The 57,671-nt window shown below is 58.8% G+C and carries 49 protein-coding genes and 1 pseudogene; 35 read left to right on the forward strand and 15 right to left on the reverse strand.

The window, feature by feature from the left end; all coding sequences use genetic code 11:
• The first annotated feature begins 167 nt into the window (after positions 1 to 167).
• From tssI to ACWR1S_RS22485, 9 genes are all read left to right on the forward strand, one after another.
• Positions 168 to 2,210 (forward strand): type VI secretion system tip protein TssI/VgrG, encoded by a 2,043-nt coding sequence (gene tssI, locus ACWR1S_RS22445; RefSeq protein ID WP_454565036.1) that lies wholly within the window; start codon positions 168 to 170, stop codon positions 2,208 to 2,210.
• On the forward strand, positions 2,200 to 2,940 hold the full coding sequence (locus ACWR1S_RS22450) for a DUF4123 domain-containing protein (protein ID WP_454565037.1): 741 nt from the start codon (positions 2,200 to 2,202) through the stop codon (positions 2,938 to 2,940). The genes tssI and ACWR1S_RS22450 overlap by 11 nt, the downstream gene beginning before the upstream one ends.
• A complete protein-coding gene (locus ACWR1S_RS22455) occupies positions 2,937 to 7,793 on the forward strand; it encodes an RHS repeat-associated core domain-containing protein (RefSeq protein ID WP_454565038.1) in 4,857 nt (1,618 codons plus the stop codon). The genes ACWR1S_RS22450 and ACWR1S_RS22455 overlap by 4 nt, the downstream gene beginning before the upstream one ends.
• 12 nt (positions 7,794 to 7,805) lie before the next feature.
• Complete coding sequence (locus ACWR1S_RS22460; RefSeq protein WP_238539547.1) at positions 7,806 to 8,129, forward strand: DUF7716 domain-containing protein; 324 nt, start codon at positions 7,806 to 7,808, stop codon at positions 8,127 to 8,129.
• Between the two features lie 315 nt (positions 8,130 to 8,444).
• The gene (locus tag ACWR1S_RS22465) at positions 8,445 to 8,828 is read left to right on the forward strand and encodes an SMI1/KNR4 family protein (protein WP_454565039.1); all 384 of its coding nucleotides are present in this window, start codon (positions 8,445 to 8,447) and stop codon (positions 8,826 to 8,828) included.
• Positions 8,829 to 9,055: 227 nt separating this feature from the next.
• Positions 9,056 to 9,499 carry an SMI1/KNR4 family protein gene (locus ACWR1S_RS22470; RefSeq protein ID WP_454565040.1) on the forward strand — a complete coding sequence of 148 codons (444 nt, stop codon included), beginning with the start codon at positions 9,056 to 9,058 and terminating at the stop codon, positions 9,497 to 9,499.
• Positions 9,500 to 9,619: 120 nt separating this feature from the next.
• The gene (locus tag ACWR1S_RS22475) at positions 9,620 to 9,931 is read left to right on the forward strand and encodes a hypothetical protein (RefSeq protein WP_454565041.1); all 312 of its coding nucleotides are present in this window, start codon (positions 9,620 to 9,622) and stop codon (positions 9,929 to 9,931) included.
• 251 nt (positions 9,932 to 10,182) lie between these two features.
• Positions 10,183 to 10,446 carry a hypothetical protein gene (locus ACWR1S_RS22480; protein WP_322846692.1) on the forward strand — a complete coding sequence of 88 codons (264 nt, stop codon included), beginning with the start codon at positions 10,183 to 10,185 and terminating at the stop codon, positions 10,444 to 10,446.
• A gap of 179 nt (positions 10,447 to 10,625) precedes the next feature.
• Entirely contained in the window at positions 10,626 to 10,970 is a 345-nt protein-coding gene (locus ACWR1S_RS22485) for a hypothetical protein (RefSeq protein ID WP_141234567.1), read from the forward strand.
• 18 nt (positions 10,971 to 10,988) lie between these two features.
• Here ACWR1S_RS22485 and ACWR1S_RS22490 read toward each other — a convergent pair whose 3' ends face one another.
• Both ACWR1S_RS22490 and ACWR1S_RS22495 read right to left on the reverse strand, forming a co-directional pair.
• Positions 10,989 to 11,351: a hypothetical protein gene (locus ACWR1S_RS22490; RefSeq protein WP_454565042.1), complete on the reverse strand. Its 363-nt coding sequence runs from the start codon at positions 11,349 to 11,351 to the stop codon at positions 10,989 to 10,991.
• Positions 11,352 to 11,383: 32 nt separating this feature from the next.
• A complete protein-coding gene (locus tag ACWR1S_RS22495) occupies positions 11,384 to 12,196 on the reverse strand; it encodes a VanW family protein (protein WP_454565043.1) in 813 nt (270 codons plus the stop codon).
• A gap of 224 nt (positions 12,197 to 12,420) precedes the next feature.
• Here ACWR1S_RS22495 and ACWR1S_RS22500 point away from each other — a divergent pair, with 224 nt between their 5' ends.
• A complete protein-coding gene (locus ACWR1S_RS22500) occupies positions 12,421 to 13,230 on the forward strand; it encodes a glycosyltransferase (RefSeq protein WP_454565073.1) in 810 nt (269 codons plus the stop codon).
• 349 nt (positions 13,231 to 13,579) lie between these two features.
• Here the strand turns inward: ACWR1S_RS22500 and ACWR1S_RS22505 are convergent, their stop codons facing one another.
• From ACWR1S_RS22505 to ACWR1S_RS22535, 7 genes are all read right to left on the reverse strand, one after another.
• Positions 13,580 to 14,164: a hypothetical protein gene (locus tag ACWR1S_RS22505; RefSeq protein WP_454565074.1), complete on the reverse strand. Its 585-nt coding sequence runs from the start codon at positions 14,162 to 14,164 to the stop codon at positions 13,580 to 13,582.
• 85 nt (positions 14,165 to 14,249) lie between these two features.
• Positions 14,250 to 14,432: a hypothetical protein gene (locus ACWR1S_RS22510; RefSeq protein ID WP_454565044.1), complete on the reverse strand. Its 183-nt coding sequence runs from the start codon at positions 14,430 to 14,432 to the stop codon at positions 14,250 to 14,252.
• 10 nt (positions 14,433 to 14,442) lie between these two features.
• Entirely contained in the window at positions 14,443 to 14,685 is a 243-nt protein-coding gene (locus tag ACWR1S_RS22515; protein WP_454565045.1) for a hypothetical protein, read from the reverse strand.
• A 166-nt stretch (positions 14,686 to 14,851) separates the two neighbouring features.
• Positions 14,852 to 15,919 (reverse strand): lipocalin-like domain-containing protein, encoded by a 1,068-nt coding sequence (locus ACWR1S_RS22520; RefSeq protein WP_454565046.1) that lies wholly within the window; start codon positions 15,917 to 15,919, stop codon positions 14,852 to 14,854.
• Positions 15,909 to 18,380 carry an FtsX-like permease family protein gene (locus tag ACWR1S_RS22525; RefSeq protein ID WP_454565047.1) on the reverse strand — a complete coding sequence of 824 codons (2,472 nt, stop codon included), beginning with the start codon at positions 18,378 to 18,380 and terminating at the stop codon, positions 15,909 to 15,911. The genes ACWR1S_RS22520 and ACWR1S_RS22525 overlap by 11 nt, the downstream gene beginning before the upstream one ends.
• Entirely contained in the window at positions 18,377 to 19,030 is a 654-nt protein-coding gene (locus ACWR1S_RS22530) for an ABC transporter ATP-binding protein (protein ID WP_454565048.1), read from the reverse strand. Before ACWR1S_RS22530 ends, ACWR1S_RS22525 begins: the two co-directional genes overlap by 4 nt.
• 174 nt (positions 19,031 to 19,204) lie before the next feature.
• Positions 19,205 to 20,902 carry a sulfatase-like hydrolase/transferase gene (locus ACWR1S_RS22535; protein WP_454565049.1) on the reverse strand — a complete coding sequence of 566 codons (1,698 nt, stop codon included), beginning with the start codon at positions 20,900 to 20,902 and terminating at the stop codon, positions 19,205 to 19,207.
• A gap of 392 nt (positions 20,903 to 21,294) precedes the next feature.
• On the opposite strand from ACWR1S_RS22535, the gene ACWR1S_RS22540 reads away from it, so the two are divergent.
• The 17 genes from ACWR1S_RS22540 (at position 21,295) to ACWR1S_RS22620 (ending at position 40,053) form a co-directional block, all read left to right on the forward strand.
• Entirely contained in the window at positions 21,295 to 22,647 is a 1,353-nt protein-coding gene (locus ACWR1S_RS22540) for a UDP-glucose dehydrogenase family protein (protein WP_454565050.1), read from the forward strand.
• Positions 22,644 to 23,681: an NAD-dependent epimerase gene (locus ACWR1S_RS22545; RefSeq protein WP_454565051.1), complete on the forward strand. Its 1,038-nt coding sequence runs from the start codon at positions 22,644 to 22,646 to the stop codon at positions 23,679 to 23,681. The genes ACWR1S_RS22540 and ACWR1S_RS22545 overlap by 4 nt, the downstream gene beginning before the upstream one ends.
• An 18-nt stretch (positions 23,682 to 23,699) precedes the next feature.
• The gene (locus tag ACWR1S_RS22550) at positions 23,700 to 24,446 is read left to right on the forward strand and encodes a sugar transferase (protein WP_331695388.1); all 747 of its coding nucleotides are present in this window, start codon (positions 23,700 to 23,702) and stop codon (positions 24,444 to 24,446) included.
• Positions 24,446 to 25,093, forward strand: coding sequence for a CpsD/CapB family tyrosine-protein kinase (locus tag ACWR1S_RS22555; RefSeq protein WP_213028214.1), 648 nt, complete (start codon positions 24,446 to 24,448; stop codon positions 25,091 to 25,093). The genes ACWR1S_RS22550 and ACWR1S_RS22555 overlap by 1 nt, the downstream gene beginning before the upstream one ends.
• Positions 25,094 to 25,114: 21 nt before the next feature.
• Positions 25,115 to 26,140 (forward strand): polysaccharide biosynthesis/export family protein, encoded by a 1,026-nt coding sequence (locus ACWR1S_RS22560; RefSeq protein WP_331695387.1) that lies wholly within the window; start codon positions 25,115 to 25,117, stop codon positions 26,138 to 26,140.
• A 16-nt stretch (positions 26,141 to 26,156) separates the two neighbouring features.
• Positions 26,157 to 27,749 (forward strand): GumC family protein, encoded by a 1,593-nt coding sequence (locus tag ACWR1S_RS22565; RefSeq protein ID WP_454565052.1) that lies wholly within the window; start codon positions 26,157 to 26,159, stop codon positions 27,747 to 27,749.
• Positions 27,746 to 28,837, forward strand: coding sequence for a glycosyltransferase family 4 protein (locus ACWR1S_RS22570; RefSeq protein ID WP_454565053.1), 1,092 nt, complete (start codon positions 27,746 to 27,748; stop codon positions 28,835 to 28,837). The genes ACWR1S_RS22565 and ACWR1S_RS22570 overlap by 4 nt, the downstream gene beginning before the upstream one ends.
• Positions 28,834 to 30,207 carry an O-antigen ligase family protein gene (locus ACWR1S_RS22575; protein ID WP_454565054.1) on the forward strand — a complete coding sequence of 458 codons (1,374 nt, stop codon included), beginning with the start codon at positions 28,834 to 28,836 and terminating at the stop codon, positions 30,205 to 30,207. The genes ACWR1S_RS22570 and ACWR1S_RS22575 overlap by 4 nt, the downstream gene beginning before the upstream one ends.
• A complete protein-coding gene (locus ACWR1S_RS22580; RefSeq protein ID WP_454565055.1) occupies positions 30,204 to 31,172 on the forward strand; it encodes a glycosyltransferase in 969 nt (322 codons plus the stop codon). The genes ACWR1S_RS22575 and ACWR1S_RS22580 overlap by 4 nt, the downstream gene beginning before the upstream one ends.
• The gene (locus ACWR1S_RS22585; protein ID WP_454565056.1) at positions 31,165 to 32,301 is read left to right on the forward strand and encodes a glycosyltransferase; all 1,137 of its coding nucleotides are present in this window, start codon (positions 31,165 to 31,167) and stop codon (positions 32,299 to 32,301) included. Before ACWR1S_RS22580 ends, ACWR1S_RS22585 begins: the two co-directional genes overlap by 8 nt.
• Before the next feature lie 13 nt (positions 32,302 to 32,314).
• On the forward strand, positions 32,315 to 33,316 hold the full coding sequence (locus ACWR1S_RS22590; protein WP_454565057.1) for a polysaccharide deacetylase family protein: 1,002 nt from the start codon (positions 32,315 to 32,317) through the stop codon (positions 33,314 to 33,316).
• Entirely contained in the window at positions 33,313 to 34,620 is a 1,308-nt protein-coding gene (locus ACWR1S_RS22595; protein WP_077572254.1) for a lipopolysaccharide biosynthesis protein, read from the forward strand. The genes ACWR1S_RS22590 and ACWR1S_RS22595 overlap by 4 nt, the downstream gene beginning before the upstream one ends.
• On the forward strand, positions 34,617 to 36,536 hold the full coding sequence (locus tag ACWR1S_RS22600; protein ID WP_454565058.1) for a hypothetical protein: 1,920 nt from the start codon (positions 34,617 to 34,619) through the stop codon (positions 36,534 to 36,536). Before ACWR1S_RS22595 ends, ACWR1S_RS22600 begins: the two co-directional genes overlap by 4 nt.
• A 68-nt stretch (positions 36,537 to 36,604) precedes the next feature.
• Positions 36,605 to 37,294 carry an N-acetyltransferase gene (locus ACWR1S_RS22605; protein ID WP_454565075.1) on the forward strand — a complete coding sequence of 230 codons (690 nt, stop codon included), beginning with the start codon at positions 36,605 to 36,607 and terminating at the stop codon, positions 37,292 to 37,294.
• A 4-nt stretch (positions 37,295 to 37,298) separates the two neighbouring features.
• Positions 37,299 to 38,483, forward strand: coding sequence for a GNAT family N-acetyltransferase (locus ACWR1S_RS22610; RefSeq protein WP_454565059.1), 1,185 nt, complete (start codon positions 37,299 to 37,301; stop codon positions 38,481 to 38,483).
• Positions 38,455 to 39,246 carry a ChbG/HpnK family deacetylase gene (locus ACWR1S_RS22615; RefSeq protein ID WP_454565060.1) on the forward strand — a complete coding sequence of 264 codons (792 nt, stop codon included), beginning with the start codon at positions 38,455 to 38,457 and terminating at the stop codon, positions 39,244 to 39,246. The genes ACWR1S_RS22610 and ACWR1S_RS22615 overlap by 29 nt, the downstream gene beginning before the upstream one ends.
• 114 nt (positions 39,247 to 39,360) lie before the next feature.
• Positions 39,361 to 40,053, forward strand: a complete 693-nt coding sequence (locus ACWR1S_RS22620) for an N-acetyltransferase family protein (RefSeq protein WP_454565061.1) — start codon at positions 39,361 to 39,363, stop codon at positions 40,051 to 40,053.
• A 127-nt stretch (positions 40,054 to 40,180) separates the two neighbouring features.
• On the opposite strand, the gene ACWR1S_RS22625 is transcribed toward ACWR1S_RS22620, so the two are convergent.
• Complete coding sequence (locus ACWR1S_RS22625; protein WP_454565062.1) at positions 40,181 to 40,978, reverse strand: class I SAM-dependent methyltransferase; 798 nt, start codon at positions 40,976 to 40,978, stop codon at positions 40,181 to 40,183.
• A gap of 318 nt (positions 40,979 to 41,296) precedes the next feature.
• On the opposite strand from ACWR1S_RS22625, the pseudogene ACWR1S_RS22630 reads away from it, so the two are divergent.
• Positions 41,297 to 41,434, forward strand: a pseudogene (locus tag ACWR1S_RS22630) (helix-turn-helix domain-containing transcriptional regulator); the annotation flags it as partial.
• Between the two features lie 98 nt (positions 41,435 to 41,532).
• Entirely contained in the window at positions 41,533 to 41,880 is a 348-nt protein-coding gene (locus ACWR1S_RS22635) for a hypothetical protein (protein ID WP_454565063.1), read from the forward strand.
• A 158-nt stretch (positions 41,881 to 42,038) separates the two neighbouring features.
• Here ACWR1S_RS22635 and ACWR1S_RS22640 read toward each other — a convergent pair whose 3' ends face one another.
• From ACWR1S_RS22640 to ACWR1S_RS22660, 5 genes are all read right to left on the reverse strand, one after another.
• Positions 42,039 to 43,469, reverse strand: coding sequence for a sigma-54-dependent transcriptional regulator (locus tag ACWR1S_RS22640; protein ID WP_016983353.1), 1,431 nt, complete (start codon positions 43,467 to 43,469; stop codon positions 42,039 to 42,041).
• Positions 43,438 to 44,931 carry a sensor histidine kinase gene (locus tag ACWR1S_RS22645; protein ID WP_331695379.1) on the reverse strand — a complete coding sequence of 498 codons (1,494 nt, stop codon included), beginning with the start codon at positions 44,929 to 44,931 and terminating at the stop codon, positions 43,438 to 43,440. The genes ACWR1S_RS22640 and ACWR1S_RS22645 overlap by 32 nt, the downstream gene beginning before the upstream one ends.
• A gap of 94 nt (positions 44,932 to 45,025) precedes the next feature.
• The gene (locus tag ACWR1S_RS22650; protein WP_454565064.1) at positions 45,026 to 46,129 is read right to left on the reverse strand and encodes an SCO family protein; all 1,104 of its coding nucleotides are present in this window, start codon (positions 46,127 to 46,129) and stop codon (positions 45,026 to 45,028) included.
• Positions 46,126 to 48,933 (reverse strand): multicopper oxidase domain-containing protein, encoded by a 2,808-nt coding sequence (locus tag ACWR1S_RS22655; RefSeq protein WP_454565065.1) that lies wholly within the window; start codon positions 48,931 to 48,933, stop codon positions 46,126 to 46,128. Before ACWR1S_RS22655 ends, ACWR1S_RS22650 begins: the two co-directional genes overlap by 4 nt.
• Positions 48,934 to 49,297: 364 nt before the next feature.
• Positions 49,298 to 50,746 (reverse strand): sensor histidine kinase, encoded by a 1,449-nt coding sequence (locus tag ACWR1S_RS22660; RefSeq protein ID WP_454565066.1) that lies wholly within the window; start codon positions 50,744 to 50,746, stop codon positions 49,298 to 49,300.
• A 423-nt stretch (positions 50,747 to 51,169) separates the two neighbouring features.
• Between ACWR1S_RS22660 and ACWR1S_RS22665 the strand changes: the two genes are divergently transcribed.
• From ACWR1S_RS22665 to ACWR1S_RS22690, 6 genes are all read left to right on the forward strand, one after another.
• A complete protein-coding gene (locus ACWR1S_RS22665) occupies positions 51,170 to 52,516 on the forward strand; it encodes a hypothetical protein (RefSeq protein WP_454565067.1) in 1,347 nt (448 codons plus the stop codon).
• Between the two features lie 35 nt (positions 52,517 to 52,551).
• A complete protein-coding gene (locus ACWR1S_RS22670) occupies positions 52,552 to 54,786 on the forward strand; it encodes an Ig-like domain-containing protein (protein WP_454565068.1) in 2,235 nt (744 codons plus the stop codon).
• A 72-nt stretch (positions 54,787 to 54,858) separates the two neighbouring features.
• Complete coding sequence (locus tag ACWR1S_RS22675) at positions 54,859 to 55,323, forward strand: curlin (RefSeq protein ID WP_454565069.1); 465 nt, start codon at positions 54,859 to 54,861, stop codon at positions 55,321 to 55,323.
• Positions 55,324 to 55,350: 27 nt separating this feature from the next.
• Positions 55,351 to 56,802 (forward strand): curlin, encoded by a 1,452-nt coding sequence (locus tag ACWR1S_RS22680; protein ID WP_454565070.1) that lies wholly within the window; start codon positions 55,351 to 55,353, stop codon positions 56,800 to 56,802.
• Between the two features lie 310 nt (positions 56,803 to 57,112).
• Complete coding sequence (gene relB / locus ACWR1S_RS22685; protein WP_454565071.1) at positions 57,113 to 57,319, forward strand: type II toxin-antitoxin system RelB family antitoxin; 207 nt, start codon at positions 57,113 to 57,115, stop codon at positions 57,317 to 57,319.
• Positions 57,309 to 57,593: a type II toxin-antitoxin system RelE/ParE family toxin gene (locus ACWR1S_RS22690; RefSeq protein ID WP_016983362.1), complete on the forward strand. Its 285-nt coding sequence runs from the start codon at positions 57,309 to 57,311 to the stop codon at positions 57,591 to 57,593. Before relB ends, ACWR1S_RS22690 begins: the two co-directional genes overlap by 11 nt.
• The last annotated feature ends 78 nt before the right edge of the window (positions 57,594 to 57,671 follow it).

Raw genomic sequence — 57,671 nt, forward strand, 5'->3', positions numbered from 1 at the left:
TTCGGGTTCCGATGACTGGCGTGCTCCAGTCGTTTAATTACGGCTGATCGTTACAAGCATCGGCCAGCTCTGCTGGTCGATGTTGTTTTCGCCCTCCAGAATTTCGCGTAAGTTGAGCCGCTTTGCGGTCGTCGACTCACGCCGCTGTACAGCACGAGGAACAAGGGATGTTCGCGCCGGCCAATGAAACCCATTTTGCCCTGACCATCGAAGGCCTTTCCGCCGATTTTCAGGTGTTTACCCTCACCGGTCGGGAAGCCATCAGCCAGCCTTTTGTCTTCGAGGTGGAGCTGGTCAGTGAGCAGCCGTCGCTGGACCTCGAAACCCTGCTGCACAAACCGGCCTTCCTGCAACTGTCGCCTGACGGCAGCGGCATCCACGGCCAGATCTACCGCGCTGCGCAAGGTGATTCCGGCAAACGCCTGACCCGTTATTCAGTGACCCTGCGTCCGCAATTGTCTTACCTCGCGCATCGCGTCAATCAGCGCATCTTCCAGAACCTCAGCGTGCCGAAAATCATCGGCAAGGTCCTCGAAGAGCACGGCATCCAAAGCAACGCCTACGAATTCAAGACCGGTTCGATTTATCCCGAGCGCATCTACTGCGTGCAATACGATGAATCGGACCTGCATTTCATCCAGCGTCTGTGCGAGGAAGAAGGTATTCATTACCACTTCGAGCACACGGCGACGGCGCACAAACTGGTATTCGGCGATGACCAGACGGTGTTCCCGAAACTCAAGCCTGTGGCCTATCAGCAAGACTCCGGCATGGTCGCCAGCGACCCGGTGATCAAGCGCTTCGACCTGCGTCTGGAAACCCGCACCAGCCGCACCACCCGCCGCGATTACGACTTCGAAAAACCGCGCCTCACCCTCGAAAGCGAAAACCGTGGCGACGCCCTGCCCGACCTCGAAGACTACGATTACCCAGGTCGTTTCATCGACCGCGAGCGCGGCAAACACCTGGCCAAACGCGCCCTCGAACGCCATCGCAGCGACTTCCAGTTGGCCGAAGGCAAGAGCGATCAGCCATTACTGGTCAGCGGCCACTTCCTTGCGCTCACCGCGCACCCGAAAGCCAAGTGGAACGACCTCTGGTTACTGACCGAAGTCCTCCACGAAGGCAAACAGCCGCAAGTCCTCGAAGAGTCGGTAACCAGCGACACCACCGCACTCAAAGACGATTTCCACCAGGGCTACCGCAACCGCTTTCAGGCCACCCCGTGGGACGTGCCCAACCGCCCGCCCCTGCGGCACCCGAAACCACGCATCCTCGGCAGCCAGAGCGCCGTGGTCACCGGCCCGAAAGGCGAAGAGATCCACTGCGACGAATACGGCCGCGTCAAAGTGCAATTCCATTGGGACCGCGAAGGCCAGGCCGACGACAAGACCAGCTGCTGGCTGCGCGTCTCCAGCGCCTGGGCCGGCGCCCAGTATGGCGGCATCGCCATCCCACGCATCGGCATGGAAGTGCTGGTCACCTTCCTTGAAGGCGATCCCGATCAACCGTTGATCAGCGGCTGCCTGTACCACAAGGAAAACACCGTCCCCTATCCACTGCCGGCGAACAAGACCCGCAGCACCTTCAAGACCCTCAGTTCCATGGGCGGTGGCGGCTACAACGAACTGCGCATCGAAGACAAAAAAGGTCAGGAACAGATCTACCTGCACGCCCAGCGTGATTGGGACGAAAACGTCGAGCACGACCAGAAAATCCGCGTCGGCAACGAACGCCACGACACCGTAGAGAAGAACAGCTACAGCGAATTCAAAGCCGAAGAACACCACACCGTCTACGCCGACCGCAAAGTCGAAGCCCGCGCCAACGACCACCTGACTGTCGGCGTCAATCAGCACATCAAGATCGGCACCGGCCAGTTCATCGACGCCGGCCAGGAAATCCACCTCAGCAGCGGCATGAAAGTGGTGATGGAAGCCGGCGCCGAACTGACCCTGATCGGCGGCGGCAGCTTCATCAAGATCGACGCCGGCGGCGTGACCCTGAGCGGCCCGGTGATCAACATGAACTCCGGCGGCAGCCCCGGCAGCGGCACCGGCGCCGCCCCGCTGATGCCCGGAATCCTGAAACAGGCCGACGCCGACAAGGCCGGCCAGGTCCTCACCCCGGCCCAGATCAACACCCTCAAACGTAACGCGCCGTTCTGCGAAGAATGCGAAAAATGCAAGGCAGGTGCCTGTGCCATCTGATCGAATTACGCCCAAGGATTGGCTGGCGCAACAGCCGTTGCAGACTGGCGAGCGTTTGTATCTGGTGATCAGTGCGGCGAGTGATTCCGAGCCGCTCAAGCCTTTCTATCAGCAAGATACCGCACCACAACTTCACCCAATTTGGGGTGGAACGCCTTACGCCGATTGGCTTCCTGTCATGCCGTATCTCGCCGAGATCAGCCCCAATGCCAGTTTTCTGCAATGGATTACTGAAACCGATGCATTGGATTGGGGTTGGCTAGCGGTATCCACCAGCGCGCCGGGAACGGTGCTTGAGCATTTGCGCAGCCTGACTCAGGTAAAGATGCCGGACGCCACTGAGGTGTTTTTCAGGTTCTGGGATGGTCGACATTTTCATCCCATCATCGAAGGGTTAGGTGCTACAGCAGGTGAATTGCTGCCGGTGTTCCAACGCTACCTGATTAACGGGCAAACGCTCGAAGTCGGCAGAAGAGCGGTACCTCCCGCAAAAGAGTGGCCCTGGTGGGAGATCCCCCAAACGCTTTTGGATGCTCTCGCGAAAAAGGACCACACCACCGTCGTTGAAAACCTGATGCAGTGGCTATCAGAAGATTGCTCAGAGCTGTACTTCGAATTCCCCGAAGCCAACTTGCGCAGAAAGGTTGAGCGCTTCGTGCGCCAGAACCCAAACACAGAAGAGATGGCAGAGCGTCTCGCCGCACAGCTGACAAAGGAAGTCACGTCATGAATACCCCGATTGGTACCCTGGTCCTGCGTGTGCTGGACGCCAAAGCACCTGACGTGAACCTAATTCTCAAAGACTTTAAAAACTGCCTGAGTGACTACAAGGAATGGGCAGACGGTTTCTGGACAGGTTGGGCGCTGGACGTCGACCAGACCTTCAAGGTCGGCAACGAAGTCAGCATCACCGAGCGGAAAACCGAAACAGGTGCGGTGAAGACCTATGCCACTTGCCCGTTGATAGGTGACTTCACGCTGATTCACATGTTCGAGTCGGCGCGCTTTGTGCCGATTGGCAACACGCCAGTCAAACTGGAACCGGTCACCAAAGGCACCTTTTACGACGACGTTACCGGTCCGGTCATCGAAACCATGATCGGCCCCAGCGGCATCAAAGTGATCGAGGGGGCCAAAAGAGGTCAAACCTATCGCATCACCTTCTTCCCCAACGTATCCCAGAGCGACGTCAAGGCGCTCTATGACTCCTATCAAGGCGTTATCGGCAAGCTTGATGGCTGGTTGCAGAGCGAATGGTCGAGCAAGTTCAAGCCGCAATGGGCCAGTTACTCTGCAGCGGATCGTGCCGGGCGTTCGGTGATTTTGCTCAAACGAGCCTTCGAGGGGTTTGAAAAGGCTCTTTTGCAGCTGTGGGATGACATCAAAAGCCTGTTCGAGCTACTCGCCAATCCGAGGAAAAATTACGAAAAGCTGAAAAAGTACTTGTCGGACGTCGAGATCGACAAACTCTATGCAGCCTCCAAGGAATCGATCGCTTCAGGATTGCTGATACTCAGCGATGAACCCCTGATGTTCATCTATATCTCAGCCATTGTGGCCTGGGTGGGCATGCTGCCTCCCCAAGTCGTAGTTGACGTAGTAACTGCGATTGCCTCGGAATTCCTGATCAACGTCCTAGTGGGTATCTGCCTGACAGGTGGCGCTGGACTAGCTATAAGAGGCGGTACAAAAGTCCTTTCCACTGTCAAATCGGGAGAAGCGGTCAAGTACCTCGAAGACCTTGCCTCTACCTTGATGACACTCAGCAACAAACACGCCCTGCCCGCTCATGCGGAAGTGTCGAAACCAATCATCGCCAGCGCCAAGAATGTGCCGATGAAGCCTGCCAAAACAGCCGCATTGAAGATCGATGAGGCCGTCGCCGAAGCGCCTAAACCGCAGTCAGCGAAGGAAGCTCCGCATAGTCAGGTGGCGCAAAAGCCTGCTCAGAGTCCGCTGCCCAAAACGGCGGACACTCCGAAGCAAGAGGTTAAGGACGCCTCCTCATTTCCACGCGACAAGAAACAAAACAAACATACGCTCCAGCCGGAGGAAAAACTCGACGACGTATCTACGCAGTCGAAAACCCCGGACGATAAAAGTGCAACCAGTGCGAAAAAAACCTGTACTAACAATTGCCCCGTATCGATGGTTACTGGCGAGGAATTGTTGACGATTACCGATGGTGAACTGGGTGGCTTGCTGCCGTTCATCTGGACTCGTCTCTACCGAACCAGCGCGGCTGAAATCGACTGCGGTCTAGGTTATGGATGGAGTCACGCCCTCGCTCAGCGAGTGGACGTCAGTGATGACGAGGTCGTGTGGACCGATCATGAAAACCGGGTCACCACTTTTCCGCTGCCCAGCGTACAGCGCCCGGCAATCACCAATAGCCTTTCGGAAGCCGCCATATTCATTGGCGAAGATCCGTCCGAGCTCGTACTGACTCAAGCCGGCGAAAAGCCGCAGTTCTATCACTTCCGCTTCAACAGCAAAGGCGCGACGTTGATCGCCATCAGCGACAACTACGACAATCGGCTGCACATCACCCGTGACATCCATGGTCGAATCAAGCGCGTGGATAACGGGGCTGGTCGTGCATTGCTTGTGCGGTACGACCGCAAGCATATTGTCGCCATCGACTATCAGCAGTTTATTCCAGCGGACAATCTCGAAGACGCCTGGAACACCGTTCAGACGCTGACCACCTATGAGTACGATGCTCAACATCGGTTGATCAAAGCCACAAACGCTCTGGGAGAGTCCGAGCGTTATGCCTACAACGAACAGAACGTCATTCTTGAGCGGCAGCTCGCCGGAGGCGCAAGCTTCTACTGGGAGTGGGAAAAGGAAGGCAAGTCCGCACGTTGCATCCATCACTGGGCCAGTTTCTCTCAGATGGATGCGCACTATGCGTGGGATGACAAAGGCAGCGTCACCGTTACCAACGCCGATGGCAGCGAAGAGATTTATACCCACGACGACAAGGCGCGACTCGTCGCCAAAGTTGATCCGGACGGTGCCGAGCACTTAAAAGCCTATGACGACAAAGGCCGACTGATCGCCGAAAAAGACCCGATGGGGGCGGTCACTGAATATCAGTACAACGAGGCCGGCCGTTTGATCGCGGTGATCCCGCCAGAAGACGCGGCGACCACCTACGAGTACTACAAGGGCTTTGTCCGTGTGGTGAATCGCGGTACCGCCAAATGGATCTACTGGCGTAACGACCAGGGTGACATCACTGAGCAAGTCGACCCGGATGGCAACTCTACGCATTACACCTATGATCGCCAAGGACGCCTGCTGGAGGTCCGCCATCCCGACGGCAGCCGCCACCAACTGGGGTGGAACAACCTCGGCCAATTGCTGGAGGAGCGCCTGCCCGACGGCGGCCAGCGCAAGTACCGCTACGATGCGCTCGGCAGACAAATCACCCGCCAGGCTGAAACCGGTGCAATCACCCACTACCAGTGGGATGCTGCAAATCGACTGGCACAGATCACTCTGCCCGGTGGCGCTACCCGTGCGTTCACTTACAACCCATACGGCCGCGTCACTGCAGAACGCGACGAACTGGGGCGTATCACCCGCTATGAGTACGCCGACAATCTTCATCTGGTCAGCCGTCGTATCAATCCGGACGGCAGCCAGCTGCGCTATCGCTACGACAACGCACGCCTGCTGCTCACCGATATCGAAAACGAACGCGGCGAACACTATCAACTCGATTACTACTCAAATGGGCTGATCCAGCAGGAAACCGGTTTTGACGGGCGTCGTACCGCCTACGAGTACGACCTCAACGGCAAACTGCTGAAGAAAACCGAATACGGTGACGACGGCAGTGAGCTGGTGACCGAGTACCAGCGCGACGCCTCTGGTCGCCTGCTGGTCAAAACCCTCGCTGATGGCGAAGAAATCCATTACAGCTACGATGCCCTGGGTCGCCTGGTAAACGTCGACGACGGCCACTGGCCCCTCGCCTATGAGTACGACGTACAAGATCGTCTGATCACTGAGCACCAAGGTTGGGGCACCACGCGGTACGAGTACGACAGCGTCGGCCAACTCAATCACTGCCGCCTGCCGGATGGCAGCACACTCGATTACCGCCACTTGTCCGGCGGTCGGCTGAGCAGCATTGACCTCAACGGGTCGCGCCTGACTACGCATCAGTTCGACGCTGGCCGTGAACAACAGCGTCAACAAGGCGTGCTGCTAAGCCAATATCAGTACGACGAACAGGGAAGGCTTCAGGCGCACACCGTAGGTCAGCAGGATCGCAATCTGTTCCAGCGCCGCTACGCCTACGATGCAAATGGCAACCTGGCCGGCATCGATGACAGCCGCAAAGGAAACCGCAGCTACCACTACGACCCACTGGATCGTCTGGTCAGCGTTCGCGGCGCCACACCCGAAAGTTTCGCTCATGATCCGGCCGGCAACTTGCTCGGCCAAAGCGATCTGCCCGCCGCGAACCTCGCCAACGTCAAAGGTAATCGCCTGCTTATGCAAGGCGACCGACATTACGACTACGACGCCTACGGCAATCTGGCCCGGGAACGCCGTGGTACCGGACAGCAACTGGTCACCGAATACCGATACGACTGCCAGCATCGCTTGATTGGAGTCACGCTGCCCGGTGGCAGCACCGCAAGCTACAAGTACGACGCCTTTGGTCGTCGCATTGAGAAGACCGTCGATGGTCAGACCACAGAGTTTCTCTGGCAAGGTGAACGCCTGATCGCCGAAAGTGCCGAGAATCGCTATCGCACCTATATCTACGAGCCTGGCAGCTTCCGCCCATTGGCAATGCTCGACGGCGAAGGCCCCCTGAAGGCAACGCCGTTCTATTACCAACTCGACCACCTCGGTACACCTCAAGAGCTCACCGACTACAGCGGCGAAATCATGTGGTCGGCGAAATACCGTGCCTATGGCAATCTGGCCACCTTGGATGTCGCCGAAATTGATAACCCTCTGCGCTTCCAGGGTCAGTATTTCGATGCGGAGACGGGGTTACATTACAACCGGCACCGCTACTACAATCCCAGCATCGGGCGGTTTCTGACACCGGATCCGATCAAGCTTGCAGGTGGTTTGAACAACTATCAGTATGTGCCTAACCCTACGGGATGGGTGGATCCGTTGGGATTAACGGCTATCGAGTGTGAACCTCCTGTTGTGGATGCGAGTGGCCGCCCTAAATCCAGCCCTCACTATAGCGTCGCTTATGAGGCCACATTGGAAAAAGACGTTCACTATCCTGGAAGAAGCGATCTTTCACACTTCCAGGAAGGCAATAAACAGCTCTACAACACTATGAATAATGATCCTGTTTACAAAGATCATATGGAAACCTTGTATCCTGGCATTTTTGAAAAAGTCAGCCCTGGCCCGAAGGGCGCTCACGCAAGGTCAAAGCCACATCCTCTACTAACCTGGCATCATGACGCCTATCGTGAAGGGATTTTGCAGCTCATCCCTACGGCGCAACACAGATCCGGAGGGGTAGTTGCTGATGTTCTACATCCAGGCCAGAAAGGTGGGATGGAGCTCTGGGGAGGCGGCCGAAAATAAATGGTGGATCAAATGAAAAAAACAAAATTTATTAATGTTCTCTCTGATGCAGAAAACCTAAATTGGGAAGACGCATTGTATTTACCAAAAAACAAAGAAGAGTGGGGTTTGAATTGCGAAGCAATAATCGAAAACCCAGACACCTTTGAAGACTACGACGCTGATGATAATCCGACAGAGCTATCAAAAATAGGCTATCGTTATGTTTTACTCTGCGACGACCTATCGTCCATAATAAAAAACCTAAAAGAACAGACCGCCTCATATGATATGGATACTGCCTACAAAGCGTTCATATTTTATTTTAATAACGATAGCTTCATTAAAATAGCCTAAATAATAGGCCCAGCACAAATATCGATAAGAGCGGACAGATGAAAAGATAGATTTATTTTTAAATGTATCAACCAAAGCCATTAAAAATAAATCTACCCCCTTTTTACCGGCATGTTCCAGAGGAATTTTGACATGCCTAAGATAAGTATTTCGTGCAGCAGTCTTGTAAAGAATATGAGACAAAAAGGACAAAAAGGCGACAAAAAGGGGACAGATTTATTTTCTACACGCTAAGAATAAATCTATCCCCTTTCGCTGTGGAATCCTGATATAAAATTTGACTGGAGTTCTTTTGGAATTGAACAGGGATCCTCAGTGGATACCAACACGATCTCTCAAGTCGAAAAACTACTTAGCGTAAGTTTTCCAAAGTCATATCTGGACTTGGTCACATATTCCGATGAAGCCTCTCCAGAGATACTTTCATTTCCATATGGAAACGAAGTGACATGCATAAGCGAATTCTTTTCTTTCTCGCCGGATGTGGCGCCGTATACCATCTCATGGTACTCAGGCGCGGGAAAACCTCCAGGGCTTCTCAAAAAAATTATCCCAATAGCAAGAGATGCGGGTGGTTATCTGATCTGCCTAAATTTCAACATACCCTCGATTTCTGTTGAAATATTTAATCAAATCTCAAGTAAAACCTACTTCATTGCTAACAATTTTGATGATTTTGTTAATTTGTGGACTGAGTAAAACAACGCGCAAAAATAGTCAACCTAGGATCGTGTCACCTCTCGGAGGTAGTTGATCCTCAATGGAGGATTTCATCAGCCCTCTACTGATCATGATTACAAATCGTGATGGTTAGACAAAAGGGGACAGATTTATTTTCTACAAACTAAAAATGAATCCTCCCCCTTTTCTCAAACTAGGAAAACATATTGAAAAGAACGAGCCAAAGACTTTGAGCGAGCAGAACCATGCATAAATATCAAGACTTGACAATGAAACTCGACAACCCCGACGAAGAAACATTTTGGCTCGGTCCCGCCACTGCCGAGCAAATTAAAAAACTCGAGAATATTCTAGGCATAAAGCTGCCTGAAGATTTCGTTGACTTCTTGAGTGTATGCGGTGGTGGTGCAGCAGACTCAGAAATATCCGGAATTGAGAATAATGATGCAACTCTAGATAACGGCGGAACTGTAAATTACAGCACCATGCACTGCCGTGTAGAGTTTGAATTACCTAGTCATTTTGCCGTCATTTATTTAAAAGACGACGAAGTTTGCTGGGCAATTGATTGCGGTCCCACGGGAAATGGACAAGTCATTAGCTACGATCTGTTTAAGCGCAAACCGTCCAAGAAAATAGCGGAAAACTTCTATTCATTCTTTGAGGAATACATCAAACTTAGAATCTAACTTTCAACCGTGAGTTATCTGGTAAGCAGTCGGACAAAAGGGGACAAATTTATTTTCGACACGCTGAAAATAAATCTGTCCCCTTTTCTTCCCAAAAACTCGACGTACTACCGAAAAAAAATGAGAACTTTTTATGTGATTGCTAGTAAGGACATGGAGCCAAACCTCCCGCATAGCTCAAACTGGCCAAAGCTTATAGGCTACTCCTTCGCAGATAACTATTTTTACTTATCCGAAGGCAAAGGCCACGGCTTTGCCGCGAACGACATGCCTGAATCGAAAGCTAAAAGACCAGAATGGCTTGAAATATTTACAGCTTTAGACGCGACTTGGTTCCTCAACATGATTGACAACACCAACTTCACCAGCGAAACGGATTTCCGTAAAAAATTAACAGCACACATTGGCAACGTAGATACAATAATATTTTGACTATCTCGAGTTCGGTATTACACCAGCAGGCAGGGCTCAACTGGCATCGAAAGTGATAGTGTAATCCAAGCACAGGAAAACAATCGTGTCTACGTGAAATCTGCCAACGCCTACCAATGTGTAAACGGCGGACAGACCAGGTTTTCTTTTTCAACATCAGAAAAGGGACAGATTTATTTTCTACAAACTGAAAATAAATCTGCCCCCTCTTAAGCTTTAAATATCACCATTGGACCCCATGAGGTAGAACTATGAATTTCAATGACACCCTAGTAAATACGGACGAGCGATTCGCTATAGGAATTGAAGAAACAACAGGAAAATACTACATCTCGATTTCAGTCAACAATCGCATGGTTGACTACGAAGAATATTATGAATTAAGCAAAGGGTCTTACTTGCTGTTTCTTAAAGACTCCTCTGCAGCATTACTGTTTGTGGAGCGCTGTAGAGCTAGGTTGGAGGATGAGCTTCTCTTTTTCAAGCCGGGAGCAGACCGCGGGATCGCGACGTAAAAAACGATAAAATTCGGTCATTAGTGGAACACAGGCAGATCCCCATCAGGGCCGTACTGGAGGAGATCAGGAAACAAAACAACACTCATTTCACTCGGGCGGAATTGTATCTGATTGATGAGCTTCTATATTGCTATGGATAAGACAACGTTGATAAATCAATGAAGAAATCACACACCATGACTGCCCCATTAAAATACAATCTCCAGCCGATCAGAGTACCCAGCGGATGGACAATAACCATCAACAACATGTTTGAAGTTGAACTGACAGCCGAAACAACTGAGTGGTTCTCCAGCTCGGTTCTGTTGGGTGGCGTTCGGCGCAGTACAGGTCATTGCTTCGACTCGAGGGTCGAACCGGAAGGCGATCCTGAGGGAGAATTCGTGGTGGATTTTTTGACGATAGAACATGACAAACATGGCAAACCGGTCAAAAACTCTGAGGTATTCCTGGGTGAATTCAGAACCCGACACAAAGCCAGGTTTATTGAGAAAATCGAGTCATTCATGCTGGAGACCTGACAACCTCCGGGACAGAATCTAAAAACTCATGTCGGCTTCGATATTTTCCTCATACCCGGAAAGTGCTTTAAGAATGGCAGCGTTCTCCGCATATTTTTCTTTCAGTTGCCTCAGCTGTCGATCCGTTCCTTTGCAATAGCGGTTGATCTCACCGACCATCCGGCTGATGTCTTCTGGTTCCACCAGATCAGGCTCGGAAACCTCTCCCCGCAAGGAATCGCAGTTATCCCTTGCCATGACGTAGTCCGCAACATCGGAGGGCACGGCATTTTCGTTTTTGGCTGGGCCCGCTAAAACCGCAAGTGCCAGCAGCGCCATGAAACGACAGGCCGTGTACCTTTTGGTCGGACTGTTCGTTATTGCACCGGCCAGGGAAGTCATGTCGATTTCAACCTCTCGAAAAGTCACGCGTGTCACTCGATCAACGCTTGCGCGACCTCATATTTGACCACCACGCGATTGCGATAAAGTCTCTCACGCTTCACCAATTCCCCAACCTGCCCCTTCTCCCTCACCTCCCGCCAAATCTCATTCTCCCGATACACCCGCGCGCCCTCCCGCACAAACCGATGCGCCTCTTGAAACACGTGATAGCGATATTCCCTCACCCGATCACACAGCAACTCCCCTTCGAGTTGTGTCTCGCCGACGTTCAACTTCAACTGAAAGTGACGATCCGTCGGGTTGTGCAGAACCAGATCAACGTAGTTATAGAAAATTGCCGCCCCGGATCCAAACGGCAGCACCCGCCCTTCATCCGGAAACGGGTCGAAGCTGTGGTTGGAGCGTTCGACCACTACCAGCGGTGAATGAATCGCCATCCAGTGGATCAGGTTGCTCAGTTGGCAAATGCCACCGCCTACCCCGCGTCGTGCCTCGCCGAAAGACAGTTCCATGCCTTCAACGTAGCCACGCTTCAAGGTCGGGCGGCCGACGAGGCGGCAGAAGGAGAAGTGTTCGCCGGGGGCGATGATGACGCCGTCGATGGCGGCGACGGCGAGTTTGAGGTTGATGACTTTGTTGTGTTGCAGGGCGAGGTCGGAGTCGCCGAGTTTGCGGATGAGTTTCGAGGTGTGTTTGAGGTAGCGAAATGGCAGTCGCTCGGCAATGGCGACGGGGCGTGCGTAGCGTTTGCTGGAGCAGTGCCAGGCAATTTGGCGGAACAGTCTTTTTTGCCACACGCGCAGCCAGTAGAGGGCTGGGTGGTAGAGGGAGAGTGGTTTCATCCGTGACACAACGGCGTGCGCCGTTTCTTCCTTGAACCGTGAGAGGGGCGCGCATTTTATCCGGTAATGACCGGCAGCACCCCATGCATTTCATAAGATCAGCCGCGTCTCCTCGGCATACATCTACCGTCACATGCGCAAATTAAGGTTCGCCTAAGGTTGCCTCGCTACGATCGCGGCCACGAAACCCTGTTGCCCTTGAATCGCAGATGAGTCCTTCCGACATGAAAGCGTTTGATTTACCAACCCAGCCATCGTCGAACTTCAGCCTCGTCTTGGTAAATTACAAAACCCCGGACATCACCCGAATGTGCCTCGAGCTTTTGCGTGAGCACGTCCAGGAGCAACGCATTCCGGTGTGGGTGGTGGATAACGATTCGGCGGATGCCAGTCTCGATTACTTGCGTTCGCTGGACTGGATCAACTTGATCGAACGGCCTTCGCCGGGCAAAGAACCCGGCCATATTGCGCATGGCAAGGCACTGGATCTGGTACTGGAAAAAGTCGACACCGATTATTTGTTTCTGTTGCACACCGACACCTTTGTCTACGACAAGGAAGTGTTTGCGATGATGATGCGTGAATGCACGAAAAACCCGGATATGGCCGCAGTCGGTTGTGTAGAACAACTCAATCGAGGGATTGTGCGTGACACCTGGCGTTTAACTTCGCGCTTCTGCAAGCACTACGTTCGCAAAGCAAAAGTGCGTCTTGGCCTGCGCTCGAAAATGCCAAGACCGTACAAAGAAACTCATCTGAAAAGTTTCTGCACATTGTGGAATGCGCGGTTGATGAAGTCCCAAGGCCTGCACTTCTGCATGGATGAGCAGGTGCCCGGATATGCGCTGCAAGATCGAATGACTGGCCTGGGCTATGGCATCAAGTTCCTGTCGCCGCGCAAGATTTTCAGCTATCTGGATCACATCCAGTCAGGAACTGTCGCGGCTGCAGGCACCTACGGGAAAAATCACCGCAGGACAAAAATGTATCAGGCCACGCTCAAGCGCTTTCATGGGGCAGCTAGACAAAGCTGAAGGGCACACCTCGGTTTAATTAGCGGCAAACAAAAAGGGCGACTATAAAGTCGCCCTTTTTGTTTGCAGAAATTGTATACATCTACTCCGAAGAGGTGTTCGCCCAGTGTAATGGCCTGGCAATCCATGCACCGGTAAAGAGCCCTGACACTGGGCGAACGGGTAGGATTTTAATAGAAGTTGGCGCTTATGTCCTCATTCTTGAATGTAAAAATTATGTACGAAAACGTTAATAGATATTTATCGACGATTCCTTTCATGAAACTTTCAATGAGGTCAATCCAAACTAATAGTATGACTACTCTAATACAAAAACTGTACAAGAGCAGTCACCCTGTAGAGTTAAAGCTCAACTTTCGTGTTGACTGGTCACTTTCAAGATATCGGTGTAAGTGACAATAACGCTCTGCCCTTCTTTCAGATCTTTCAGCTTGGCTTGAATTTCAGGCTTTTTCACGTCGAGAACTTTCGATACGCCCGCCGGGTTTTGCAGGGTCACCTGATTTGTCTTCAAATCAATTTTGGTGATTTTCAGTTGCACCTGAACCTGACGGTACGCTTCGCCACCGGGGTTGTCGCTGCCCGGAGCCTTACGCAATTCACCTGTACGTTCGGTAGTGCCAGGCAGACCTTTATCCACATCGGTGTCGAGGTAAGCGGCGACAGAACGCTGTACCTGGATGGTGACCTGATCGCCGGCCTTGAGATTGTCGAGGTTTTTCGCCTTGTCGCTGAGCTGAACGTGGACCGGCTTACCTTCGGCACCTTCCAGCACAACTTGATGGTTGGCGGCATCGACGGAGATCACTTTGGTGGTGACCTTATCCGCCTCGATGGAAGCGGACAGCGGAATATCGGCAGCAAAGGCGCCGAAGCTGGTGGCGGACAGTACGGTTGCGAGGGTGATGGCCTTGGCCAGTGCGTCGAGCTTCATAATCAATACTTTCCCTGTGATGAATGGCAGCGCCCGGCGTTGAAGCGGCTTCGACGCCGGGCGTGCCACTGAGCATAGACGCTGTTCAGGGCTTGGCGGGTGTTTGTTGCTTTGCGGTGTCCTGCGCGGTGGATTCGCCGCTGGGCGTGCCTTTGCCGGCGTTTTCACGCTGTTTCGGATCGGTGGGCCGCAGGGCGTCGTTGTCGCGTTCGGTTTCGCCGGGTGGCCGGGGTTCGTCGGGGTGTTCGCCTTGGGTGATGGGTTTCATGGGGCTGTCCTCAGGCTTCGGGGTCGTCGAGTTCTCGGGCGACGTTGATGGCGGGTGAGTTCTTGTGCAGGTCGTCGGCTTTGGCGCGCAGGATCTGCCATTGCTCAAGGTCGATGGCGCCTTGGCCGAGCAGGTCGTCGGCGATGCGTTGCAGGTCTAAGTAGTGCGTGTCGGGGGATTGCTGCCAGTAGGTTTCGTCGTCGAACAGGCGTTGCCAGGAATTCAGGTCTGGGGGTTGCAGGTCGTCGCTCATGGCTAATCCTCGGCAGATTTTTCTGTAGAGGACAACACACCAAGCCAAGTTCAAACCGATCCATTGTAGGAACTGCCGAAGGCTGCGATCTTTTGATTTAGCTTTTAAAAACAAGATCAAAAGATCGCAGCCTTCGGCAGCTCCTACGGGGATTCGTGGGTACCTTTCAGTACCCGGTCATTTCCAGATAACCCTCGCCGGGATGGCTGCCGCTGATGCGTACCGGGCCTTCCCAGTACGGAATGCGCAGATTCATCCAGGCGTTGGGGTTGAGAGCGTCGAGGCTGATGTCGAGATGTTTGTCGGGGATGCTGATCGACCATTTTACGGGCAGCGACTTACCAGCAACCTTGGCAGTGGTTTGCGGGGTGAGCTGGATCTGCGAGCTACTCAGGGTTTGCGTCTGACCGTCAGCAGCGATCCACGTGCCAGTGAGATACGGCGCGCCGTCCTTCTGGCGCATGCGGTAGAGCATCACGTGTTCGCCGCTGTCGAGGTGCAGGGAAAACCAGTCCCAACCGGTTTGATTGGCGGTCAGCGGCTGGCTGCTCCATTCGCGATCGAGCCACGCGGGGCCACTGACGGTGTAGCTCTTGCCGTCAATCTGCAACGTGCCGCTGGCCTGAAAAAACGGCTGGCTGTAGTAATACGACGCCTGACCTTCTTCGGATTTCTGACTGAATCCCTTGTCGCCCTGCAACACCAACGGACGACTGGAAGTCAGGTGCAGTTGATAGGCGAAATCCTTGTCGCGAGCGCTGAGTTGCAGGTCGCTCAAGGGATCCTGCGCCTGACTGGCGAACCGCCAATCATCGATCCACGCCTCGAACGGCGCCAGTTGCACACCCGCCTGCCCCACACCGCCCCGCGCATAGCGTTCAGCCGCGTGATGCACCGTGCTCGAAGTTACCGCCGCATGTCCCAGCCAGATCGTCTGATCAGCCCAACCGGCCTGCTCCGCCAGCGGTTTCAGCGCACTGCGAAACAGCGTCCATTGCACGCCAAACTGATTGCCCTGCTGATCCTTGAGATTGGCGGTGACGTACCACCACTCAATGCGAAAGCCGTCATGCGCCCCGTGATCCGCCGGAAAACTGAACACCCGCCCCGGCACCACCGGCGTAAACGCCAACGCCTGATCGCCCATCCCGGCGAAGCCTTTCTGCTCCGGCGCCGATTGATCGCAACCCCCGAGCAGCAACAAAACCATGAGCACAACGAAGTTAATCCTCATGGGCAAACGTCCTCAGCAGATCCGCCGGTTGCGTACGGTACAGCGAATACAGCGGCCATGCCGAAGCCAGTAACGTCGCCAACAACGCCAACCCCATCAACTGCAGCAATTGCCACGGAAACACCCGCAACGGCAGCCGCCAGCCAAACGCCTGCACATTGATCACCGCGTCCAGACACCACGCCAGCGCGATCCCCAGCGGCAACGCCAACACCAGCGTCAGTACCGCCAGCAGCCAGGTCTGGCCGAGATTGAGCAGCATCAATTGCCGACGCGTCACGCCCAGCGCCCACAGCGGTGCGAGTTGACCGAGGCGGCTTTGACTCTGGGTCAGCAGACTGATGAACAGCGCCACGCCCGCCACCGCCAGAGTGAGACTGTTCAACGCCGCCGTCGCCGCAAAGGTTCGTTCGAAGACCTGCACCGACCAGCCCTTGAGCCGCGCCTGATCGACGATGCGACTGTCATCGAGTTGAAAACGCGCCTGCAGGCTATTCAACAACGGCGGAATGTTCTGCGGTTCGATGCGCAGATTGAAACGGTTCGCTGTCAGTTGTGGCCAGCCGCGCAACAAGTGGTTGATGTTGACCAGCAAGTGGCCTTTGGGATTGCCGTAGTCGGCGTAGATGCCAACGATACGCGGTGACCACGCACCATTCGGCGCAGGAATCGTCAGTCGATCGCCCGCCTGCACCTTCAGCCGACGCGCCAGTTGTTCGCTGAGCATCACGGCATCGTCGGTGGCCAGATGCGCCCACGGGTCACTGCCACTGACATCGAGCAACGGCCAATGCTGGCGATAATGCGCGTGATCGATGATGCCGAACACCTCTGCCGGCCAGCCCTGCAATGTGACCGCGACCTGCCAGTTGGGCAGAATCGCCGCGACGTTCGGCTGCTGCTTTAGCCAACTGTACATTTCCCGCGACTGCGCCGGATTGCTCGGGTTGATATACAACTCGGCACTCAGGCGTTGTTCGAGCCAGTCGCTGAAGGTCTGGCGAAAACCGGCGGTCATGCTCCCTGCGCCGATGTTGGCGGCGAGCGCCAGAAGTAACGCCATCAACGCCAGACTGAGTGCCGGCAGTTGCTGGCGGCAATCGGCGAGAAACCACTGGCCGAGTACCGAACGGCTGCGCCCGAGCAACTGATTCAACAGCGCGCTGAGCAACACCGGCAGCGCCAATGCGGCGCCGATCAGCAACCCGGCCATCAGGACAAAACCGCTGGCCAGACTGTCACCCCAGATCAACGCCACCAAGGCAAGCAAACCCAGCACTGCCGCCAGCCAGCCTTGTCGGCGCAGCCAACGCGCATATTGCTGATGCCAGGCTTGCGGATCCGCCACGGCCAACAACGGCAAACGGGCGGCGCGCAGCAGACTGTTGGCCCCGGCGAGCAAGGCGCCGAGCAGGCTCAAGCCGATACCGCTGAACCACCACCAGGGGCTGAGGCGCAACTGCCCCGCCACTTCTGCGCCGTATAAACCGCGCAGGCTGGCGGCGACGTCCGGCAGCAACACACTGGCGAGCCAATAGCCGCTGATCACGCCGAGCAGCCCGCCGATCAGCGCCAGCACACCCAGTTCGACGATCAAGCACACGATCAACATCCGCGCGCTGACCCCGCAGGCACGCAGCGTACGCAGCAAGCCGCGACGTTGCTCAAGAGCCAGCCCAATCGCAGCGTGGACGATGAACAAGCCGACCACGAACGAGAGAAATCCCAACGCATCGAGATTCAGATGAAAGCTCTCAGTCAGTCGCGCCAGATTGTTTTCCTCACCGCTGCTTTTTAGCTGCAACTGACCTTTGAACACGGCAGGCAACTCGGCGTGAAAATCCTTGGGCAGCAACAGCCGCGACAATTGCCCGGACTGTTCCAGCAGGGTTTGTGCGACGCCGATGTCCACCAGCAACACGCCCGGCGCCATGTCCTTCTGCGCGAGCAACGGTGGCAATTTCAAGCCATTGAGCGTTTGCGGCGTGTCGCCTTCACGCAGATCCAGCGCTTGTAGCGTTTCCGGTGAAATCCACGTACTGCCTGGCGGCGTGAAAAACTCGACAACCCGTTCGATCGGCAGCGCCTGCCCGGCCACCGCCGAATCGGCCGGCAGCGACACCGGTTCGATGCCCATCAATTGCAGCCGCTGATTGTCGAAGCCCTTGAGCAGCACCCGACCTTGCAACACTGGCGACACCGGCCAACCCTGTCGGCGCAGATCAACGAACCATTGCTGCGGGAATGTTGCCCCGTTCGGCGTACTGAGGCTGGCCTGCGGTTCGCCGCCGATCAATTGGCTGGCCCGCGCGTAGCTGTCGCGCGCCTGACTGTTCAGCGCTTCGACGCCGGTGAGCAGACTGGTCGCCAGCCACAACCCGGTCAGCACACTGAAAAACTGCACCGGATGACGCCGCCAATGGCTGAGCAGTGCGCGTAGTGTTTGCTGAAAGACGATCACGTCAGCCGTCCACTGGACAACACCACCCGCTGGGCCAATCGCGCCGCCACCCGGGGGCTGTGGGTGACCATCAATAAGGTGGTCGGCGTGTCATCGAGCAATTCCAGCAACAGCCGCAGCACTTCGTCACTGGTCGCTTCATCGAGGCTGCCGGTGGGTTCATCGGCCAGCAGCAATTTCGGCTGCGAGGCCAAGGCCCGGCCTAACGCGACCCGCTGCTGCTGACCACCGGAAAGTTGCTCGGGATAACGCTTGAGCAAATCGCCGAGGCCCAGACGCTGCACCAGATGCGCCTGCCAACGCGGCTCATGGCGCCCGGCCAGGCGCGCCTGAAAAGCCAGATTGTCCTCGACGCGCAGACTTCCGATCAGGTTGAACTGCTGGAACACCAGACCGATTTCCGTGCGCCGCCAGTTGGCCAGTTGCGCCTCGTTCATCGTCTCCAGTCGATGCTCGCCGCTGCGGATGCTGCCGCTGTCGACTTTGTCGAGACCGGCCACCAGGTGCAGCAAGGTGCTTTTGCCACTGCCGGACTCGCCCATCAGCGCCAGGCTGCTGCCCGCTTCGAGCGTCAGGTCAACGCCTTGCAGGACCGGCAATGGGCCTTGCGGGGTGAGATAGCTTTTGAAGACGTTTTCAACACGAAGCATGCCGCCACCTGATCGGTCAGTGTGGGGCAAGGATAGCGGATGCCGATGACAGACTTGAATCTCGCGTTAAAGCAAATGGCCCCTTCGCGAGCAAGCTCGCTCCCACAGGTTGATCGCGTTCCAAATGTGGGAGCGAGCTTGCTCGCGAAAGCGTCAGCCCGGACAAGCTGAAGCTCACTGTCCCGCCGCGACATTCGCCGGCGCCTGCGAAGGCGTGACAATACTGCCCAGATCAATGTGCTTCCACTCAGGCTTGGCCCCCAACCGCGCATTGAAGCGGTAGTTGAAGGTGAATTCATCCGCCGTGGCGACACTCAGTGGCTTGCCATAAACAGCCTCGATCCCCGCCAGGTCATAACCCATCAACTGCAACAGCGTCGGGAAGATGTTGTAGTGGCTGGAGCGATCCTTGTTCGCGGCCAATTGCGCTGACCAGTCCAGGGTTTTCAGATCGCTGCCCTGAATCACCACCAGCGGCACCAGGCCCTCCTCCTCCACCGGGTCGCCGCCGCAATGCGTGTTCAACCCCGGATTACCGCGTTCATGCAAATCCTGGCCATGATCAGACGTATAGATCAGCAGCGCATTGCTCAGATTGGCCTCGGCGAACACCCGCGCAAAGAACTCACCGACATTCCACAACACGGTGTTCTTGTAGGCGTTGCGGTACAGCACCCAGTCATCTGGTTGGCCATTGAAACCGGTGCGTTCGCCAGTATCGGCCACCTCGGTGAACTGCCCACGCGGCAGGGTCGGGCGGTAAGCCATGAACGCATCCGGGTATTTGTCGTGCACCGGAAAATGCGCGCCGACCTTGTTGATCACCACCAGCTCCGACTTGTCGTCGTTGAGCAATTCGATCAGCTTCGCCGCTGCCGCCATGTCGCGATCACGCACGCTGGTCTGGTCGAATTGCACAAACTGGTCGATGTCCTTCTTCTCGCTATCGGTCATCAGGTTTTGCAGATTGCCGCCGGTACGCTGGGCGTCGATGTACACGGTGCGCAGCCCGGCCTTTTTCGCGTACTGCCAAATCGACGGCAACGTGCTGTTGATGCGCATGTAGTCGGCGCGGGTACCGCCGTAACGCAGGGTCACGTTGGTGTCGGCGCTGCAATTGGCGATGGACGCGGCGTAGCCGTAATTGAAGATGTCGACGCCGGGATGCGTCTGCTTGAGATTGCTGTGCACACCGAACGGCGCGTTGATATCGAGGTAATTGCCAGAAATGCTTTCGTCGATGATCAGCACGATGTCATGGCCGACAGCTTGCGAGCTGCGTGCCAGTGTCACCGGTTCGCGCGGGCCGACGGTGTTGTGCAGGGCTTCGTAGCTAAACAGGTTCAGGTAGGCCAGCGGCGTGTACATGATCGGCAAACCGCGCGCGCCCTCACCCGCACGCAAGAACAGCACGGCGCTGAGCAGCAGCACGCCACACAACGGCGCGGCCACACGCAACGCGTTGGGAACCGCCAGCCCATGACGGGGTTTCAGGCCGATGCCGAACAGCAACAGCAAACCGCTGAGGGCGCCGTGCAGGATCGCGTCCCGATATTGGTACGCGGCTTCCTGAATGAAACCGCCGGAATACACCAGCGAAACGAAGCTGCTGTAGCTCAGGTAATCTGCGGTGACGCGGGTGTAGACGTCAAAAAACACCGCCGAGACAAACATCGCCAATGCGAATACATGCCGGATGAGAGTCTGCCGTATATAGGCCGTTAGATATAACGCTAAAGTAAGCGCCAAAAACATCGCGCCAAAAAGAAGTACAGCAAAACCGAAGCCGATAGCATTTAACCGATCAATGTAATATTCGGAATAAAGCAGCAAATAAATAACTAAAAGCAGTTCTTTCAGGTATCGAAACATGGCAATTCCGGTCGGGCGAAAACCGTAAAGGGTCAAGAGTTTGTCGGTCAAAATCTGACACTAGCACCCGGCCATCAAAGCGCAAGAAATGGCTGACTTTCTCGCAAAGCGTCAAAAAACCGTTGACTCAAATCTGACACACTCAAGTTGCTGAAAGCCTTTAAATTCGCGGCTTTCGACCGTCCATCGTTTTCTTTTAAATGTGAAAAAAGCGTCAAGCACGGGACAAATCCAGCAATAGCAAGCACTTGATGGCCAATCGCCCCCAAAATTGGGGCTGTTATACAGGTGCAACATGTCATTTTGCTGACACGCTTTTCAAACCCTGCGCTATACCCCTTTTGACAGTCTCATTTTGAACTTCTTCTTTTCGCTCTATCGAGGGTGCGCAGATGGACGTGAGCGTATTTGGCACGGGCTATGTTGGACTAATACAAGCCGCCGCACTTGCAGATGTCGGTCACCGCGTTTTATGCGTGGATATTGACCCGAACAAGATTAAACAACTGCAACAAGCGGTGCCGCCGATTAGCGAGCCCGGTTTGTCCAGCACGCTTGAGGAAAACATCAAGGCCGGCCGTTTGCTGTTCAGCACCCAGGCCAGCGATGCGGTCGAGCATGCCGAACTGATCTTCATCGCCGTTGGCACGCCTGCCGATGAGGATGGCTCTGCGGACCTGAGCCACGTGCTCAACGTTGCTCGGCAAATTGCCTCGCACATGGAGGCCGATCGCACCCTGATCATCAAATCCACGGTGCCGGTGGGCACGGCGGATCAAGTGCTGGCCACCGCCAACAGCGAATTGCAGCGCCGCGACAAAACCGGTCTGACCGTGCGCGTGGTCTCCAACCCGGAATTCCTCAAGGAAGGCAGCGCCCTCGCCGACTGCATGCGCCCGGACCGGATCATCGTCGGCACCCGCGACGACGCAGCCCGCGAGCAGATGAGCGAGTTGTACGCGCCGTTCTGCCGCAACCACGAAAAACTGATGTTCATGGACAACCGCAGCGCCGAGCTGACCAAGTACGCCGCTAACGCCATGCTCGCCACCCGCATCAGCTTCATGAACGAACTGGCCAACCTCACCGAACTGCTCGGCGCCGACATTGAAGCAGTGCGCAAAGGCATCGGCTCCGATCCGCGCATCGGCTACCACTTCATCTACCCGGGCTGCGGCTTCGGTGGCTCGTGCTTTCCCAAAGACCTGCGCGCCCTGCTGCACACCGCCGAACACAACGGCATGCCACTGAAACTGCTGCGCAGCGTCACCGACGTTAATGACCTGCAGCGGCACATCCTGTTCAGCAAACTCAAAGCACAATTCCCGCAAGGGCTGGCCGGCAAGTCCATCGCGATCTGGGGCCTGGCGTTCAAACCGAACACCGATGACATGCGCGAAGCACCGAGCCGTTACTTGATGGATGCGCTGTGGGCCGAAGGTGCCAGCGTGCAAGCCTACGACCCGGAGGCCATGTCCGAATGCCGGCGCATTTACGGTTACCGTAACGATTTGCACCTGTGCGCCACCCGCGACGACACCCTGGAAGACGCCGACGCCCTGGTGATCTGCACCGAGTGGAAAAACTTCCGCGTGGTCGATTTCGAACTGCTCGCCGAAAAACTGCGCTCAAAGGTGATCATCGATGGGCGCAACCTCTACAACCCGGAACAAGTGGCCGCCGCCGGCCTGCACTACAGCGGCATCGGTCTGCGCCACATCGCTCCCGAAGGGCTACGGCCATGAAGGTGCTGGTCACCGGTGCAGCCGGTTTCATTGGTGCCCATTGCGTGTTGCGGCTGATGCGCGACGGGCATGCGGTGGTCGGCCTGGACAATTTCAACGGCTACTACGACCCACAACTCAAGCACGACCGTGTGCAGTGGGTGCGCGAGCAGGTCGGCGATTTCCAGCTCGCCACGGTTGACCTGGCCGATGCCTCGGCCCTCGAAGCGCTGTTTGTCCGCGAACGCCCGCAAGTGGTGATCCACCTCGCGGCGCAGGCCGGCGTGCGTTACTCGCTGGAAAATCCGCGGGCGTATCTGGACAGTAACCTCGATGGGTTTCTGAACATTCTCGAGAGCTGCCGGCATCACCCGGTCGAGCACTTGATTTATGCCTCATCCAGTTCGGTGTACGGCGCCAACCAGCACACGCCTTATTCGGTGAAAGACGGCGTCAATCACCCGCTGTCGCTGTACGCCGCAACGAAAAAAGCCAATGAACTGATGGCGCACAGCTACAGCCACCTGTTCGGCATTCCCTGCACCGGCCTGCGCTTCTTCACCGTTTATGGGCCGTGGGGCCGGCCGGACATGTCGCCGATCCAGTTTGCCCGGGCGATCAGCGAAGGTGAGCCGTTGAAGCTGTTCAACTACGGCGAGCACCAGCGCGACTTCACTTACATCGACGACATCATCGAAAGCATTGCCCGCCTCACCGAACTGCCACCGCACGCTGATCCGCAATGGGATCGCGAGCAGCCCGACCCGGCCAGCAGCATGGCGCCGTGGCGGCTGTTCAACATCGGCGGGCAGCATCCGGTGGAATTGAAAACCTATCTGGCGCTGATGGAAAAACACCTCGGCCAGAAAGCCCTTGTCGAGTTGTTGCCACTGCAACCGGGCGACGTGCTCAACACCTGCGCCGAGGCCAGCGATCTGGCCCAGGCCACCGGATTTCAGCCCCGGATAGAGCTGGATGAGGGACTCGGACGTTTTATCGCCTGGTTCCGCGACTACTACCCCACTGCCTATCGCCCACGCGCCGCTCGCGGCTGAATTCATGTGGAGGACTCCATGACTGGACATGAAAAAGGTGTACCGATCCAACAACTGCAGCGTGACAAGCGCATGGATCCTGAACAGCGCATGCGCCTCGATGCAGCGATTCATCGTCAAGGTCGCGGCTGGTTCACCGGTCGCGATGGCGGTCGCCCATGGCAACTGTCGCGCACCAATCGCGTGGTCGCCTGCCTCGGTGCGCTGATGATTCTGGTACTGATTTCACCCCTGTTGCTGGGCCTGGCACTGGCCATCAAATACTCCAGCAAGGGCCCGGTGATGTTCGTGCAAAAACGCACCGGCTACCGTGGCCGCAAGTTCGGCATGTACAAGTTTCGCACCATGGTCGCCAACGCCGAAGAATTGAAAGAGTCGCTGCGTCACCTGAACAAGCACGGTGCCGACGCCATCGACTTCAAGATTGACCAGGACCCACGCATCACCCGCATCGGCGGTTTTCTGCGGCGCACCAGCCTCGATGAATTGCCCAACCTGATCAATGTAGTGACCGGCGACATGCGCCTGGTCGGCCCGCGTCCGACCTCGTTCAACGCCTACCGCTACAAGGACAGTCACCTCGCCCGTCTGGCGATCTACCCCGGCATGACCGGCCTGTGGCAGATCTCCGGACGCAGCAATATCGACTTCGACCAGCGCGTTGAGTTGGACCTCAGCTACATCGCCGAGCAGAGCCTTTTGCTTGATCTGAAGATTCTCTTGAAAACCCCTTTCAAAGTATTCAGCGGCCACGGAGCAAGCTAATGGACGGTTCAACCAACAAAAGCCTGAGCATCGCCAATCCCAGCGAATCGAACCTGACCTCGACCGTGCTGGATCTTGATCTGCGGATCCTGTTCCTGACCGCCGCCAACCCCGGCGCCGGCACCACCACCAGCGCCCTGGCGCTGGCCAGCCAGTTGGCACAAATGAGCAGCGGCCAGGTGCTGTTGGTCGACGCCAGCCAGTCGGCGAACAACCTCACGCAGCAGTTGAATTTAAGCAAGGAGCGCGGTCTGCGCGACTTGCTGTTCAACCCGGATAACCCACCGCTGTTGCAGGACTGCGTGGTGCAGGTCTCGAGCCTGCCCTTCCACGTGCTGCCCAACGGCCGGCCGATCCGCACCATGGAACACCTGACCGCCGAGCGTCTGAGCCCGTTGCTCGATCAATTGGGCAGTCAGTACCGCTTCGTGGTGATCGACGGCGACGCGGTGTATTCCGCCGCCGACACGCTGGTGATCAGCACTCAGGTCGATGGCGTGGTGTTTGTCGTGCGCGCCGAGGACACCCGCTGGGAAGTCGCCCAGGCCGCCGTGCAACGCCTGACCCAGGCCGGGGCAAAAGTGGTTGGCAGCGTGTTCAACCGGCGCAAGTACTACATGCCCAAATGGCTTTACAAAAACCTCTAAGCGAACGCGAAGGATGACGCCATGAACGCCAAGATTCTTGTGCTGCTGATGCTGCCGCTTGCAGGCTGCTCAAGCACCTCCGAAACCCAGAACATGCCGGTGAATATCCTCACCGCCACCCCGGCCAACGCCCAGGCGACCGACATGCCGAAGATCGAGCAGACCCTGCGCCCGCAGGATGTGCTCGACGTGATTTTCCATATCAGCACCAGCGGCTCGGACGCGTACCGCGTGCAGTCGGGTGACCAGATCGGCCTGAACTTCACCGCCGCCAGCCAGCTCAACGGCAATCAACTGGTGCTGCCCGACGGCACCATCGAACTGCCGGGCGCCAACACCTCGGTGAAAATCGCCGGGCTGACCAGCGATCAGGCCCGCGAAGAAATCCAGCGCGCCTATCAGCGCAAGCAACTGTTCCAGCCCAACCGCAATCAGTTGACCGTGCAGATCATCAGCCCGCTGACCAATGAGCAGAACCTGAAAAGCGCGCTGAACCACCCAGCCACCGGCATGAGCCGCGAGATCACCGTCGGCACTGACGGTTACGCAAGCTTCCCGGAAATCGGCGCCGTGCCGCTGCAAGGCATGACCGTCAATCAACTGGAAACCTTCCTCAACAAGAAGTACGCGCAATTGCCCGGCCGCATGACCGTGGACGTGCTGCTGAAATCCACCGCCGGCAACGAGATTTATGTGCTCGGCGAAGTCGGCCAACCGGGTTCCTACCCGATCCGCCGTCCGGTCTCGGTGCTTGAAGCGCTGACCCTGGCCCGAGGCACCAACGTCAAGGCGCGCCTGGATTCGGTAGTGATCATGCGCCGCAACGGCAATCAGGTGCAGGCGGTGCATTACGACGTCGAGAAGGCGCTGTCTGGCGACGCTTCGCAGATCGCCTATCTGCAACCGGACGACATGCTTTACGTGCCGAAAACCAAACTGGCCAGCGCCGGCGAACTCGCCCGCCAACTGGCCGACGTGGTGCTGTTCCAGGGCGTCGGGTTCAGCTTCGGCTACCGCGTCGACAACAAAGACAGCAACAACAACTGACTCTCAGGTGACCGACATGAATCCAAAGGAAAACTACCTGCATGAGTTCTTCAGGATCTTCTTCGCCAACAAGCAACTGGTGAAACGGGTCTTCCTGATCTTTGCAGTCATCGCCCTGCTCCTGCCGCTGGTGCTCAAACAGAGCTTCGATATCACCGCGCAGGTCATCGTGCAGTCGAAAAAACTCTCCCAGGGTGACGCCACCACGTCGCTGACGGTGGACAACGCTACGTTCATTCCGCCGTCGCTGGCGGACATGGAGACGGAAAGCAACATCCTCCGTTCGCCGGCGCTGATCCGCCAGACCATCAGCGAACTGCGCGACAAGGGTGAATACACGCCTTCGCCGGGTATCTTCAGCAAACTGGTGGCCGAGCCGTTCAAGCGCTACATCAGCTCGCCGCTGCGCCAGTACGTGATCAACCCGGTGCGCAACGTGCTCGGGCTGGAAACCGATCCGGTGCGTGACACCGCACTCGACGCGCTGACTCAACAAGCCATCGACAGTCTGAAAATCGAGACCCTGCCCGGCTCCAACGTGATCTCGATCATCTACAGCTTCCCCGATCCGCATCAGGGCACAACGTTTGTTTCAGCTTTGCTGCAGAACTATCTGTTCAGCCGTCAGGCCTTGCAGTCGATCGATTTGCCGCAGTCCTTCTACGAGTCGAAGAAGCACCTCTATCAAGTGCGCCTCGATGGCCTCGAAGGCAACCGTCAAGCGTTGCTGGAAAGTGTCGGCTCGTCGGATCCGAAGGAAGAAATCACCTTCCGCCTCAATGCCATCAACACTGAAGAGCAAGCCCTGAACCTGTACCAGGATCGCCTGTTACAGAGCCAGCGCTGGCTCGAATACCTGAAAACTGCACTGGCTGCCGCGAGCAATAACAAGCTCAACGATTACACCTTCCCCTACACCTTCACCACCACCGTCGACAACGTGGCGTTCGAGGATCGGGAAATCAAACAGATGGGCGAGCAACTGACCACCCAGGTCAGCCGCTACATGAATGACCTGGCGGTGTTCCAGCCTGGCAGCGAACCGATGCTGTTGACCCGCGAGCAGATTGCGCGCACCCGTGGCCAGTTCCTCAAAGTGGTGAGCAACCGCATCCAGGAACGCACTAACGATCTGGCGGTGGTCAAGCAGGTGATCGATCAGAAAACCGCGCGCATCGCCGAGTTCAAGAACCGCATCCACGAGTTGCAGCAAACGCAAAGCAAGCTGCGGCAGATGGACACCGAAATCGATGCACTGCACGCCGCGTTCTCGACCTACGCCCAGCGTTTCGCCGAAAGCAGCACCACCGGTGCGCTCAACGACGATCTGTCCAACGCCCGGGTGCTCAGCCCGCCGTTCGAACCGACCGAAGCGGCGTTCCCGAAACCGGGCCTGATCATTCCGTTCGGCTTGTTCACCGGGTTGCTGCTGGCGATTGCCCTGGTCTACGTGCGTGAGTTCTTCGATCACCGCTTCAAACACCCGGCGCAAATCAGCCACGAACTGGGCGTACCGGTGCTGTTGGTGATCAACGACCAGAACACGCTGCCGAGCAATCCGCACAAGAACTGGACAGTGCCAAGCTTCCTGCACTGGGTGCGCAATTGAGCACCGCATCCTCCCCGACTGCCGCGCTGCCGATCATTCATTTGCTCAGCAGCGGCGGCTTCTATGGGGCCGAGCGCATGTTGCTGGATCATTGTCTGGCGACGCCGGGGCAGCATCAGGTGCTGTTTCTCGACGCGCCGCCAGAATTGATCCAACGCTTTCGCGAGGCCGGGGTGGACTGCCGCGGCTGTGCCGGGCTGGGCGAATTACTCCGGCACCTGCGTCAGCGTCGCGGGGAAAAACCGCTGATCAATACGCACAATTTCAAAGGTCTGTTATTCGGTTGGGTCGGCGCGTCGCTGTGGCGCCTGCCGCTGGTGATCACCCAGCACGGTTTCACGCCGCGCAGTCGCAAGCAGAAGTTCTACACCTGGCTGAGCCTGCAACTGTGCCGCACCGCGTCGGTGGATCGAGTGGTCTGCGTGGCGGAAAGCATCGCGGTGCTGCACCGTCAGGCCAGCGTCCGCGCGGAAAAGTTGCAGGTGATCCCCAACGGTCTGCCAGCCGCTGCGGCGCTGGTGCCGGATGCGGATCGGCAACGCTGGCTGGCCGGTTACGTCGGCCGCTTGAGCAGCGAGAAAGGCCCGGATCTGTTTCTTGATGCACTGATCCCGCTGTGTCATCAGCATCCGCAACTGGACGCGGTGATGCTCGGCGATGGCCCGGAACGTGAGGCGTTGCAGGCGCGGATCGACAGCGCCGGTCTGCAGCAACGGATTCGTTTACCCGGTTACCAGATCGCCATGCAACCGTGGTGGCAGCAACTCGATGCGCTGGTGATCAGCTCGCGCACCGAAGGCACACCGATGATTTTGCTTGAAGCCATGCAGGCCGGGGTGCCGGTGGTGGCGTTCGGCGTCGGCGGCATTCCTGATGTGCTGGAACACCGGCACAACGGCTTGCTCGCCGCGCCCACCGACAGCGCCGCCCTCGCCCGTCAGCTCGACACCCTGCTGAGCGAGCCGAAGCTGGCCCGGCAACTGCGCGACAACGCAAAACGCACGCAACAGGATCGCTACGACCTCAAGGCCCTGGCCGAACGCTGGTCGCAGCTGTACATCCGCACGGCACGGGAGGCACGCGCATGATTTTCCCGCTCTCGATCGTCAGTCTGCTCGGTCTGGTCTGCATCGGTTTGCTGGCCAGCCCTTATCCGTTTCTGGCGCCGGGGGCGGTGCTGGGCCTGGTGGGATTTGCGCTGCTGTACCGCAAGCCGACCTGGGGTCTGCTCGGCATTGCCGCACTGGTGCCGTTCGAGGGCTTCTTCAAGGACAGTTCGCTGTCCGGAAGCAAACTCATCGGCGCTTCGCTGGCGGTGATCCTGATGCTGCAACTGGCGCTGCACCAGATTCCGTCGGAGCGCCTGCGCAGCAATATCTGGCGCTACTTGATCTGGTTCATGGTTCTGTACTTCCTCAGCCTGCTCAATACCGATGACCTGGGCATGTCGCTCGGCCATCTGCGCGAACTCAGCGTCGGCTTGATTCTGTTCGTCATCACCTTGTTGATCGGCCGCGAACTGAACCTCGATCTGTTCGCCCGACTGGTCACCCTCGCCGTCAGCACCACCTGTGCAATGGCGATGTTCTCGACCAAGTTCCAGGATCAGGGCCGCGCCGCCGGCCTGCTCGAAGACCCCAACGCCTTCGCCCTGCTGATTGCGTTTGCTGTGCCGATGGGTCTGTTGCTGGTAATCCGCAGTCCTAACCTGTTGCACCGCTTGTTCTGGGGCGGTTGCTGCTTGCTGTTACTCGGCGGCATGACCAAAACCGAATCGCGCTCGGGTCTGGTGGTGTTGGCGCTGAGCCTGCTGATCGGCTGCTGGCATTACCGCGCACAACTGACGCGGATTCGTCCTCGGCATCTGGGCTTTGCCATGCTCGGCGCGGCCATCGTGATTCCGCTGGCGATCTACGCGATGCCCGCCGGTTACCTGGCGCGCATTCAATCGCTGAGCGTGTTGAGCGCCGGCGCCAAGGGTCACAACGACGAATCCCTCGGTCGCCGCGCTTCGTACATCGTCGTCGGCAGCCAGATGATCCGCGAGAACCCGCTGCTCGGTTCCGGCCCCGGCACGTTCCCGCTGCATTACGCGACCACTGGTTACGCCAAGGCGTTTTCCGCCAACCGCAAGATCGGCGACCTCTATCGCCGCGCGCACAACACCTACCTGGAAATCTTCAGTGAATTGGGCGTGCCTGCCGGACTGTTGTTCGTCGGCATGCTCGGCCTCGGTCTGTACAACCTGATTCGCGCACGCGCCGCGTGGATGCTGCGCCGCGACTGGCATCAGGCCGACATGATGACCCACCTCGGTGTGAGCTTTCTGTCGCTGACCCTGTTCCTGATGTTCCTCAGCGCACCGAACCAGAAATACGTGTGGATCATGCTCGCCATGACCAGCGTGCTGCGCCTGAAAGCCGAACAGGCGCCACTGACCACGGAGGCCAGGGCATGAGCCGCATCAGTATCGTCATCCCGATGTTCAACGAGGCCCGGCACATTGGCCGCACGCTGCTGGCGGCGCAAAAAGCCGCGCATGCCGCCAATGTCGAGTGCGAGCTGATCGTGGTCGACAACGGCTCGACCGATGAAGGACCGCACATTGCCCGTCAGTTCGGCGCGCAGGTGCTGGTGCTGCCGGGACTGTTGATCGGCGCCCTGCGCAATCGCGGCACAGCCATCGCGACGGGTGAATGGCTAGCGTTTATCGACGCCGACATTGAAATGCCGGAGAACTGGCTCAAGCCATTGTTCGACATTGAGGCCAGCGGTCAGGCCGATGTCTTCGGCCTTGATCTGCACACCCCGGCCGAAGCGCCGTGGTACGCCACCGCCTGGCAACGGCGCACCTTGCGTGTGTCGTCGCAGACCTCGCATGTTGTCGATTGGCTGCCCAGCGCCAACTTGCTCATGCTTCGCCGCTGGTTCGACAAGGTCGGTGGTTTCAACGAAAGCCTGCGCACCGGCGAGGACAAGGAGTTCACCCTGCGCCTGCACGAACAGGGCGCGCGGCTGCTGTCGATCAATGACAACGTCGCCCTGCATTGGGGTTACGAAATGAACTGGCGTGAGTGGATGGGCAAGGAGTTGTGGCGTCAGGGCAGTCACCTGCAACTGCTGCGCACCCACGGGTTCAGCCTGCGCCTGCTGCGTTTCCCGATGCTGTCGCTGCTGGTGTGGTTGCTGGATTTTCTGGCGATCTCGGCGCTGCTCGATGGCTTTCCACATCATGCCGCCGTGATGGTCATGCTGACACTGATACCGGGACTGGTCCTCAGCCTGCGCCAAAGCGTCAAACACCGAAACATCGGCCTGACCCTGCAACTGTGGGGGCTGCACTGGATGCGTCTGCACCTGGCCGGCGCCGCGTTCATTTTGAGTCTGTGTCATTGGAACGCCAGGAGGCCTGCCCGTGGCTGAATTCATTTTCTGGATGTGCCTGTTGCTGCCGGTCTATGCCTACGTGGGCTACCCGCTGCTGCTGACAATTCTGGCGCCACTGTTTCCGGCGTGGCGCCACACGCCGGCGCCGCCGCTGAACGTCAGCATCGTGATTGCTGCACACAATGAAGCGCGGCACATCGAGCACAAGTTACGCACGTTGCTGGCGCAGGATTATCAGCCAGCAACCCTGCAGATTATTCTGGCCAGCGACGGTTCGACCGATGACACCGTGGCCTGCGCGCACAAGGTTGTCGATCCGCGCATCACCGTCCTCGACCTGCCGCGCCAAGGCAAAGCGGCGACACTGAATGCCGGCGTGGCCCTCAGCACCGGCGACATTCTGGTGTTCACCGATGCCGACAACCAATGGTCACGCGAGACCCTCGGTTATCTGCTGGCGCCGCTGAATGATCCCAACGTTGGCGGTTGTGCCGGGCACATGGTGATTCCGGTCACCGGCGGCGGTTTGAGCGTGGGTGACAGCCTCTATCGGCATTACGAAGGCTGGCTGCGCCGCGTGGAAAACCGCACCGGCTGCATGGTCTCCGCCGACGGCGCCCTGCTCGCCCTGCGTCGCGAGTTGTTCCAGAACGTGCCGGCCGAGGTCAACGACGATTTCTTTATCAGCACCTGCGCACCGGTCGCGCACAAACGCATCGTCTATGTGCCGGAAGCGCAGGTGATCGACCACGGTGTCGATGAGGCGGACAAGCAATTCCGCCGCCGTCAGCGCGTCACCGTGGGTGGTTTGCAAAGCCTGGCCCAGCGCCGCGAGCTGCTCAATCCGCTGAAATATGGTCTGTATTCGATTGCCTTGATCAGCCACAAACTGATCCGCCGTCTCGCGCCGGTCCTGTTGCTGCCGCTGCTGCTGAGCAACTTCTGGCTGTGGGACGACCACGGCTTCTATCGCCTGGCCCTGATCGCACAATTATTCGGCTATGCCGTGGCGATTGCCGGTTTGCTGGATTCGCAACACCGCTTGCCGAAACCCTTCCGCCTCGCCGCGTTTCTGCTGGTCACCCTCGCCGGGATGAGTCTCGGTCTGTGGCAGTTCCTGCGCGGTCAGCGGTATGCCCAGTGGAATCCTGAACAGAACCGTTAAGAGGACCGAAGCCATGGCGATCAAACAATTACTAAAACGCACCAGTGGCTGGCTCTATCTCAACTCGTCCATGGGCCGTAACCAATTACACGGCGCCGGGGTGATTCTGATGCTGCACCGCGTGCTGTCGAACGACCGCGCCGCCGATCTGCCGCACCGTAATGAACTGTGCGTGGGGCCGAAAGCCTTCGAGCACTTGCTGGTGTGGCTGCGCAAGCATTTCGATTGCGTGCCGCTGATGGAAATCCTTCAGCCCAATTCGTTGCGCACCGAGCGCCCTCGGGTGGCGCTGACCTTCGATGACGGCTGGCGTGACAACGCGGTGAATGCCTATCCGCTGCTGCAAAAACATCAGGTGCCGGCGAGCATTTTTCTTTCTACCGATTTCATTGGCAGCCGCCAGCGCTTCTGGTGGGAAAGCCTCGGCGAAACCCTGTGGGGCAGCCATGGCGACAAGGCGCGGATGCACTTGATCGAATGCCTGCACGCCCTGCATCACCCGTTGCCGGTGCTGCTTGATGACATCGACGTTGACCGCCGCAGCCTGGCGCTGCTGCATTACCTGCAAGGCTTGAAGTCGATTGACTCACAGGAGCTTGAACGGCTGACCGATGAATGCCCGCAAGAGTCGCAACCGCAGGCGCTGGACTGGCATCAAGTGCGCGCGCTGGAAGCCTCCGGCCTCGTGCGTTTCGGCCCGCACGGCGCCAGTCACGCCATCCTCACCGGCCTCGACGACGTGCGTCTGAGCGAAGAAATCAGCCGCAGCCGCGATGCGTTGCACAACGGCTGCAACCGGCCGTTGCCGGTGTATTGCTACCCCAATGGCGACAACGATGAGCGCGTGCGCCAACAGATTGCCAGCCATGACTATCCGTTTGCGCTGGGCACCGGCACCGGCATTTATCGCGGCGAAGGCGATCCGCTGAACCTGCCGCGCTTCGGCGTCAGTCAGCGCACGGCGCGCAATCCGCAATTACTGTCGTGGCGGATCTTTCGCGGGGCGCGGCCATGAGCCGAGGCAATTACCTCAAACATCTGGCGCTGAGCATGGGCACCAAACTGGCGATGATCGCCTTGCGTTTGCTGCGCAACGTCTTGCTGGCGCGGATTCTCGGACCGAGTGAGCGTGGCTTGTTTGCGTTGCTCAGCACCCTGCCGGACTTGATCAGCGCGGCCACCAGTGGCGGCTTGAACTCGGCGGTGGGTTATCAAGCGGCCAAGCAACGGCCGATGGGCTTGTTGCTCAGTCAGGTGTTGGTGTTCGGTTGTTTGCTGGCGGCGTTGCTGACCTTGCTGGTGGTGGCGTTGGTGCGCGAATTCGGCACTGAGCTGGATGTGACAATGCAGCTCGGCTTGCTCGCCTGGCTGTTGCTGCTGGCAGTGCCGCTGACCGTATTGAAAAGCGGTTTGCTGACGCTGCACAACGCCTCCGGTGGTGTGGTTGCGTTCAACGCCTTGCGTCTGGTCGAATCGCTGGCGCCGCTGTTGCTGTTTCTCGCGCTGTTCTGGATGTGGAAAAGCGCCGCCCTCGAAGCCGCATTGATCAGTTGGCTGGCCGGCATCAGTCTGGTGGTGCTGGTCGGTTGGGTCTGGCTCAAACGCGCGCAGCCGTTGCAACTGCAATGGGACCGCGCCAGCCAGAAAGAACTGCTGCGCTACAGCGCGCGCAGCCATCCCGATCTGCTGTTCCAGCAAGTGATCCTGCGCTCGGATTATCTGTTTATCGGCGCCCTGCTCGGCAGCACCGCCCTTGGTCATTACGCCATGGCCAGCGCGGCCGCCGAGCTGCTGCTGATCGTCCCGGAAGCAGTGACCACACCGCTGATGAAGCGTCTGCTGCAACAGGACGAAGGCATGGACAAGGTCACGCCGCTGGCCCTGCGCCTGACGGCCACGGTGATGCTCGGCGCCTGCCTGACCATGGCGGTGATTGGCGAGTGGCTGATCGTCACCTTGTTCGGTGCAGCGTACCAACCGGCGTATCCGGCGCTGCTGGCATTGCTGCCGGGGCTGTTGGGCCTGTGCTACGCGAGCATTTTGCGTCTCGACCTGCTCGGCAAGAACCGCCCAGGCACGGTGTCGTTGCTGATGGGCTTGGGTGCCCTGCTCAATCTGGCATTAAACCTGGTGATGATTCCCGCTTACGGCATCGTCGGCGCAGCGGCGGCTTCGTCGATTGCCTATCTGGCGGTGACCGTGGCGATGCTGGTGCTTTACTGCCGTCTGAGCGGCGTGCCGTTCTGGCAAACGCTGATCATCCTGCCCCGTGACGTCACGCCGATGTGGCTGATGTTGCAACGCCGGAAAACCGCATGAAAGGCCTGGCCCTGCTGCTCGGTCTCGGCCTGTCGCTGGACGCCTTCGCCGCGTCGATGCGTTGGGGCGAGATCCGTGACGGCAGTCTGTACCTGCAAGCCGATCGCCCCGATACGGTGACCGTGCGCTGGACGCCAGCGTGGCAGGCAGACGCCAACGAAGAGCATCTGTATCTGCTCGACGGCCAAGGCAAACTGGCAGGCGATCGGTTCATCAAGGCCAGTGAAGTGCGTGGCAGCCAGAGCTGGCCACTGTTGCCCGGTGCGGCCAGTTATCGACTGGAGATTCCCGGCTACAGCTTTCGCAATTATCGCGTCGAACACGACGAGCGCACGGTCGCGTTATTCGCCCCGGCGAGAGTGCATTTCAGCGCCGATACGCACAATGGCGACGCGTTGTATTTCAAGATTGCGCCGGGTGAACACGCGGTGCTGGCGGGCAAGTTTCATGGTGGTGTCAGTGGTTTGCAGGCGCAGCGGGTCGGCGATGAGCAGCAACTGACGCTGGCATTGAAACCGTATCGCGCCTATTGGCAGTTCGATCAAGTTGCCCTGCCCGTCAGCGAACGCGAACAGGTCTGGCGCCTGCGTCTGCAAGGCAGCGGCAAAGCGGCGTTCTGGCTCGATGGCACAGCCAACCTGTTCGCCCAGACACCACAACAACTGAAACCGCTGCGTGAAGACGCCGGCCAGACACGTCTGGTGTTGCACGAAAAAATCCTCGGGCGCACGCCGGATCTGGGCATTGCCCTGCCCTACGTGATGCCGCCGCCCGCCAGTCATGCTGCGCTGGATGCGCTGAAACCGACCGCCGCGAGTTACTACAGCTTTGTTGATGTGACGGCGAAGAACCCGCATTTCGAAGACGCGTTCCGCCAGGTCTATCAGGAGCGTTTCGGCATCAAGCAGGACATCACCCTGCTGGCCGGCAGTCAGCGTCAGGCCGATCTGCGCGCCGATGTGCAGAGCAACAGCGGCCTCGATGCGTGGCTGGCCGGCACCCGCGCGCTCGGCGGCAAAGGCACGCACTACATCGGTTTTGCCGACGAGCCGAACCTCAACTATTCCAGCTATGCGCAGTATCAAGCGATTTTCGCCAGCATGGCCCGGCAGGTGCGCAGTGATCCGGCGAATGCCAAGGCTGGCGTGCGCATTGCCATGCCGGCCAGTTCGCGACTGGTCAACGGGCCGTTTGCCAATAACGCGGCAGACAAGCGCGGGATTGATTGGGCGCGGCGCTTGCTCAGCGAATCCGGCGATCAGGTCGATGCACTGGCGTGGCACGAATGGATGATCCGCGATTTGCTCGCCACCCGCGTGTATCGCGACAGTGTGCGCCGCGCCGCCGAACTGGTCGGCCTCGACGGCAAAGGCCAGCCGCGCAAAGCCTTGCTGCTCGACCAGACCAACCTGTCCAGCGGCTCCAGCCTCAGCCCCTACGATCAGGAAACCCACTACGCTTCGCTGTGGTGGGCGTCGGTGGTGATCAACGCTTCGCAGGACGGCTTGCTGAGCATGCTCAACTGGTTCCAGGCCGCCGATGAGCCGCAGTATCCCAAGGGCATGTTGCGGATCTTGGGCGGCGATCGTTTCGAGCTGAAACCGGTCGGTCTGGCCCAGCAGTTCATTGCCCAGCACTGGCTGCATCGGGTGCTCTGGCTGGAAAACGATGCCTTCGAAGTCGATGTGCTGGCGATGGCCGGCGACGATCAGCGCGGCCTGCTCGGGGTGAACAAAGGCACGCGTTTGCAACGGGTGGACCTGAGCGGCGCCAAATGCCCGCTGAACAACGGCGCCCTGCGCTACTTCGGTGCTGACAATCGCAGTCGCGACGCGCCATTTACCTGCCAGGACGGGCGTGTGCGTTTCGAGCTGCCGGGGCAAACCCTTTTCGCCCTCGGCTGGAACGCTTCATGAACCGTCCGTTGATGTTCAGCCGCGCAGCCCTGTGCCCGCGCGATGCCTCGTCATCAGGAGCCAAGACCATGAACATGCTGAGCAAACTGACTGAAAATCTGCGGCAGAAAGGACTCACTGCCACCGTCAAGAAAGCCTGGAAACACTACATTTTTTCCCATCAGGAACTGCTGTGGATGGAACGCGACCTGGTCAGCCCGGTGCCGCCGCACAGTCTCAAACCCTACCCGCCGTTGCGGGTGGTGAAGATCACGGCGGACAACGCCAGCGCCTTCGCCCGCTACTTCGGCGACCGTGTCGGCACCATGGCCGAGCTGGCCAGCGAAGGTCACACCGGGCACATGCACCTGGACGATCAGGGCGACGCGGTGGCGTTTATCTGGGGCAGCTCGCGGGACTATTTCGACCGGCATTACTACGGCTGCATGTTCCCGGTGAAACCCGGCGAGTTCTTCGAATTCGGCGGTGAGCTGACCCGCGCCTATTGGGGCACCGAGCTGTCGGTGGACCTGCAACTGGAGCTGTGGAAAGCCATGGCCGCGCAAGGTTGCGACAAGGTTGTCGACGTCTGCGAGTTCCACAACATCCCGGCGCTCAAGCTGCACTTGCGCATGGGTTACACCGAGCAAAACCGCATCATGAATGTGTACACCCTGTTCGGTCGCTGGCGTTTCTACCGCGAAAGCCGCTACAGCGGTTCGCGTCTGGATGCGTTGCGCAAACCGTCCCGTCCACCCGTAACAGCCACGGCGACCTGAGCCTATGGTGACGCGATTTGAATGGCGCACTTCGCTGTGCGCCGCCGATTTCCCGGAAGCAGCCTATGAAGCGCTGCGCCTGCGGGTGACGGATCACACGCCGTTCAACAACCTCGGTTGGTTGTACGCGGCCGAGCAGGCCCTCGCTGAGAGTGAGCGACTGCACATCCTGCTGGGCTGGGAAGCGGACGAATTGCGTCTGTGTCTGCCGCTGGTGGCGAGTCGCGAGCGCTTTGCCGGCGTGCCGTTTCGGGTTCTGCATCACTTGGGTTATCCGCTGGCGGATCGCTTGGCGTTGTTGTCGTTGCTTGGCGGCGAGGACATGCGCCAGGCCTTGCTGCTGATTCGTCAACAGGTGCCCCATGCGTTGTTGCAACTCAATGAATTGTCCGAGCCTGCCGGTGAAGAAAGCACGCTGACCGAATGGATGGCCCGCAGCTCCACGGGTGAGCGACGCTTGAGTTGTCGGGTGCCGGTGCATCTGATCAGCGAAGCGGATCATCAGGAAGTCTCCGGCGATCCGCGTTACAAGCTACGCCGGGCGCGCAAACGCATTGCCGCGTGCGGTGCCGAGGTGCGGCGCATTGTTCCCGACGCGATGAGCATGGGGCCGCTGTTGCAGGTCATCAGCGACGTCGAAGCGGTGAGCTGGAAAGGCGATGAAGGTGTAGGGATTTTCGCTGGCGAACGCAGCCGCCAGTTGATCGAACGCGCCTTCACCGCCCTCGCTGGCCAAGGCCTGGTACGGGTGGTGACGCTGGAGTTGAACGGGCGCTGCATCAGCTATCGCCTCGGCCTGCTCGAACAGGGGCGACTCTACGATTACAACCTCGCCTTCTTGCCGCAATACGCCGACTTGGGCAGCGGCCGGGTGTTGCTGGAGGAATGGATTCGTTGGGGACTCGACGACAATTGGCGCTGGATCGATGCCTCGCGGGTCAGCCTGGAAAACTCCAGCCATCAACTGCATGAACGCATGACCGGGCAACTCGAGCACTGGCGTTGGAGTTTTTATTCCTGGCGCCCGAGTGGCCTCCTCCTCGGTCTGGGTTTGCGCCTGTGGCATCGACTCAAACCACACGTGCAGGCCTGGCGGGCACGTCGTGCCGAACCAGCGAAACCTGCACTGAAACCTGTCGCGATCACCACGGAGGGCGAACATGCCTCGCCAAGTCATAGTCAACGCTGACGATTTCGGCCTCAGCCCGAACGAAAACTCGGTGATCTTCGCCGCGTTTCAGGCCGGGGTCATCAGTTCTGCCACGGCAATGGCCAACATGCCGGCGTTCGAGGCGGCGTGTGCCATGGCCCGGCATGCGAGCCTGCAAGGCCGGGTTGGCCTGCACTTCAACCTGACTTACGGGCGACCCTTGAGCCAGGCAATTGTGGCCCGGCGCACCTTCTGCGATGACTTCGGCGTGTTCGACCTCAGTCTGCCGCGTCAGCGTTTTTGGCTGGGCCGCGAGGACCGTGAGGCGGTGCGTGAAGAGTTGCAGGCGCAGTGGCAACGTTGCGTCGATCACGGCGTGCGCCCCAGCCACATCGATTCGCATCAGCACGTGCACAACATCTGGCCGATCGGCGAGATTGTCGCGCGGTTTGCCGCGCATCAAGGGGTGCCGGTGCGGCTGGCGCGCAACCTGGGGCAGAACCTCAATCTGCCCAAGCGCGTATTCAAGGGGTTGCTCAATTGGCGTTTGCAGAATCTGGCCGGTGTCACCGCCGACTATGTGTGCACGCCGATCGACCTGCGCAACGACAGCGCGCCGACCGACGGCGTGCTGGAAGTCGTCGCCCACCCGACACAACTCGGCGCCGATTTTGGTGACGCCTATCTCAACCCGGAGGAATCCCTGAGCCGCGTGCTAGAGCAGCGGCTGGCGGGTATCCCAAGGGTTTCCTACAGCGATCTGAACAAGGATTTTCTACGCGGCGCTACAGCACTCGATTGAGTTACATACCTTGCAATACATTCGAAGATGGCACTTTGAAATGAATTGGCAAGGCTGATCTATACCCACAAAAGCACCATCCACAACACCCGGGCTACGGCCACGGAGGGCATCATGAGCGTCATCGAAAAACTACAAGAACGCATCCGTCACAAAGGCCTTGGCCGCACCTTCAGCACGTTGTGGAAACGCTACGTGTTCTTCCATTGGGAACTGTTGTGGATGGAGCGTGACCTGGTCAGTCCGGTGCCGCCACACAAGCTGCGTCCTTACGAGGGCCTGAGCAAAGTCGATATCACGGCGGAGAACGCCATCGCGTTCAGCAAGCATTTCGGTGATCGCGTGGAGACCATGGCGCAACTGGCCTCCGAGGGTCACACCGGGCACATGTACCTTGATGCTGACGGGCACGCCGTCGCGTTTATCTGGGGCAGCATTCGTGACTATCACGACCGTCATTACTACGGCTGCACGTTCCCGGTGAAGCCCGGTGAGTTCTTTGAATTCGGCGGCGAGATGACCCGTGCGTATTTCGGCAGCAGCCTGTCGGTGGACGTGCAGGTGGCGTTGTGGGAAGCGATGGCGGCGCAGGGTTGCACCAAGGTGGTGGATGTTTGTGAGACGCACAATATTCCGGCGCTGAAGCTGCATATCCGCATGGGCTACCACGAGCAGGGTCGTGTGATGCACGTGTATTGCCTGTTCGGGCGCTGGAAGTTTTTCCGCGAAACGCGGTATCAGGGTTCGCGGCTGGAACCGCTGCGCAAACCGGGGCGGCCGGTGGTGAGTGCGGCGGCGCAGGCTTGAGTCAAACTCAAGATATCTGGCGATAGTCAGGCCGTCTTCGCGAGCAGGCTCACTCCTACAGGGGAATGCATTCCAAATGTAGGAGTGAGCCTGCTCGCGATGAGGCCGCTAGCTGCGCTGATTATCTTCAGGCCTTGCTGGCAACCAGGGTAAAACACATCGGCATCTGCGCTCGCTGATTCAGATACCGGTCATACACCTCTTCCCGATTCGAATGCGCATACTCCTTGAAGTGCGCAACATTCAGCCCCGCCGCAATCGCGCCACTGAAAATATCCCCCAGCGTATGCACAAACCAGTACGACTTCGCCGCCGGCTGCTCAACCTTGCCGACATAGACAATCGGCTCTTCCTGCACAAACGGCTCGGTGCGGAAGTACGAACTGGCGAGCTGATACGGATCTTCCGCATCCGGGTCGACCATTTCCAGAAACGGATGGGTTTCGTAGATCACCAGTTTGCCACCCGGTTTCAGGGTCGAGGCGACATGGCGGAAAAACTCGCCGATGTCCGGCATCCAGTTCAAAACACCAATGGTGATCAGCGCCACATCGAAGCGATTGTGCAAAGACGCTGGCAAATGATGGATATCGCTTTCGATGAACTCGGCGTTGTGCGGTGAACGCTTGTTCAGCTCACGCGCCTGATCGAGAAACGCCGCCGACTGATCGACACCGACCACGCTTCTGGCACCCAGCGCAAACAGTGACAGACTCTCACGGCCGTTGTTGCAGCCCAGTTGAATCACCTCTTTGCCGTCGACCTCCAGCAACCCGCTCAGGGTCTCATCGAGGCAAGAGAAATCCGCCTGCGCGACCTCGCCGAGCAAGGCCTGCCAGTCAGGCGACTCCTGGTGATGGCGGGCGGAATCGTTCCACGCCTGTCGATTGCTCTCGATGGCGGTTTTATTGTTGGGCACTTCCATGGCGCACTCCGGACGCTGCTCGTGATTGAGCGGACCCGAGTCTAGATCAGCCCGGCAATTGCGGTTGTTGCAAACTTGTAAGCCAATTCCTGTAGGAGCTGCCGCAGGCTGCGATCTTTTGATCTTGTTTTTAGAGATCAAGATCAAAAGATCGCAGCCTTCGGCGGCTCCTACATAGCAGGGTGTTCTTGCCTACAAATGTCGGCGAATTATCAAAACAGATAAAGGACACGGCTGACTATTCAACTCTGCTCACGTGGATACCCTCACAAAGCGCAGTCATCCGACGTGCACAAAAATGGCTAAGGAGGTTTAACCATGAGCCAGACTTTGACGAATTTCGACGTGATAGCACTGCTGGACAGTGACGAAGCCATCAACGAATACCTGTCCCAGGTTCTTGCAAATGGGGATAACGAAGAGTTTCTTCGCGCAATCGGCTATGTGCTCAAGGCCTACGCACAACCGGGGCACGTGATCAATCACCCGGTTGCTTGAATGCAGGGCAGCTATAGTTAATAGCCTTGGGGAAAACCGCACTCGCAGGTGCCGCCATGCATATGCTCGATCGGCTGTTGTTGACTGGCTGTCTGCTTGCTGCCACTCAGGCGCAAGCGCTGGACAGCAATTTTGTTTACTACGGGCCCAACCAGCCCTTCGCCCACCCTGCCCCGTATTCACTGAGTTCCACGCCGCCCAAGCCTTACGACGATACGGCGCCACAGGATTTTGTGGTGATTCCGGGTGACCATGAATTCTACGATTCGCAACTGCCGACCGTGGCGGATGCGACGGTGCGGGTGTTTATCCGCACATACGATGCCGAGCGCGGGATTTATGTGAATGACGAGGTGCTGGATCCGGGTTGTTTGCTGGAATGTTTGAGTCGGCAGCAGCATTGATCCTGACGACCGAGTATTAACCAGACACCACAAAACCCTGTGGGAGCGAGCTTGCTCGCGAATGCGGTGTGTCAGCCAACATCAAAGTGACTGATCCAACGCTTTCGCGAGCAAGCTCGCTCCCACAGGGGGGTGTATCGACTTGGACATCTGCTTTTTTACCACTGGCGTTTATCCGGCCGGGCCAGGCCGAGTTTTTCGATGCGGTAGCGCAGCATGTCGCGGCTCAGGCCGAGCAGGCGCGCGGACTTGGTGACGTTCCAGTCGGTCTTGTCGAGCATTTTGCGCACCATGTCGCGCTCGACTTCCGGCAGGTTCATCGATTCGGTGTTGCTCGCCGGACGCGGTTCGTAGTGCATCGGGGCTTCATGAATATGCAGCGGCGGCTCGTCGACCAGGCTCATGCACACGTTGAGCTGATGCGCGGCGATGGTGTCGCTCGGCGCCAGCAACACGGTCTGCTCAAGCATGTTGCGCAATTCGCGCACGTTGCCCGGCCAGGTGTAACTGAGCAGCAACTCCTCAGCCTGCTGACTGAAATGCAGATTCGGTTTGCCATAGCGTTTGCCATGACTGGCGAGGAAGTGCCGCGCCAGCGACAGAATGTCATCGCCCCGTGCATACAGGCGCGGCACCTTGATCGAGATGATCCGCAAGCGGAAAAACAGATCGCGGCGGAATTTTCCTTGCTGCACCATCTGTTCAAGATTGCAGTTGGTCGCGCTGATCACCCGCAGATTGACCTTGCGCTCCTTCACCGAACCGACCCGGCGAATGGTGCGGTCCTCCAGCAACTTCAAAATCTTTGCCTGTAACAGCAGGTCCATTTCACCAATCTCATCGAGAAACAACGTGCCGCCATCCGCCGCTTCCACCAGCCCGACCCGGCGATCCTTGGCGTCAGTGAACGCGCCTTTCTCATGCCCGAACAGCTCCGACTCGACCAGATTCGACGGGATCGACGCACAGTTGAATTCAATGAACGGACCTTTGCTGCGCGGGCCGTCGAAGTGCAATGCGCGGGCCACCAACTCTTTGCCGGTGCCGGTCTCGCCTTCCACTAAAACGGGCGGCAGATCGGTGTTGGCCATGCGCCGCTCGGCGTCGAGCAACTGGCCGATGGTGTTTTTCAGATATTGCATCGGCGCCGAATCGCCAATCAGCGCCTGCACCCCGGATTTCTGTGCCTCGCGCTCCTGATAGAACGACAGCGTGCGCTCCATCCGTTCGGTGGCCAGGGCCTTGTCGAGGAGCAGTTTGAGTTCCTGCAGCGCGACCGGTTTGGTCACGTAATGAAAGGCGCCCTCCTTCATTGCCACCACCGCGTCTTCGACGTTGCCGTAGCCGGTCATCATGATCACTTTGAGATCCGGCGCGCTGATGCGCAGCTTCTGGATCAGGTCGTGGCCGCTCATGCCCGGCAGCGAGTTGTCGGTCAGCACGATGTCAGGCATGAAGGTTTCCAGTTGCGCCAACGCGTCTTCGGCCGAATGGCAGACGGTCACCTCGAAGTCCTTGCGCTCCAGGTAGGTCTGAATATTCTCGGCCAGCAGTTCGTCATCCTCGACCAGCAGAATGCTGTGTTCCATATTCCCCTCCCGATGCCACTTTGAAGTTGAGACTGACGCGGGTTCCTTCCTGCTCGCGGCTGGTCAGCACGACCGAACCTGCGAAACGCTCCATGATGCGTTTGACCAACGCCAGGCCAACCCCGAGGCCGCCCTGTTTGGTGGTGAAAAACGGTTTGAACACCAACAGTTGCTGCTGCGCGCTCATGCCCTTGCCGGTGTCACTCACGGTCAGGCGCACGCGGTCAGGTTGCGGCGATTCGAATTCGACGCTGAGCACACCGCCCTTGGGCATGGCTTCCAGGGCATTGGCAAACAGGCTATTGAGTATTTGTGTGAGCAGCACCTTTTGGCTGACGACCGGTGCGCAGTTTTGCGGGCTGAATCGCACTTCGACGCCACTGCGTTTAATCAGTGCATCAAATGCGCCAAAGGTATCTTCAACCGCCATCACCAGATCCACCGCTTCGCCGTCATCATTCATCGGCCGCAGCGACACGAGCAGCTCGCGCACCCAGCGCGACATGCGATCGACCTGGCTGATGATGTCGCCAATGTTGCGCTGCGCGCCGGGGCTGGCGATTTCCTGGGCCAGTTCGGCGCTGGAGCGAATGGTTGCCAGTGGATTGCGCAGGCTGTGCGCCACCGCCGACGACATCTCGCCGAGGGCGACAAAGGTTTCGTTGCTGATCAATTGTTGCTGCTGGCTCTGCAGCAGTTTCGCGGCGCGGCGGACGATCCAGAACAAGGCGAGGAAGATCGCCGCGCCACCGAAACACGTCGCCGCCCAGATCGAGGCGAACCCACGGTCGATGCGGTCAACCAGATCCGCCGGTTCCTTGTAGATTTCGACCATGGCGATGACTTTGCTTTTGTCGGCGTTGAACATCGGGATGTAGTTCTCGATGAACAGGTATTTCGGTTCGCGCAGCAATTGCTGTTCGGGTTTCTCATCGTCGATCTTGTGGTAACTGGAGGACACCGCGACTTTCATCTCGAACGACTCGTCAAGTTCGTCGTCATCCTCGAATTTGACCCCGATCAGTTCTGGGTTGGTCGACCAGATCACCGTGCGATCCAGCGCATACACGGTGGCCAGGAGAACGTCCGGCAGGTGTTCAACGTGGTCGAGAAACTCGGCGCGGGCCGCCGCATGGGCGCCCGGATCGACGTCGGGAAAGTTGTTGTCCTGGCGCGGGTCGAGCATTTCACCCATGGTCCGCGCCGGGGTGATACCGGCGTGGCGTATTTCCGCCGCGCCAATGGCCTGAACAAATTGCGCGGTCAGCAACGCATCGCGCTCAACGCTTTCGGTGACGACGAAGCGCGTGGAGATATAGCCAAGGCCCACCGCCACAGCGGCGATGATGAAAAAACTCGCCAGCGAGAACCAGCGCAGCAGATTGAACTGTTCGCGCCAACTCTTGCCCATTGCGGCCGGGGTGTCCGGCGCAGGTGTTTTTTGTGCTTCCAGTCGCTGCATGGGAGTGCCCTGGAGTTTTTGTATCGGGCCAGTTACAGCCATCAGTGTAGGTGGCTCTGACCACGACACACGGTTCAATGATGCTATTTCGCCGCTACCGCATCTGACTCACCGTTGCGGCTGGATCACCCGGTTTTACTGGCGTCAAAGCACCGTCGGCGACGGCCGGGGTGGACGGTTGCTGACGCTCGGTTTCATCACGGAGGAAATCGATGATCGACTGCGCGGATTGCTCGTCCAGGCGCAGATTGGGCATCGGGATTCGCTCGAACTGTTCGTACAGTTGCAGGGCAATCGGGTCTTTTTCCGCGAGCAGGCGATCCGGTTCGCGAATCCAGCGGTTCAGCCATTTCGGATCTCGATTACGCGTTACACCAATCAGATCCGGGCCGATGCTGCGCATGCCGAGGCCCTGCCCATCCATTGGGCCGAGGCTGTGACAGGAGGCGCAGCGGGTGCGGAACAGTTCTTCGCCATTGCTCGGCGGGCGAATGTCCGGGGCGTTGGCGTAGCTTTCTTCAATGCTCGGCTGCTTCCAGTTCTGCAAGGTGTTGGCCAGTTGGTCGGCGAGGATCCACGGGTTTTCGAACGGCGAGGCTTTCATCCAGCGCCCGGTGGTCTGGTTGCCGACGATCAGGCTGAGGTTGTGGTCCTTGCTGCGACCGTTGTCGACGCCTTCGATAAACAGCCCGAGTTTTTTGCGCAGGTCGGTGACGTCTTCGAATTCGCCGGTGAGAAACTTCCAGCCGGGGCCGACCTTGAAGCGCTGCGAATAGGCCTTGAGCACCTCGGGGGTGTCGCTGAGCGGGTCGATGCTGATCGAGTAGAAAAAGATGTCCTGACCGACCCGATCACCGAGCAGTTTCTGCACCTGGCGCAAGCGTGCGGTTTCCAGTGGGCAAGAGTCGCTGCACGAGGTGAAGATGAAGTTGATCACCACCACTTTGTTCTTGATCAGGTCATCGAAGAAATGCACCTGCTGACCGTCCTGATCGGTCAGCAAGGTGTTGGGGAAATAGTCGCCACCCCACGGGGTGGCGGATTCACTGGCCGCTGACGGCTCGCCGACACTGGCCTGATGTGCCAGCAGCACGCGGCTGCCGAGCACACAGACCACCAGCATCAGCACCAGGTGCATGCCCAGCGCCCGGGAGCGCGGGGTATGCACGGGTTGGCTGTCACCGTGGCGACGGTTCATGGCTTGATCACCACTTGTGGGCCCATACCGTCGCCGCTGCGGAAGGTAGGCAGCGCGGCCGAGTTGACGTAGCGCACACCGTCCCAGCTTGGCAGTGGGGTTGGCATCAGTTGCAGCTGACCGGGTTTCTCCAGGTCCCAACGCAGCAGCATCGAGTTGTCCTCATGCTGAGTGTTGTGGCAGTGCTCCATGTAGGTCCCGGCGAACTCGCGGAAGTTGATCGCCATCTCGACGTTGTCCAGACCATCCGCTTCAGAACCAATCCGATAGACATCTTTGCGCGCCCATTTTTCCCATTCCGGCGGTGCCTTGCCGCCGCGACTGAGAATAATGCCCTCCTCGAAGTGCACGTGCACCGGATGGCTCCAGCCCGTGCCGCCAGCCTTGATCTTCCACACCTCCAGCGTACCGAACCCGGTGACACCGGCATCGGTCGGGCCACTGGACAATTGGGTCGAGGCATTGAGTCGGCGTGGGTCCATGTGGAAGCCGAACCCGCCGTCAGTCTTGACCGTCCACGGCGCTTCATCGGTGCCGTCGGAACGGCCGAAGGTGAAGGTGCGGTGGCGAGCCTTGGCCAGCAAAGCTTTATCGGCGGCGTTGTCGCGGTGGAGCTTCAGCGGGATCATCACCAGCCCTTCAGCCTTGCCGGGTTTGGCCGGTTCGTAGGCTGCCGGGTTCATCGCCAGATCCTGGCCGGTGTAAGCCTTGACGTTGAGCTGCAAGACCTTGCCCACCGCTGGATCGCCTTTGTCCCACTGCGGCCCTTTGCTGGTCTGCTTGATCACCGCCAGGTATTTCTCCGACAGGATGTCGCCCAACGGAATGACCTCTTTGGGTCCCTTGCCGTCGTCGTGGGCCTGCAGGTTGACGAAGAACAGCTTGTCCCCCGGTTTGATGCCGTTTTTCGAGAAGTTGACGATGATGTCGAAGCGCTCGGCGATGCCCTGGGTCGGCAGGATCGCGTTGTGGTTCTGTTTATCGCCGTCGGCATCGAGGTCCATGCTGCCGTCGAACGGTACGCTGTGTTCCATGATGTTGCCGTCGTTGGCAATCATGTGGAACGGCACGCGGCTGTAGGTCACGCCGGAGTTTTTCGGCCCCTGGAACTCGCCACCGCTGCCTTTGATTTCGCGCACCAGCGCCAGTTTGAAGTAGCGCGACACCGAGCCGTTGAGGATGCGGAAGCGATAGCTGCGTGCGCGTACATCGAGGGTCGGTTTCCACTGCCAGTTGACCAGGACCTGGTCACCGAGGAAGCCGTCGGTGTTGAACGGGTTGAACCACAACTGACCTTCCTGATCCCAGGCCTTGTCGGCGAACACCAGGTTGACGTCGTAGTCGCGGTTGCCCCACGGCAAGGCGCTGCCGCTGGGCAAGCGCAGGTTGACGCCGTCGTTCACCGACTCGTTACCGCGATCCAACGCGCTGTAGTAGTTCATCATCGCCGCGTTGCCCTTGTAGACGTTCTGCGCGGTGAAATCGAGCATGTGGTCGTGGAACCAGTGGGTGCTCATGGTCTCGCGCCAGTCGCCGCGGATCTTGATGGTGCCGTTGTCGCAGGTCTTCTTCGCCGGTGCGAGGTCGTTGACCCACAGGGTTTCGCCCGGTGCGCAGGGGAACGCCGCGCGCGGGTCTTCGGCCTTGGTGTTGATGCTGTCGTAACCGGCGAGCTGGATCGGCCAGCGATAGTCGTAAAACTGCCCCGGGAAGAAGAACGCGTTGGCATAGCCGTCGCTTTCTGCCGGCGCGTGGCCGTTGTGCTCGTGGGTGCTGATGGTGTGCAGGCCAAAACCACGGTTGGCCGACGGATCGATCGGCAAGCCGTTGTAGTGGCGCATCATTACCGGTTGGCCGTAGCGCACCATCAACAGTTTCGGCGGCAGCGTGCCGTCGAAGGTCCACACTGCGTTGTGGTTCTGCACCGGCATGTTCGGGTGGAAACGCGGATCGACGCCTTTCGCAGTACCGTCAGTCAGCGGCACACCCGCGACGTTGTGGTACAGGCCACCGGGGCCGAACTCGCCCACGGCGTAATGGTGCATTTGCACGTTGTCACGCAAGCCACCATTGAGGCGCGCACCGGTCTGCGCGGTTTTGTAGGCGACTTGCGGATAGAACTCGTTCCAGCGCTGATGGGCCCAGCCTTTTCCTGGCGGCCGACCTTCAGCGGAGGAGCCGATGTGCCGGTTGAGGAACACTTCGATCTGCGCCTGCCACGGGTTGCGGTCGACCACGTTAGAGAATTGGCTGGGGAATGGCGTCAGCCCCGGTTGTCGCAGGAATGCATCCAGCGCAGTGCCGGGAGGCGCGCTGCGGGCGACATTATTCGGGTCCTGCGCGGGGGCCGGGCCAATCGCCGCCGGTGGAAATGGCAGCGGCGCGGCAGGGGTGGTCGGGTCGAGTTTTTCCGGGCCGAACTCTTCGAACAGGGTCAACTGCTGGGTGAACGGCTGCGCGCCATAGAGCGGGCTCGGCTTGCCGTTGGTGGGGTAGTTGAAACTGGTCTGCACGGACGGTGGCAGGACGTTTTCGATACGCGTTTCAGCGCGGTTGCCTTTGACGCCGTCGGGCAAGTCGAAGGAATCTTCGTTGGCCTCGGGCATGGTCAGGATGGCGTTGAGCGCCGTCGGTTCGTCTGCCGGCTCGTCGTAGTACGCCGACGGATCGGAGGTTTCAGGCTGTCGCTCGTCATCGATCGGGCTGGCGCGAACGCCGGCCATGGTGCCGAGGGTCAGCATCAGAAAGACGCTCAGCGGCGTCAGCAGGAAGGTGTTGCTTGGGTTACGCGTTGTTCTGTCCATCACCAGCCGCCTCATCAAGGAAGGGGTGATGGTGTTTTGCAACTAGTGCGCCAAGAAATTATTTCCAGTTGTAACAGGGACTTGGAAGGTCTGCGGGTTTCCCCACTCCCCGGTGACCGGGGCTTGACACCCACTGATGGGGGAAGTTCATAAATTTTTGCGGCGTTTATAAACTTGCGTACCAACTGACGAAGGCTCGGGCCCCGTTGATCGTTCCCACGCTCTGCGTGGGAATGCAGCCCGGGACGCTCTGCGTCCCATTGGAACGCGGAGCGTCCCTTGAGGCATTCCCACGCAGAGCGTGGGAACGATCAAGATCAAAAGATCGCAGCCTTCGGCAGCTCCTACAGGGGGAATGTGTTTATCAGGGGACGCGTTGGAAGGCCAGACGAACGGTGGTGCCCTCGCCTTCGCGGCTGTCGAGGGTCACGCCGCCGCCGAAGCGCTCCATGATGCGTTTGACCAGCACCAGACCGACCCCGAGACCGCCAGATTTGGTGGTGAAAAACGGCCGGAACGCCATGGTCCGTTGTTCTTCATTCATGCCTTTGCCGGTGTCGCTGAGCACCACGCACACACCACGGTCGTCGCTCGGTTCCAGGCTGACGGTCAGCGTGCCGCCCTTGTCCATCGCCTCCAGCGCATTGGCCAGCAGGCTGTTGAGGATTTGCGTCAGTTGCACCGGCTGGCTGAGCACCATCGGCGTGTGCTGCGGATGAAACACCACCTGCACGCCGGCCTTGGCGATCTGCTGTTCAAACGCGACGAGGCTTTCGTGCAACGCCGCCACCAGGTTCACCGGTTCCGGATCATCGTTGAGCGGACGCAGGGACTGCAGCAGCTCGCGCACCCACTTCGACATGCGATCGACCTGGCCGATGATGTCCTTGATGTTCTTCTCGGCCGGGCCGGCATCGAACTCCAGCGCCAGTTCGGCGCTGGAACGGATGGTCGCCAGCGGATTGCGCAAACTGTGCGCCACCGCAGAAGACATCTCGCCCAGTGCGACAAAGGTTTCATTGGCGATCAGTTGTTTTTGCTGGGCGGCGAGCAGAATCGCCGCACGTCGCACGATCCAGTACAGGCCCAGATAAATCAGCCCGCCGCCCAGTGCGGTGGCCAGCCAGATCAGGGTCAAGCCGCGTTCCATGCGTGCGATCAGGTCTTTCGGTTCCTTGTAGATCTCGACCATCGCCGTGACATTCTTGCCCTCGGCGTCGAACAGCGGAATGTAGTTCTCGATGAAGATGTAATCCGGCGGGATGACGAACTTCTGCTCCTCACGGGCCTTGTCGACGTCGTGGTAACTGGCCGACACCGGAATCTTTTCGTTGAAGGCACGATCGAGGTCTTCGTCGGCATGAATGCTGGTACCGATGAGCACCGGGTTGGTCGACCAGATTACCTGGCGGTCGGGGGCATAAATGTTGGCGAGGATCACGTCCGGCAGGTGTTCGATGTGGTCGAGAAATTCACCCCGCGCGCCCGCCCGGGCCTGCGGATCGACATCGGGAAAATCCTTGTCCTGACGTGGATCGAGCAGTTCGCCCATCGTGCGGATGTTGGGAATGGACACATGGCGCACTTCGGCCGAGGCGATGGCCTGAATGAACTGCGCCGTGAGCAAGGCATCGCGCTGCACGCTTTCCTCGATCACGAATCGTGTAGAGACCGCCCCAAGCGCGATGGCCACCGTACCGATCACCGCCATGCTGATCAGCGAAAACCAGCGCAGCAGGTTGAACGACTGCTTGCGCGAGCTCAATCGGAGATTGCCCTCCTCGACCGGTAGCGATTTCGACTGCATGTTCATGGCGGCGACTTCTCTTTACGTCCCTATAGGGTTATAGCCCACGGGTGGGGGTTTGCCCGGATGCGGGGATATCGACCCCGTTGAGGTGATCCCACAGACACCGCTAATCCCTTGTAGGAGTGAGCCTGCTCGCGATCGCGGTGGGCCTGTCGACATTTTCATCACAGACATACCGCTATCGCGAGCAGGCTCACTCCTACAAGGATCTGTGTTCGACAGGCCATGAGTGGTCCTCCCCACCGTCCCCGATTCTGGGGAATGACGCCCTTTCCCCACTGACCAAAAACCTGACCCTTCTGCGCGCCAAGCCCTCTACCCCGGCCCTCTCCCGCCCATCCACCGCACCTTGGCATGGAAGGTGTACAGGCCCTGTGCAACTGACCCATCCCCAAGGGGCAGGTACTTTGATAGAGGGATTAACTCATGCACCCTTTACTGTCCAAAACCGCGACCGTCCTGGTCGTGAGCGCCTTGGCCCAGGGCATTGCTCAGGCCGCTTTGTTCGCTGTTGATCCGGGGCCGTACGCACCGGCCACTGGTGGTTTCGCCAGTTGGTATCAGGACACCCACGGCCGCACGCTGGATCTGTGCCTGTCCAAAGCGCTCAGCTCCCGCGTGCCCAGCACCCCCGGTGCGCCTTCGTACATGTGCTCGCTGTTGCCGGCGCCCGGCATATTCGATGACGCTCAACCGCTGGCTTTCCCCAGCAACTTCCCCGACGAGGCGTTCTGGTTCACCGCTGACGGCACGATTGTCGACGCCGCGCGCGGCATCAACCTTTCGTACGGTTCGGCGATCGAAGCCGCGTTCAGTGGCGGTGACCCGGCGGAAGGCGATCAGATCAGCTTCGCGCGGATTCGCATCCGGGTCGATATTCCTACGGCCGGCACCTACGTCATCACCCACCCGTATGGGGTCGAAGTCTTCAACATTGACACGCCCGGCCGCCGCGCAATCAACATGACCCGCGACATCGGTATCGGCGCACCGAAAACCTACGACGGCGCGCTCAAGGGCGACGTCGGACCGTTCCTGCGTAGCCTCAACGGGCCTTACACCGAAACCAATCCGGTGACTGGCTCGGCAGAGCAATTTGTCGGTGATCCGAACCTTGAAGAAGCCGTGACCGGCAGCCCGTTCAACACCAACTTCATCCGTATCGAAGGCCCCAACGGCCTCGATCTGCGCACGACGATATTTGCCGTCTCCGGCAAGTTATCGAGCGTGGTGCGCCCTACGCCAATGATCACCCAGCGCAGCACCTACTCGCGCAAAGCGGGAACCAGCGCACCGGTGGCCCAGCAAGACGTGTTCGTCCTCGCACCGCCAGCGCCCGGCACCGCCGCCGTGAGCAGTTTGACCCCGGTGCTGAACATGACCGAAGCCAACTCCACCGGCGCCTGGTACGCGCAATCGTCGGCCAACCCGACCGTGCCGAGCGTCCTGCAAGTGACCGCCGACAACCACCTGGCCATCGCCAGCAGCACACCGACCACCCTGCCCATGCCCCTGACCGACCTGGTGGTGATCCAGAGTGCCCAGTACAGCTTGAGTTCTGGACAACTGACCGTGGTGGCATCGACCAGTGACGAAACCTCGCCACCCGTACTCACCGCCACCTCCGGCAGCGGCACCGCCATCGGTGCGCTGAGTGGCGACGGCGCAGTGAAAAGCCTGGCCACCGGGATCTCGCCGATACCGCCAGCCAAGGTCCGCGTGACGTCGTCCAACGGCGGCAGCGATACCGAAGAAGTGGTCATCGTGCAATGAACGCTCACATGCCCAGATCCGCATCAGGAGGCATCATGAACAAGTGGCCACGCTTTGCGCTCAACGCGCTCGGGCTCGCTCTCTCGCTGACCGGCAGTGCCTATGCGCAACTCGCCGCCGTCGACCCCGGCCCCTACACCTTCGCCACCGGGAAATTCCCGATGTGGTATCAGGACAACAATCTGCTGTCGATGGAGCTCTGCCAGTCGCGCGCCGCCAGTTCGCGGGTAGCGGTGAGTACCCCTCCCGCGTACATGTGCACTCTGCTGCCGGAACCGGGCGTCTTCGACGACACCCTGCCGATGGTGTTCCCCGACAACTGGCCGCCGGAAGCTTTCTGGTTCCTCGCGGAAACCAACATCCCCAACAACGGCGCCGGCTACGGCATGGACGCCTATGTCGCGGGGATAGAAGCAGCGTTTTCCTCGGATAATCCGGTGGACGGCGATCAAATCGCCTTCGCGCGAATTCGCATCCGGGTGAACGTTCCCGTGGCCGGCACATACACCATCACCCACCCGTATGGCGTCGAAACGGTCAACGTCACCACCCCCGGGCGCCGCGCGATCAACATCACCAAAGACATCGGCATCGGCGCGCCGGGCAACTTCAGCGGCGCATTGACCGGTGCCATTGGCCCGTTCCTGCGCAGCGTCAACGGCCCTTACACCGAAGTGAATCCTGACAGCGGCGGTGTCGAAACTTTCGTCGGTGATCCGAACCTCACCGAGGCGGTGACCGGCAGCCCGTTCGACACCAACTTCGTACGCATCGTCGGGCCATCCGCTGCCGGTACGATTCAAACCAGCCTGTTTACCGTCGCCGGCAAAGTGCTCGACAACCGTCAGCAAACCGCTGTCGAACTCAACCGCGCCACCTATCGCCGCACCTCGACGGGGGGGCGTGCCGAAGTCTTTGCCAAGGCAGACAGCAGCTCGACCCTGTGCTTCCGCGAAACCGTGGCGCTGTTGCCCGGCCCACCGCCGACGCCGTGCCAAACCAGCCTGGCGGGTGACAACACCGGTTTGTTCTTTGGCCAACGCCTGGGGACTGGCGCCGTACCACCGGTGGTGGTCGTGACCGCGACCAACCCGGCCGGGACCACCCGTCCAACGTCGGTGTCGGCCAAACTCACCGACGTGGTGAAAGTGCAGACTGCGCGCTACAACTGGGCCAACAAAACCTTGTTGATCGAAGCGACATCGACCGATGAAGTGGCGATCCCGGACATGGTTGCGCAAGGCTACGGACGCCTGTCGAAGACCGGCACCCTGCAGCGCATCACCGTCGCCGACCTGACCCAGCCACCGGCCACCGTGACGGTGAAGTCCGCCGCTGGCGGTAGTGATACCGAGCCCGTTGTCGTGGTCGGCACCGCACCGGATACCGGTGAAAACCAGGCGCCAATCAGCAACGCCGACACCGGTAGCACCAGCTTCGGCGTGCCGATCACCCTCAGCCTGCTGACCAACGACAGCGATCCCGACGGCAACAATCCGCTGAGCATCACTGCGTTGACCCAACCGGCAGCCGGCCAAGGTACCGTCGCCCTCAGCGGCACTGCCGCCGTGGTCTACACCCCGCCAGCCGTGGTCAACACACCACTGACCACCACCTTCACCTACAAGGCGCAGGACGCCAAAGGCCTGGCCTCGGCCAACCCGGCCACCGTGACGATCACCGTCGCGCCGAACCGGCCACCGACCGCCGTCGCCGACAGCGTCGCCACGTTGGGTGTGGCAATCCCGATCAACGTACTGGCCAACGACACCGACCCGGAAGGCAACGTACCGCTGGGCGTCGCCAGCCTGACCCAACCGGCCGCCGGCCGTGGCACGGTCAGCACTGACGGCACGGTAATCACCTACACCCCACCGGCCACCGTGACCACGGCATTCACCACGACCTTCACCTACATCGCCCGGGACAGCTTCGGCGCCCTGTCGACGCCGGCCACGGTCACCGTGCAAGTGTCGCCACGGCCAGCGGCGGAGACCTTCACCATCACCACCTCGACGGTGCAGGCCCGCTCGGGCGGACGCTTCAACTGGGACTTCGCCGGCACCTCGTCGGTGACCACCGGCAACACCATCACCGTGCAGGTCACCACCCCGACCGGGCTGGTCACCCTCGGCACCACCACCGTACCGGTCACCGGTCGCTGGCGGCTGACGCTGAACAACACGCTGGTGGTGCCATCGGCCAACCCGACCGCGACGATCCGCTCATCCCAGGGCACCGTGCGCACGGTCTCGGTGACCACGCTGTAAGCCTGATCCCCAGCCACTCGCGGGTGGCTGGGGCTGAATTGAAACCGGTTAACGCCTGACAGGATGTGAGCCATGAACACGCCGATCGCCGCCCTGCTTTGCCTGCTTCTGCTGTGCAGCACGGCAGGCGTGCGCGCCGACGACCTGATGGACAACGACGACCTGGCCCCGACCAGCAGCGACCTCGGCGAACTGCCCCCACCGGAGGGTCAGCAAGCCCTGATCGACCAGCTCGGCCAGGCCAACGTCGCCCTGCTGCAACAGAACGGTCAGTCGCTGCTCGGGCAGATCGTGCAGTCGGGCAGCAATCAGGAAGCGTACATCCTGCAACAGGGCAGCGACCTGATGGCGCTGATCAACCAGAACGGTTCCGGCAACGCCGCCTCCATTACGCAAAACGGCAGCCACAACCGCGCGCAGATTTCGCAAAACGGCAACAACAACGACGCCAGCATCGAGCAGGCCGGCACGGGGCTGCAAAGCGCCGTGACCCAGTCGGGCAACGGCATGAGCGTTTCGGTCAAGCAATATCGCTAAGCACTGCACATCATCGGAGAGTTCATCATGTTCAAACTGACGCCCCTCACCGCCGCCATCCTGGTCATGATCAGTGCCCAGGCCATGGCCGACGACAGCCTGTCCAACCAAAGCCAGGTCGGTACCGCCAACATCGCCGACGTGAAACAGACCCAGGCGCCGTTCAGCACCGCCACCCAGACCCAACTGGGCCAGGGTAACGACGCCGCCGCCGTGCAAGACCACGCCACCAGCGTGATCACCCAGGACGCCGTCGGCGATTACAACGCCGGTTACGCCGAACAACTTTACGAAGACAACGCCACCATCACCCAGCAACAGGTCGGTGCCTTCAACACCGCCCACGCCAGCCAGTCGCTGGGCTTCGGCGCACCGAACAGCGCGCTGCAACAGCAGCAAGGCACGGGCAACTTCTCGTTCATCTATCAGGATTCGCAGAACGGCAGCGAAGGCAAAACCTTCCAGTTCGGCGACAGCAACGAAGCCAACATCGAACAACTCTATGAAGGCAGCGGCAACAGCTCGGTGATCACCCAATACGGCACCGCCAACTACGGCACCGCCGAACAAGTCACCCACAACGGCGGGCAGATCGGCATCAACCAGGCCGGCGAAAGCAACTACGCCTACGGCGACCAACGCAACGGCACCGGCGGCAACATCACCATCAACCAGTTCGGCAACCTCAACGGCAGCGAAATCTGGCAAGACGCGCAACTCGCCAGCCAAGCCACCGTCAACCAATACGGCGACAGCAACGAAACCGTGGTCGATCAAAGCTTCGGCGAAAACAACACCGCTGCCGTCACCCAGGTCGGCAATACCAACGCGATCTACGCCGACCAGTTTGAATCGGTCAACTCGACACTGGCGCTGTACCAGGTTGGCAACGGCAACGTGCACTACACCTACCAGAGCGGCGACGGCCACACGCTCAGCGCCACCTCCGTGGGCAACGACAACAAGGTCTACGCCAGCAACTGGAAAGGCCCGCAATCGGGTGGCCAGTTCGGCAGCAACCAGCGTGCGACCGTCACCCAAGCGGGCAATGGCAACATCGCCAGCTTCACTCAGGATGGCGTCGGCCATGTGATGACCACGCACCAGACCGGGACCGGCAACAAGACCACGGTCAGTCAGGCGGAGTCGTATAACGAGCTGTACTTTGATCAGAATGGTAGCGACAACATCTTGATCTCGGATCAGCGCGGCACGGGCAACCTGGTGCAGGGTTCTTCGAATGGCACGGGTAACAGCGCCGAGTTCGATCAGTCGGGGTCGGGCAACCAGGCGTATACCGCGCAGTTGTATGGCAGTGACAACATGATCACTGTTAAACAGGCAGATACGATGAACGTGGCGTACGTGACCCAGGGCGGCACGGGGAACATTGCCAATGTCGATCAGAGTGGCGTGACGCAGACGGCGAATATTCAGCAGTTCGGGTCGGCTAACCAGGCGACGGTGTTGCAGCAGTAGAGGTTGGGTGTTGATGGGCCGCGATTCTCTGGTGAGGGGGATCGCGGTTTTTTTTGTCCGTAGGACCGATCAACGACATACGCTCTTTAAAGCTTCAGACCCGCCACGTCCTACAGAAAAAGGAATGATTTCTGGAAAAGTTGAACGTTTTCCTACCACGTCTGGCGGTTGGCCGTCGGAAGCGCAAGGACTAGGATTTTTCGGGACAACCTGAACCCTACGGAGCTCGACCGACGTGCAACTCATCCAGACAACCACGACAACATTCCCCTTACCGAATAGACTTCCAGGCATTGATCCCGGAGGTGCCATGATCGACCCAAAGATGATTGATCCGATGTGCCCAGTCGTCTCGGATCTTGATCCTGAAGAACAGGCTGCGAGCTATGACCGCTGGTTCAGGGCGGAAGTACAAGCGTCTCTCGATGATCCGCGCCCGAGTATTCCCCATGAGCAAGTGATGGAGGAAATCAATGCCTTGATGGAATCAATGCGCAAAAGCGCTGATGCAGATTAAGTGGCGACCCAAGGCTCGGGTCGAACTCTCGAAAATCCTGAAGTACATTGGCGAGCGAAATTTTGTAGCGGCGACTGCACTTCACAAGTCCGTCGTAAAAACTACATCTGCGCTTTGTTGGCATCCACACCTGTATCGCAAAGGCCGCTCTCCCGGCACTCGAGAGATTGTGGTAAGCCCGAACTATCTCGTCGTTTATCAAGTGGCGGACCAAATTGAGATTGTGAGCATCTTGCATGCGCGTCAGGAGTACCCTCGACGCGACCCCGGTTAAGATCGCTTCCTCGTCTCAACACAAGAAACCGTGTTTCCCGTGGAGGTACGGTTTTCGTGATCGTTCCCACGCTCTGCG

This window comes from Pseudomonas sp. AIG (assembly GCF_977020205.1).

Excerpts from the sequence above, each read along its gene's own strand:
- tssI (WP_454565036.1), top strand. The coding sequence starts at position 168 with ATGTTCGCGCCGGCCAATGAAACCCATTTTGCCCTGACCATCGAAGGC.
- ACWR1S_RS22455 (WP_454565038.1), top strand. The coding sequence starts at position 2,937 with ATGAATACCCCGATTGGTACCCTGGTCCTGCGTGTGCTGGACGCCAAA.
- ACWR1S_RS22460 (WP_238539547.1), top strand. The coding sequence starts at position 7,806 with ATGAAAAAAACAAAATTTATTAATGTTCTCTCTGATGCAGAAAACCTA.
- ACWR1S_RS22470 (WP_454565040.1), top strand. The coding sequence starts at position 9,056 with ATGCATAAATATCAAGACTTGACAATGAAACTCGACAACCCCGACGAA.
- ACWR1S_RS22475 (WP_454565041.1), top strand. The coding sequence starts at position 9,620 with ATGAGAACTTTTTATGTGATTGCTAGTAAGGACATGGAGCCAAACCTC.
- ACWR1S_RS22480 (WP_322846692.1), top strand. The coding sequence starts at position 10,183 with ATGAATTTCAATGACACCCTAGTAAATACGGACGAGCGATTCGCTATA.
- ACWR1S_RS22485 (WP_141234567.1), top strand. The coding sequence starts at position 10,626 with ATGACTGCCCCATTAAAATACAATCTCCAGCCGATCAGAGTACCCAGC.
- ACWR1S_RS22490 (WP_454565042.1), bottom strand. The coding sequence starts at position 11,351 with ATGACTTCCCTGGCCGGTGCAATAACGAACAGTCCGACCAAAAGGTAC.
- ACWR1S_RS22495 (WP_454565043.1), bottom strand. The coding sequence starts at position 12,196 with ATGAAACCACTCTCCCTCTACCACCCAGCCCTCTACTGGCTGCGCGTG.
- ACWR1S_RS22500 (WP_454565073.1), top strand. The coding sequence starts at position 12,421 with ATGAAAGCGTTTGATTTACCAACCCAGCCATCGTCGAACTTCAGCCTC.
- ACWR1S_RS22505 (WP_454565074.1), bottom strand. The coding sequence starts at position 14,164 with ATGAAGCTCGACGCACTGGCCAAGGCCATCACCCTCGCAACCGTACTG.
- ACWR1S_RS22510 (WP_454565044.1), bottom strand. The coding sequence starts at position 14,432 with ATGAAACCCATCACCCAAGGCGAACACCCCGACGAACCCCGGCCACCC.
- ACWR1S_RS22515 (WP_454565045.1), bottom strand. The coding sequence starts at position 14,685 with ATGAGCGACGACCTGCAACCCCCAGACCTGAATTCCTGGCAACGCCTG.
- ACWR1S_RS22520 (WP_454565046.1), bottom strand. The coding sequence starts at position 15,919 with ATGAGGATTAACTTCGTTGTGCTCATGGTTTTGTTGCTGCTCGGGGGT.
- ACWR1S_RS22530 (WP_454565048.1), bottom strand. The coding sequence starts at position 19,030 with ATGCTTCGTGTTGAAAACGTCTTCAAAAGCTATCTCACCCCGCAAGGC.
- ACWR1S_RS22535 (WP_454565049.1), bottom strand. The coding sequence starts at position 20,902 with ATGTTTCGATACCTGAAAGAACTGCTTTTAGTTATTTATTTGCTGCTT.
- ACWR1S_RS22540 (WP_454565050.1), top strand. The coding sequence starts at position 21,295 with ATGGACGTGAGCGTATTTGGCACGGGCTATGTTGGACTAATACAAGCC.
- ACWR1S_RS22545 (WP_454565051.1), top strand. The coding sequence starts at position 22,644 with ATGAAGGTGCTGGTCACCGGTGCAGCCGGTTTCATTGGTGCCCATTGC.
- ACWR1S_RS22550 (WP_331695388.1), top strand. The coding sequence starts at position 23,700 with ATGACTGGACATGAAAAAGGTGTACCGATCCAACAACTGCAGCGTGAC.
- ACWR1S_RS22555 (WP_213028214.1), top strand. The coding sequence starts at position 24,446 with ATGGACGGTTCAACCAACAAAAGCCTGAGCATCGCCAATCCCAGCGAA.
- ACWR1S_RS22560 (WP_331695387.1), top strand. The coding sequence starts at position 25,115 with ATGAACGCCAAGATTCTTGTGCTGCTGATGCTGCCGCTTGCAGGCTGC.
- ACWR1S_RS22565 (WP_454565052.1), top strand. The coding sequence starts at position 26,157 with ATGAATCCAAAGGAAAACTACCTGCATGAGTTCTTCAGGATCTTCTTC.
- ACWR1S_RS22575 (WP_454565054.1), top strand. The coding sequence starts at position 28,834 with ATGATTTTCCCGCTCTCGATCGTCAGTCTGCTCGGTCTGGTCTGCATC.
- ACWR1S_RS22580 (WP_454565055.1), top strand. The coding sequence starts at position 30,204 with ATGAGCCGCATCAGTATCGTCATCCCGATGTTCAACGAGGCCCGGCAC.
- ACWR1S_RS22590 (WP_454565057.1), top strand. The coding sequence starts at position 32,315 with ATGGCGATCAAACAATTACTAAAACGCACCAGTGGCTGGCTCTATCTC.
- ACWR1S_RS22595 (WP_077572254.1), top strand. The coding sequence starts at position 33,313 with ATGAGCCGAGGCAATTACCTCAAACATCTGGCGCTGAGCATGGGCACC.
- ACWR1S_RS22600 (WP_454565058.1), top strand. The coding sequence starts at position 34,617 with ATGAAAGGCCTGGCCCTGCTGCTCGGTCTCGGCCTGTCGCTGGACGCC.
- ACWR1S_RS22605 (WP_454565075.1), top strand. The coding sequence starts at position 36,605 with ATGAACATGCTGAGCAAACTGACTGAAAATCTGCGGCAGAAAGGACTC.
- ACWR1S_RS22610 (WP_454565059.1), top strand. The coding sequence starts at position 37,299 with ATGGTGACGCGATTTGAATGGCGCACTTCGCTGTGCGCCGCCGATTTC.
- ACWR1S_RS22615 (WP_454565060.1), top strand. The coding sequence starts at position 38,455 with ATGCCTCGCCAAGTCATAGTCAACGCTGACGATTTCGGCCTCAGCCCG.
- ACWR1S_RS22620 (WP_454565061.1), top strand. The coding sequence starts at position 39,361 with ATGAGCGTCATCGAAAAACTACAAGAACGCATCCGTCACAAAGGCCTT.
- ACWR1S_RS22625 (WP_454565062.1), bottom strand. The coding sequence starts at position 40,978 with ATGGAAGTGCCCAACAATAAAACCGCCATCGAGAGCAATCGACAGGCG.
- ACWR1S_RS22635 (WP_454565063.1), top strand. The coding sequence starts at position 41,533 with ATGCATATGCTCGATCGGCTGTTGTTGACTGGCTGTCTGCTTGCTGCC.
- ACWR1S_RS22640 (WP_016983353.1), bottom strand. The coding sequence starts at position 43,469 with ATGGAACACAGCATTCTGCTGGTCGAGGATGACGAACTGCTGGCCGAG.
- ACWR1S_RS22645 (WP_331695379.1), bottom strand. The coding sequence starts at position 44,931 with ATGCAGCGACTGGAAGCACAAAAAACACCTGCGCCGGACACCCCGGCC.
- ACWR1S_RS22650 (WP_454565064.1), bottom strand. The coding sequence starts at position 46,129 with ATGAACCGTCGCCACGGTGACAGCCAACCCGTGCATACCCCGCGCTCC.
- ACWR1S_RS22655 (WP_454565065.1), bottom strand. The coding sequence starts at position 48,933 with ATGGACAGAACAACGCGTAACCCAAGCAACACCTTCCTGCTGACGCCG.
- ACWR1S_RS22660 (WP_454565066.1), bottom strand. The coding sequence starts at position 50,746 with ATGAACATGCAGTCGAAATCGCTACCGGTCGAGGAGGGCAATCTCCGA.
- ACWR1S_RS22665 (WP_454565067.1), top strand. The coding sequence starts at position 51,170 with ATGCACCCTTTACTGTCCAAAACCGCGACCGTCCTGGTCGTGAGCGCC.
- ACWR1S_RS22670 (WP_454565068.1), top strand. The coding sequence starts at position 52,552 with ATGAACAAGTGGCCACGCTTTGCGCTCAACGCGCTCGGGCTCGCTCTC.
- ACWR1S_RS22675 (WP_454565069.1), top strand. The coding sequence starts at position 54,859 with ATGAACACGCCGATCGCCGCCCTGCTTTGCCTGCTTCTGCTGTGCAGC.
- ACWR1S_RS22680 (WP_454565070.1), top strand. The coding sequence starts at position 55,351 with ATGTTCAAACTGACGCCCCTCACCGCCGCCATCCTGGTCATGATCAGT.
- relB (WP_454565071.1), top strand. The coding sequence starts at position 57,113 with ATGATCGACCCAAAGATGATTGATCCGATGTGCCCAGTCGTCTCGGAT.
- ACWR1S_RS22690 (WP_016983362.1), top strand. The coding sequence starts at position 57,309 with ATGCAGATTAAGTGGCGACCCAAGGCTCGGGTCGAACTCTCGAAAATC.